The organism is Acidimicrobiia bacterium (assembly GCA_018057765.1).
In the GTDB taxonomy this organism is placed as follows: domain Bacteria; phylum Actinomycetota; class Acidimicrobiia; order IMCC26256; family JAGPDB01; genus JAGPDB01.
Genome location: JAGPDB010000015.1, coordinates 1 through 45,011, shown reverse-complemented (window position 1 = coordinate 45,011; position 45,011 = coordinate 1). Strand labels below are relative to the sequence as shown.

General features: G+C 35.5%; 49 protein-coding genes and 1 tRNA gene. 15 read left to right on the top strand and 35 right to left on the bottom strand.

The window, feature by feature from the left end:
• From KBF89_06110 to KBF89_06090, 5 genes are all read right to left on the bottom strand, one after another.
• The coding region (locus KBF89_06110; GenBank protein MBP9115904.1) for a class I tRNA ligase family protein at positions 1–157 on the bottom strand (157 nt) is incomplete at its 3' end.
• A gap of 9 nt (positions 158–166) precedes the next feature.
• Positions 167–1,027 carry a 16S rRNA (cytidine(1402)-2'-O)-methyltransferase gene (gene rsmI, locus KBF89_06105; GenBank protein MBP9115903.1) on the bottom strand — a complete coding sequence of 287 codons (861 nt, stop codon included), beginning with the start codon at positions 1,025–1,027 and terminating at the stop codon, positions 167–169.
• Positions 1,028–1,035: 8 nt separating this feature from the next.
• Complete coding sequence (locus KBF89_06100; protein MBP9115902.1) at positions 1,036–1,332, bottom strand: DUF192 domain-containing protein; 297 nt, start codon at positions 1,330–1,332, stop codon at positions 1,036–1,038.
• A 249-nt stretch (positions 1,333–1,581) separates the two neighbouring features.
• Positions 1,582–2,502 (bottom strand): AEC family transporter, encoded by a 921-nt coding sequence (locus KBF89_06095; GenBank protein ID MBP9115901.1) that lies wholly within the window; start codon positions 2,500–2,502, stop codon positions 1,582–1,584.
• Between the two features lie 64 nt (positions 2,503–2,566).
• Positions 2,567–3,964, bottom strand: coding sequence for a dihydrodipicolinate synthase family protein (locus tag KBF89_06090; protein MBP9115900.1), 1,398 nt, complete (start codon positions 3,962–3,964; stop codon positions 2,567–2,569).
• Between the two features lie 338 nt (positions 3,965–4,302).
• Between KBF89_06090 and KBF89_06085 the strand changes: the two genes are divergently transcribed.
• The 3 genes from KBF89_06085 to KBF89_06075 are packed head-to-tail and all read left to right on the top strand — an operon-like array spanning position 4,303 to position 7,648.
• Entirely contained in the window at positions 4,303–5,517 is a 1,215-nt protein-coding gene (locus KBF89_06085) for an MBOAT family protein (protein MBP9115899.1), read from the top strand.
• An 8-nt stretch (positions 5,518–5,525) separates the two neighbouring features.
• Positions 5,526–6,491, top strand: coding sequence for a DUF459 domain-containing protein (locus KBF89_06080; protein MBP9115898.1), 966 nt, complete (start codon positions 5,526–5,528; stop codon positions 6,489–6,491).
• A gap of 38 nt (positions 6,492–6,529) precedes the next feature.
• Positions 6,530–7,648: a phosphoserine transaminase gene (locus tag KBF89_06075; GenBank protein MBP9115897.1), complete on the top strand. Its 1,119-nt coding sequence runs from the start codon at positions 6,530–6,532 to the stop codon at positions 7,646–7,648.
• A 6-nt stretch (positions 7,649–7,654) separates the two neighbouring features.
• Here the strand turns inward: KBF89_06075 and KBF89_06070 are convergent, their stop codons facing one another.
• The 10 genes from KBF89_06070 to KBF89_06025 form a co-directional block, all read right to left on the bottom strand.
• Positions 7,655–7,975, bottom strand: a complete 321-nt coding sequence (locus KBF89_06070; GenBank protein ID MBP9115896.1) for a hypothetical protein — start codon at positions 7,973–7,975, stop codon at positions 7,655–7,657.
• 36 nt (positions 7,976–8,011) lie between these two features.
• Positions 8,012–8,266 carry a hypothetical protein gene (locus tag KBF89_06065; GenBank protein MBP9115895.1) on the bottom strand — a complete coding sequence of 85 codons (255 nt, stop codon included), beginning with the start codon at positions 8,264–8,266 and terminating at the stop codon, positions 8,012–8,014.
• A 115-nt stretch (positions 8,267–8,381) separates the two neighbouring features.
• Entirely contained in the window at positions 8,382–8,708 is a 327-nt protein-coding gene (locus KBF89_06060) for a hypothetical protein (protein MBP9115894.1), read from the bottom strand.
• A gap of 11 nt (positions 8,709–8,719) precedes the next feature.
• Positions 8,720–9,607, bottom strand: a complete 888-nt coding sequence (locus KBF89_06055; protein ID MBP9115893.1) for an AAA family ATPase — start codon at positions 9,605–9,607, stop codon at positions 8,720–8,722.
• Positions 9,608–9,668: 61 nt separating this feature from the next.
• Positions 9,669–10,037 (bottom strand): large conductance mechanosensitive channel protein MscL, encoded by a 369-nt coding sequence (mscL, locus tag KBF89_06050; protein ID MBP9115892.1) that lies wholly within the window; start codon positions 10,035–10,037, stop codon positions 9,669–9,671.
• 36 nt (positions 10,038–10,073) lie between these two features.
• Positions 10,074–12,401 (bottom strand): anthranilate synthase component I, encoded by a 2,328-nt coding sequence (locus KBF89_06045; protein ID MBP9115891.1) that lies wholly within the window; start codon positions 12,399–12,401, stop codon positions 10,074–10,076.
• Positions 12,402–12,419: 18 nt separating this feature from the next.
• Positions 12,420–12,869 carry a hypothetical protein gene (locus tag KBF89_06040; GenBank protein MBP9115890.1) on the bottom strand — a complete coding sequence of 150 codons (450 nt, stop codon included), beginning with the start codon at positions 12,867–12,869 and terminating at the stop codon, positions 12,420–12,422.
• Between the two features lie 140 nt (positions 12,870–13,009).
• The gene (moaC, locus tag KBF89_06035; protein ID MBP9115889.1) at positions 13,010–13,507 is read right to left on the bottom strand and encodes a cyclic pyranopterin monophosphate synthase MoaC; all 498 of its coding nucleotides are present in this window, start codon (positions 13,505–13,507) and stop codon (positions 13,010–13,012) included.
• 83 nt (positions 13,508–13,590) lie between these two features.
• The gene (gene galU / locus KBF89_06030) at positions 13,591–14,493 is read right to left on the bottom strand and encodes a UTP--glucose-1-phosphate uridylyltransferase GalU (GenBank protein MBP9115888.1); all 903 of its coding nucleotides are present in this window, start codon (positions 14,491–14,493) and stop codon (positions 13,591–13,593) included.
• A 78-nt stretch (positions 14,494–14,571) separates the two neighbouring features.
• Positions 14,572–15,180, bottom strand: coding sequence for a glycerol-3-phosphate acyltransferase (locus tag KBF89_06025; GenBank protein ID MBP9115887.1), 609 nt, complete (start codon positions 15,178–15,180; stop codon positions 14,572–14,574).
• 99 nt (positions 15,181–15,279) lie between these two features.
• On the opposite strand from KBF89_06025, the gene KBF89_06020 reads away from it, so the two are divergent.
• Genes KBF89_06020 through uppP form a run of 3 tightly spaced genes read left to right on the top strand, consistent with a single transcriptional unit; the run spans position 15,280 to position 17,242 of the window.
• A complete protein-coding gene (locus KBF89_06020) occupies positions 15,280–15,693 on the top strand; it encodes an FmdB family transcriptional regulator (GenBank protein MBP9115886.1) in 414 nt (137 codons plus the stop codon).
• Positions 15,694–15,739: 46 nt separating this feature from the next.
• Positions 15,740–16,372, top strand: a complete 633-nt coding sequence (locus tag KBF89_06015) for a hypothetical protein (GenBank protein MBP9115885.1) — start codon at positions 15,740–15,742, stop codon at positions 16,370–16,372.
• Positions 16,373–16,423: 51 nt separating this feature from the next.
• Positions 16,424–17,242 carry an undecaprenyl-diphosphatase UppP gene (gene uppP / locus KBF89_06010; protein ID MBP9115884.1) on the top strand — a complete coding sequence of 273 codons (819 nt, stop codon included), beginning with the start codon at positions 16,424–16,426 and terminating at the stop codon, positions 17,240–17,242.
• Between the two features lie 30 nt (positions 17,243–17,272).
• On the opposite strand, the gene KBF89_06005 is transcribed toward uppP, so the two are convergent.
• Positions 17,273–18,679, bottom strand: coding sequence for a TldD/PmbA family protein (locus KBF89_06005; protein MBP9115883.1), 1,407 nt, complete (start codon positions 18,677–18,679; stop codon positions 17,273–17,275).
• Positions 18,676–20,085, bottom strand: coding sequence for a TldD/PmbA family protein (locus KBF89_06000; GenBank protein ID MBP9115882.1), 1,410 nt, complete (start codon positions 20,083–20,085; stop codon positions 18,676–18,678). The genes KBF89_06005 and KBF89_06000 overlap by 4 nt, the downstream gene beginning before the upstream one ends.
• A 111-nt stretch (positions 20,086–20,196) precedes the next feature.
• On the opposite strand from KBF89_06000, the gene KBF89_05995 reads away from it, so the two are divergent.
• Positions 20,197–20,775: a hypothetical protein gene (locus KBF89_05995; GenBank protein ID MBP9115881.1), complete on the top strand. Its 579-nt coding sequence runs from the start codon at positions 20,197–20,199 to the stop codon at positions 20,773–20,775.
• A gap of 16 nt (positions 20,776–20,791) precedes the next feature.
• Positions 20,792–21,550 (top strand): phosphatase PAP2 family protein, encoded by a 759-nt coding sequence (locus KBF89_05990; protein ID MBP9115880.1) that lies wholly within the window; start codon positions 20,792–20,794, stop codon positions 21,548–21,550.
• Here the strand turns inward: KBF89_05990 and KBF89_05985 are convergent.
• Positions 21,457–22,329 carry a LysR family transcriptional regulator gene (locus tag KBF89_05985; protein ID MBP9115879.1) on the bottom strand — a complete coding sequence of 291 codons (873 nt, stop codon included), beginning with the start codon at positions 22,327–22,329 and terminating at the stop codon, positions 21,457–21,459. The two genes, KBF89_05990 and KBF89_05985, sit on opposite strands and share 94 nt — an antisense overlap.
• A 275-nt stretch (positions 22,330–22,604) precedes the next feature.
• Between KBF89_05985 and KBF89_05980 the strand changes: the two genes are divergently transcribed.
• Together KBF89_05980 and KBF89_05975 are read left to right on the top strand one after the other, a co-directional pair.
• Entirely contained in the window at positions 22,605–22,943 is a 339-nt protein-coding gene (locus tag KBF89_05980) for a WhiB family transcriptional regulator (GenBank protein ID MBP9115878.1), read from the top strand.
• 151 nt (positions 22,944–23,094) lie between these two features.
• The gene (locus KBF89_05975; GenBank protein ID MBP9115877.1) at positions 23,095–24,006 is read left to right on the top strand and encodes a PAC2 family protein; all 912 of its coding nucleotides are present in this window, start codon (positions 23,095–23,097) and stop codon (positions 24,004–24,006) included.
• A gap of 4 nt (positions 24,007–24,010) precedes the next feature.
• On the opposite strand, the gene KBF89_05970 is transcribed toward KBF89_05975, so the two are convergent.
• Positions 24,011–25,336 carry a M20/M25/M40 family metallo-hydrolase gene (locus KBF89_05970; GenBank protein MBP9115876.1) on the bottom strand — a complete coding sequence of 442 codons (1,326 nt, stop codon included), beginning with the start codon at positions 25,334–25,336 and terminating at the stop codon, positions 24,011–24,013.
• Positions 25,337–25,376: 40 nt separating this feature from the next.
• On the opposite strand from KBF89_05970, the gene KBF89_05965 reads away from it, so the two are divergent.
• Positions 25,377–25,838 carry a hypothetical protein gene (locus KBF89_05965; protein ID MBP9115875.1) on the top strand — a complete coding sequence of 154 codons (462 nt, stop codon included), beginning with the start codon at positions 25,377–25,379 and terminating at the stop codon, positions 25,836–25,838.
• Here the strand turns inward: KBF89_05965 and KBF89_05960 are convergent.
• From KBF89_05960 to groL, 3 genes are all read right to left on the bottom strand, one after another.
• Positions 25,830–26,585, bottom strand: a complete 756-nt coding sequence (locus KBF89_05960; GenBank protein ID MBP9115874.1) for a chlorite dismutase family protein — start codon at positions 26,583–26,585, stop codon at positions 25,830–25,832. The two genes, KBF89_05965 and KBF89_05960, sit on opposite strands and share 9 nt — an antisense overlap.
• 21 nt (positions 26,586–26,606) lie before the next feature.
• Positions 26,607–27,512 (bottom strand): hypothetical protein, encoded by a 906-nt coding sequence (locus tag KBF89_05955; GenBank protein MBP9115873.1) that lies wholly within the window; start codon positions 27,510–27,512, stop codon positions 26,607–26,609.
• A 189-nt stretch (positions 27,513–27,701) separates the two neighbouring features.
• Positions 27,702–29,345, bottom strand: coding sequence for a chaperonin GroEL (gene groL, locus KBF89_05950; protein ID MBP9115872.1), 1,644 nt, complete (start codon positions 29,343–29,345; stop codon positions 27,702–27,704).
• Positions 29,346–29,505: 160 nt separating this feature from the next.
• Here groL and KBF89_05945 point away from each other — a divergent pair, with 160 nt between their 5' ends.
• A complete protein-coding gene (locus KBF89_05945) occupies positions 29,506–29,913 on the top strand; it encodes a metal-dependent transcriptional regulator (protein ID MBP9115871.1) in 408 nt (135 codons plus the stop codon).
• A gap of 7 nt (positions 29,914–29,920) precedes the next feature.
• On the opposite strand, the gene KBF89_05940 is transcribed toward KBF89_05945, so the two are convergent.
• Positions 29,921–31,018: a hypothetical protein gene (locus KBF89_05940; GenBank protein MBP9115870.1), complete on the bottom strand. Its 1,098-nt coding sequence runs from the start codon at positions 31,016–31,018 to the stop codon at positions 29,921–29,923.
• 285 nt (positions 31,019–31,303) lie between these two features.
• On the opposite strand from KBF89_05940, the gene KBF89_05935 reads away from it, so the two are divergent.
• Positions 31,304–32,143 (top strand): HAD family phosphatase, encoded by an 840-nt coding sequence (locus KBF89_05935; protein ID MBP9115869.1) that lies wholly within the window; start codon positions 31,304–31,306, stop codon positions 32,141–32,143.
• Positions 32,144–32,153: 10 nt separating this feature from the next.
• On the opposite strand, the gene KBF89_05930 is transcribed toward KBF89_05935, so the two are convergent.
• The 10 genes from KBF89_05930 to KBF89_05885 all read right to left on the bottom strand — a co-directional run bounded on the left by KBF89_05930 (position 32,154) and on the right by KBF89_05885 (position 41,100).
• On the bottom strand, positions 32,154–32,753 hold the full coding sequence (locus tag KBF89_05930; protein ID MBP9115868.1) for a LytR C-terminal domain-containing protein: 600 nt from the start codon (positions 32,751–32,753) through the stop codon (positions 32,154–32,156).
• A 63-nt stretch (positions 32,754–32,816) separates the two neighbouring features.
• Positions 32,817–32,889 (bottom strand) — tRNA-Thr (locus KBF89_05925).
• A gap of 120 nt (positions 32,890–33,009) precedes the next feature.
• The gene (locus KBF89_05920) at positions 33,010–33,972 is read right to left on the bottom strand and encodes an RNA methyltransferase (protein ID MBP9115867.1); all 963 of its coding nucleotides are present in this window, start codon (positions 33,970–33,972) and stop codon (positions 33,010–33,012) included.
• The gene (gene cysS, locus KBF89_05915) at positions 33,945–35,366 is read right to left on the bottom strand and encodes a cysteine--tRNA ligase (GenBank protein ID MBP9115866.1); all 1,422 of its coding nucleotides are present in this window, start codon (positions 35,364–35,366) and stop codon (positions 33,945–33,947) included. The genes KBF89_05920 and cysS overlap by 28 nt, the downstream gene beginning before the upstream one ends.
• A gap of 96 nt (positions 35,367–35,462) precedes the next feature.
• Positions 35,463–36,317, bottom strand: coding sequence for an NAD-dependent epimerase/dehydratase family protein (locus tag KBF89_05910; GenBank protein MBP9115865.1), 855 nt, complete (start codon positions 36,315–36,317; stop codon positions 35,463–35,465).
• Positions 36,317–37,465 (bottom strand): 2-C-methyl-D-erythritol 2,4-cyclodiphosphate synthase, encoded by a 1,149-nt coding sequence (gene ispF, locus KBF89_05905; protein MBP9115864.1) that lies wholly within the window; start codon positions 37,463–37,465, stop codon positions 36,317–36,319. Before ispF ends, KBF89_05910 begins: the two co-directional genes overlap by 1 nt.
• Positions 37,466–37,522: 57 nt before the next feature.
• On the bottom strand, positions 37,523–38,197 hold the full coding sequence (locus KBF89_05900) for a CarD family transcriptional regulator (protein ID MBP9115863.1): 675 nt from the start codon (positions 38,195–38,197) through the stop codon (positions 37,523–37,525).
• 65 nt (positions 38,198–38,262) lie between these two features.
• Positions 38,263–39,051: a dienelactone hydrolase family protein gene (locus tag KBF89_05895; protein MBP9115862.1), complete on the bottom strand. Its 789-nt coding sequence runs from the start codon at positions 39,049–39,051 to the stop codon at positions 38,263–38,265.
• A complete protein-coding gene (radA, locus tag KBF89_05890; protein MBP9115861.1) occupies positions 39,051–40,457 on the bottom strand; it encodes a DNA repair protein RadA in 1,407 nt (468 codons plus the stop codon). Before radA ends, KBF89_05895 begins: the two co-directional genes overlap by 1 nt.
• Entirely contained in the window at positions 40,450–41,100 is a 651-nt protein-coding gene (locus KBF89_05885; protein MBP9115860.1) for a hypothetical protein, read from the bottom strand. Before KBF89_05885 ends, radA begins: the two co-directional genes overlap by 8 nt.
• 183 nt (positions 41,101–41,283) lie before the next feature.
• Here KBF89_05885 and KBF89_05880 point away from each other — a divergent pair, with 183 nt between their 5' ends.
• Together KBF89_05880 and KBF89_05875 are read left to right on the top strand one after the other, a co-directional pair.
• The gene (locus KBF89_05880; protein ID MBP9115859.1) at positions 41,284–42,051 is read left to right on the top strand and encodes an aquaporin; all 768 of its coding nucleotides are present in this window, start codon (positions 41,284–41,286) and stop codon (positions 42,049–42,051) included.
• A 220-nt stretch (positions 42,052–42,271) separates the two neighbouring features.
• Positions 42,272–43,045: a hypothetical protein gene (locus KBF89_05875; protein ID MBP9115858.1), complete on the top strand. Its 774-nt coding sequence runs from the start codon at positions 42,272–42,274 to the stop codon at positions 43,043–43,045.
• 49 nt (positions 43,046–43,094) lie between these two features.
• Here KBF89_05875 and KBF89_05870 read toward each other — a convergent pair whose 3' ends face one another.
• Together KBF89_05870 and KBF89_05865 are read right to left on the bottom strand one after the other, a co-directional pair.
• Positions 43,095–44,579: a hypothetical protein gene (locus KBF89_05870; GenBank protein ID MBP9115857.1), complete on the bottom strand. Its 1,485-nt coding sequence runs from the start codon at positions 44,577–44,579 to the stop codon at positions 43,095–43,097.
• Between the two features lie 127 nt (positions 44,580–44,706).
• On the bottom strand, positions 44,707–45,011 hold a 305-nt coding region (locus tag KBF89_05865), incomplete at its 5' end, for a hypothetical protein (GenBank protein ID MBP9115856.1).

The window sequence follows — 45,011 nt, the reverse complement described above, 5'->3', positions numbered from 1 at the left end:
CATGTTCATCTGTACCTGTAAGAAACATCACATCGTCGCCCAATAGTCGATGCCACCGGGCGGCCACATCAGCAGAGATTGTGGTGTATGCCCCACCCATATGTGGTGAATCGTTCACATAATATATTGGTGTCGTAATGTAAAAAGGGTCGTTCATAGCTTTATCTTATCCTTTGAGAGTGTTATATATCTCTTTTATATCATTTTTACTTATACCATTTAGAAGTTGGACGATTTCGATTGAATTTTTTGATGAGACTCTATTAGAGATTAATAGTTTTAAGGCTTCTTCAATATTAGTAATCGCTGGATCTTTGACAACTGAATTAGATGGTTCAATCACTATGACACATTCACCTTTAACTCCATTTTCAAAATGATGAAGTACATCATTTGTTGTTCCACGATAGATTTCTTCGAATTTTTTAGTCAGTTCACGAGCAACAACAACTCGTTGAGTATGGCTAAGTTTTTCACTAAGTACAGTCAAAGTACCCACAAGTCTATTCGGTGATTCAAAATATACAACAATCTCTTTTGATGAATTAAGCATATCTATTTCTAGCAATTGTTCATTTACTTTTCTAGGGAAAAAACCTTTGAAAATAAAGGCTGTTGAATTAAATCCGCTCAATGCAACTGCTGATGTAACTGCGCTTGGGCCGGGAACAACATTCACCCTTAAATCTGCATCTAGAACAGCATCAACCAATCTTGACCCGGGGTCAGATATTGCTGGCATTCCAGCATCTGAACAATATCCGACATCATTACCGGCCAACAATAATTTTATTAATTCTTCACAAGAGGATTGTTCATTTTGTTCACGGACACTTATTAGTTTCTTATCACCAAGTGAAATCTCTAAAAGATTCAAAAGTTTTTTCGTTTCCCTTGTATCTTCGCACATTAATAATTTACATTTTTCTAAAGTTTCAATTGCACGTTGTGTAATATCACCCATATTCCCTATTGGAGTACCAATGATAAAGAATGTACCATGGATACTCAATGTGGTTGTAGTCATATCTAATATTACTTAGTAGGTATTTCAAGTATCGAATAAGTGCCTTTAGGGCTAAGAACCAATCTATTCGGTTTTATAACTTTGCTAGCAATTACATCTTGATTTTTGTTGAAGAAAACTATTTTTAGATTAAATCTCATTCCAAAAGTATGCACTGATCTACATTTGTCAAAATATAATGCTTTTGGGGACTTAGAAACATCTATGCGTGATAGCCCATTTCGGCGATCTTTACGCGTTTTTGCCCATAGAGATTGATTGTTAATCATTATTTTATATTTTTCTAGATCGATATCGATATCCATATCTAGATAATTCTTCCATTTATAGACGCATTAATCAAGAAAAATTAATAATATGAAATAAATATCTAGTTCACTTGGACTCACTGCAATAACCTGTTCTAGAATGTATAATTCTATGAGTAAGAAAACATCAAAACGCCGTCTTAACGCAAAACGTAAAAAAGCTAACCATGGCAAAAAACCTCTTTGCGGTCGCCGCTAATTCACTTTTAACAGTTTAGCTTCATATAACTTTTTTATTATTAATACTTATTTTATAAATATCGCAACAAATATAGGTAAATAAACTATTGCAAAAACTGTACTCGCAAATACTACTGCGGCAATCTTTTCTGGATGCACTTTAAGACTTGAAGCAAAAGCAACCACATTCGCGGCCATTGGTACTGCCGATAGGACAAGCATTACATTGTGTTCGCGTATAGCAAATATCTGAAAATATTGATTGTCAAGATAAATGATCGTAGCAAAAAGAACTGGGTATGCAATGAACTTTGCGCTAAAGGCGAGTATGCCAAACTTATAGTCTATGGAGGCTTTAGTTACAGCACTTAACGCAATTCCTATAACCATCATCCCAAGTACAACATACGCACCCCTAAAATAGGATATCGTGTCAACAATAGACACTGGTATTATTAATTTTGTTTTATTAATTATGACCCCTAAGACACATGTATAGATTGAAGGTAAGGTTGCCATTTTTACTAATGAGTGTTTAAAGTTATGATTACTTTTTGAAATCAAAAAATATGCAATAGTATTTTCATAAATAATTAATCCTAGAGTTGCTATGACTGCGACATTTAAATATTGTGACCCGAAAATTGCAATGACTAAAGGTATACCAAAATATCCAGTGTTTGCAGAACCAACTGATGCTGCTAATAAATTGCGTTCGGAACGAGCAGGAAATACCGAACCTATAAAATAGTATATTAGAGCGAGTATTGAAGCAACAGTAAAAAATATCACTGGAAGTAATAAATATCTATTGCCAGGTGGCATAGTTGCAAATGAATTAAATACAACAACTGGTGCCACAAAATAAATAACAATTTTTGCGACTGATTCTCTGTCTACCTTCAAAAATTTTCCGGCAATAAATCCAAACAAGATAATTGCATATAGTGGAGTAATTTTAGAAAGCAATAAAAGAAAATCTTGCACTCTGCTCCGATGTTCGTAAGTGAGATTAATCTATATTCTATTATAGATTGTGATATTTAATTGCCTAATTACGCATAGTCGATGATGATAAAAACGCATTTTCTAAGCCAATTTTGATCTGTTCTATTTCACTAGTTGAATAATCACGCTCTATCATTGCTAATTCGTGTTGTGCATCGACGTTTCCTTCAAAAGCTTGCTTTACCAGCATCTCATCACAAACAATACTTGGAAGAACTACGCCTAGTACACCTAAAGAGTGCCCCATCAAAATGAGTGATGTTGAACCAATGTATACTGGGCCAGTATATGTAGATGTTAGATGCAATAGAAAACTTGCATCGCCAGTTGCATCGATGATTCCATCAATCGGTAGATCATAAAGAAATTCTGGAGAAATAGGAAGGTCTTTTGCTTCTCCACTTAAACGGATCAGAATTGGTGTCTCATAAGCTGCATTATGGATTGATTCTACTAAGAGATAAGCATCTTTAGTATCTGGACTAATTTCAATTAGTAATGCGTCAATTCCTAAACCAACAAATTGATTAGATAGTTCAAGACTTTGACGAATTGAAGGGCTAGAAACATCTGCTATTACTTTCGCATTATTGCCAACAGATTTCTTTACTTCACTTACAAGTTTAATTTTTTCAGAGTCCTTAAGGGTTGCCCCTTCTCCTTCATGAGTAACAACAAAAATCGCACTAGTATTTGATGTTACAAGTCGTTTGGCAAGTCTTGCTGTTAATTTATATTCAACTTCGCAATCTTCGTCAAAAAGAGTGACGAGCGCGCAACCCAAGCCTGAGAAAACAGGAGTAACATTTAAGTCAATATCAGGATCGTTTTCTATATCATCTAATTCAATCATATTGACTTCACTATGTAATACTTCGAGTTCATTTTGCATTTCAATTTCTTCAAATGCGATAATTTTAGCTTTAATGTCATCTTCATCTTGAAGTAAAGCCTCACCAAAATCTTCATCATTTTCCGGCATTTTTTTATTATTCACTGGTTTAACATCCATGTTTGATACATTTTCTTCTAAAAGCACATTATCTATATATAATTCTACACCAATGCTTTCAATTTCCAAAAGTTCTTCTTCTGATGGCCCACTTATCAACGTTAAATCAGACTTACTCTTTGCATTTGTGTGATCTATCATAGAAAATACTTCCGCATCTTCAGTTGATACAGTGTTTTTTGGTTTAGCAGCTTTTTTGACGGGCGGCTTTTTAACTATCTTTTTATTTGACAATTTTGGAGTTACCTTTTTACTGGTAACACTAACTGGTTTTTCTATTGGTGTTTCACGAACCTGTGCAATTGCACCATCGTCTTCCCAGTCATCTAATAGATCAGTTTCAACTCCCATATATATCTCATCATCACCTGTAAAAGATTCCCAATCTGAAAAGTCGTTAAAGTCATTTGAATTTCTAGATATTGGCATAAGTCTTATAGGCTACACAAAATAAATTGCCTATTGTGTGACACTCGAAACCGATACTGAGCATCATTTTGTGAGATGATTTATAGGTGCTTTTTCCAACGATGACATTCGTATATTTCTTAATGATTGTTTTGCCAATATCTTGGATATTATTGCCCCTTACCCAAAATCGGAGGGATTGGAAACAGCGAGTAGTCTGGAAAATTTTTATATTATGCGCTAGTTATATATTTTTAGGCTTTAACCAGCCAACATCCAATATTTTTTCATTGAAGATCCCTTTACCTTGCGTAGTTCTTTTTTCCTCAACTGGCTTTAATTTCCTTGTAGGCGAAGCTATGAGTAGGATAAAGACGACAAAATCTAAGAAACTGGTTTTAATCTTTGCAATAACAACCAATGTTTCAATGCTCGGATACTACAAGTATAGAAATTTTGCAATTGATAGCCTGAACAAGATCTTTGGCGACACTTTAGGTTTTCCTAAGCTAACTGCATTAGTGATACCTATTGCAATTTCGTTTTTTACGTTTCAAGCAATATCATATCTAGTTGACTGTTATAGAGGAACCATTAGAAAGATTTCTTTCTTGGATTTAGCAGTATATTTATCTTTTTTTCCACATCTCGTTGCGGGGCCAATAGTACGACCAATGGAATTTGTTCCCCAAATGAATGGCCATATTGATCCAACAAAAGTTGATGCAACAAAAGCTTTATCGTTAATAACTAGAGGACTTTTCAAAAAAATGATCATTGCAGATTATTTATACACAAATATCGTGCGTCCCGTATTTGGTAGTCCTGGTAAAGCTACTTCGATTGATGCGATCTCTGGAATATATGCATATGCTGCACAAATATACTGTGATTTCTCTGGATATACAGATATTGCAATTGGCATTGCGCTACTTTTAGGATTTAGATTTCCACAAAACTTCAATAAACCATATTGCGCAACATCGATAAGAGATTTTTGGTCGAGATGGCACATGACTCTATCTAGATGGCTAAGAGATTATGTATACATACCTTTGGGTGGAAACAAGAAATCTTTTTTAGGTAATAGATTTATATGGCTAAACGTAGTTATTACATTTCTTGTTGGAGGTCTTTGGCATGGGTCAAATTTAACTTTCGTTGTATGGGGTTTATATCACGGCCTACTTTTGTCAATTGAGAGACCTCTAAGGAAATATCTAGTTAGAAATAATATCGAAATTCCGAAATTTTTAAAACAAGTCATAACATTTCATCTCGTAACTTTTGGTTGGATATTATTTAACTCTGAAACATTTGATAAAGCTAAAATTTTGACTAGTCGTATTTTTACTGATTTTTCATTTTCCGAATCAAAACTCACATTAGCAATATTTATTTTAATTATTGCAGGTATTGGTCTTCAATTTATTAGAGAATCCTTTAGCTCTAGACTCTTAGAGATGTTGAGTGCTAAACCAATCTTCGTTCAAGCTTTATTTTACGGAACTTGTTTATTTTTATTGAGTACTTTTTCGGACAATGTTTCAGCATTTTTATATGGATTCTTTTAAGGTAAAATATGGGTGAACATGCACACATAAATACAATTAATGTATCAAAATTAATTCGGTTATTGTTTTTAACATTACTTATCGCAACAGCTTTAAATTCATCTTCATTATATGTAAAAGCTAGCGCATGGGAAGAATCACCAAACAAAACAATTGCTTTGAAAATATTAAAACCAATTTCAAACCTTACAAGTTTTTTTGGAATTGATTCATTAAGGACAAGTTCAAGAGAGGCAATAGGGTTTAATAGAGACGATAAAATTGATAATTTCCAATTTAAAATTTCTAATGAAGAACTTGTTGTCACCCCTAGTGTAACTACAATCCCAAAACTTACACCTGATAATAAATTAACATCTTGGATTATTGGAGATTCATTAGCAGCGACACCCGGAGAATCGCTATTGAGTAAACTGCCAATATCATCATTTGATGTATTTGGTCTTGACTCGCGTGTTTCTACCGGATTGGCAAGACCAGATGTTTTTAATTGGTTTTCGTATATACAGGAATTTGTACAGAAGAATAAACCGCAAACAATCATTATTTCCATCGGGGCTAATGATGACCAGTCGCTTTACTCAGAAAATGGATCTGTAGGACCATTTCCAAACGACGCTTGGGTCAAAGAATATTCCAGACGCGTAAATTCGACCTTAGATTTTTTATACTCTCAAAAAGTATATACACTATGGGTAGAGATTCCGCCCGTACGTGACCCTGTTAGAGATGCTCGTTATCAGCTAATAAATCAAATAACTAAAGATGCCATATCCAAACATCCAAATAGCTCATCTCTTGTAGAGACAAAGACTGCATTTACCGACCCTAATGGTAATTATAACGACTCCTTGTATGTCAATGGCCAAGAAACTCTATTGCGATCACCAGATGGGATACATTTTACTAGGGCAGGCGGTAATTTAATTGCTGATCTTGTAATATCAAAACTTCACACATTGTATGACTTTTAATTGGTGATTCTAATAGCGTTTCGGGCTAATCTTGTTATATGTCAAAAACAGATCCAAAAAATATTATTATCCCCAAAGAATTATTGCCTAAAGACGGTAGATTTGGCTCGGGTCCTTCAAAAATTAGACCAGAGCAATTAAATTATCTTAACAAAAATACAAACCTTCTTGGAACAAGTCATCGACAAGCTCCAATAAAAAACCTAGTTGCATCTATACAAGAAAAATTCACTCAACTCTTTGAGTTACCAGATGATTATGAAGTTATACTAACAAATGGTGGCGCATCTTTAATGTGGGATGCCGCTACTTTCTCTATAATCGAAGAAAAAAGTGCACATGCTACATACGGTGAATTTTCTTCAAGGTTTGCAAAGATATCAGAAAATGCTCCTCATTTGAAAGAGCCTACAATTATTAATGCTGAGCCAGGCGGGGCTGGCTACCTAAACGCAAGTGATGAAATTGATACGTACGCTCTTACACATAATGAAACTTCCACAGGTGTAATGATTGAGCCTTACAGAGTTGGAAATGAAAATTCTGTTGTTATGATCGACGCAACGTCAGGTGCAGGTTCAAAGCGAGTTGATGCAAATCTATACGATATGTATTATTTTTCATTACAAAAAAGTTTTGGTAGTGAGGGTGGTTTAGTATTCGCTCTATGTTCACCAAAAATGATTGAGCGTATTTCAAGAATCGATAGATATGCACCTGCAATTCTTGATCTTAAAACAACTATAGATAATTCGCGCCTTCACCAGACATTAAATACACCTTCTTTAAGTACATTATTTTTAGCAGATTCACAGTTGAACTGGATGTTAGAAAATGGTGGTATGAGTTTTTGTGAAGAGCGTACTAAAGAATCGTCGTCACAACTTTATGACTGGGCTATTGCTAATGATTTGACTAGTCCATTCGTTAATGATGAAGCTCTAAGATCAGTTGTTAGTGTGACCATTGATTTAGATTCATCTATCGATTTTGAAGATGTTGTTAGCGCACTAAGAGCAAACGGAATTGTTGATTGCGATCCCTACCGTAAATTAGGTAAGAATCAAATTCGTATTGCAACTTTCCCAGGTATTGATCCTAGTGATATAGGTCAGTTAATTAAATGTTTAGACTTTGTATTCAGTGAAATCAGCTAATAATTATTAGCACTTTGCTGAATTTTTTTCTAAGATACCGTTATCCTTTTTACTGATTTTGCTATCTAGTTTCGACGCCTTTAATTTGTCATCAGCCATTGCTTCTAAAGTTTTTGTACTTAGCTTGTCGTAAGATTTATCAATAGCACATTTAATATACTTTTTTGCATCTTTGAGTTCTTTATCTGATGCATCTGCATCTTTTGCAGCCTTTTCTATTTTCTTATTCATTCCATTTATTACGTCATCCTTTGAAGGCTTAGACGATAACGAACATGAGCTGAACGCAAATATTGATATTAGTAATAGAGATATTATTTTTTTCATTTTTTCCTTTAGTTATTTAAAATATATTGTTTAATTTTATGCGTTAGCCATAACTCTAACTGCACTAGGGTTAAATAGTTCATGAACTATTGTGCCGACTTCCTCATCACTAGGATATTGTATAAAGGCTTGCCCTAAATCTATTAGCTCTAAAACATTAGAGAGATCACTTTTGACGTAAATATCGTATGAAATATATTCACCTTCTAAACACTCGTGATCATAATGGCCAACTACATGAGCTTCTATTCCATCTATATCTATAACTGCAATTGTTTCTAAGCCGAACATAACCACCCCCGTTTGTATATCTTGTTATATATTGTTGCAAGAATTTGAAGCAAAATGGTGGATACTAGGATTATTTATCTAATAATTTATAAATAATCTAGATTTCTAATGCCATTTATTTATTTTTTAATCTTTTTACTATAAATAATCCAACTATTGCAGTTGCAGCGAGTGTTACCCATAGCTGTGGTTGCATATAAAGAGGTGAACTACTTTCTGTTAATTTATCTTCGATCTTTTGCTCTTTGGATTCTTTAAAATCAAGAATTTTTGCTTGGACTTCATCCATTTTCTGTTTTTTATCAGAAATTTTTGTTTCAACAGTTTTCTTCGCTGTCTCAAGTTTACTATCTACTTTATTTGATACCTCTTCAAATATTTCGTCTACTACAGCTTCAACATCTTTCTGTTTAGCTCTTGTTTTTTTTGGGTCATAAACCATAGATTTCTCCTTTAAGAAGTTAGTTGTACATCATTTATTTGATTTGATTGTTTATCGTTATTTATTCGATTACCAAAAATATTTTTAAAAGCTTCCTGAAATTCTTCCTTAGCGAACTTAGCGCCATCACGTTTTCCTAATGATGTTATCGGTTGTGACATGGCACCAGCTTCAGCAATAGCAGCTCTTGCTGATATACATTGCGTATTCTCAATGCCTTGTTCATTATTGTTAGAAATAATTTCGCTTGTCCAAAATTTTGCATCGCGTGTACGACCTACGTTATTAACAATTATTGCACTAAGTTTTGGTCGTCCATTTAATCTCTTCGCTATCCGAGCGACATTAGCTCTAAATGTACGAACACCATCGCTAGACCATGCTGAAGGTCCAGAGACGATTATTACTTCATCGCTTGCATAAAGTGCATTAATAGTCAGAAGACCCATTGAAGGTGGGCAATCATAAAATACATAATCGTATAAGTGTGAAATTCCAGCAAGAGCATTATCTAAACGGTCGCAAGCTCCTATTGGGTCGTTTGATAGATGCGCTTCTACATTTGAAAGTAAGCCATTAGATGGTATCACATCAATAATTGGAGTTGATATATTATTAGTTAAATCTATGACACTCTCAAAAATGTTATTCCACGATGAATGATATACGTATTGATTAATATTATCTTCATTAAGTTCAGTTTCATCTTTTAAAATATCTACAAGAGTTTTTGAATTATGGTCTAGTTCAATTCCTAAACCAGTTGTAGTGTTGGACTGTGGGTCACAGTCAACAACAAGAACTCTGTTCGATGACAAGAAAGCAGCTTCGGCAAAACCTAAAGTAACAGTTGTTTTACCAACACCGCCTTTTTGGTTAGCGAAACTTACTCGAATCATTCATTAAGACTAACCGAGTAAGTACTACCTGCGCCAATAAATCAAAAAATAGCTTATAATGCTATTTTTTTAGTAAGTCACGGATTTCTGTCAGAAGACCCAACTCGTTTGGAGCGGGCATTTCATCAACGCTAGGCTTCTTTATTTTTGTCATTGCTTTAACAACAGCAAATAAAACAGCACCGACAATCAATAAGTTAACTAATGCTGTTAGAAAGGTACCAATTAGTATTCTTGAGTCGCCTAAATCGAAGCCTATTGCATCAAAATTTGGTTGTCCTACAATTGCAGCAATCATATTAAGAATAATTCCATTAATAAAAGCATCGATAACTGCTTTTACAGCTATACCTAAAACGAATGCGATAGCGAAATCTACTAAATTTCCTGTTGCAATAAAGTTTTTAAATTCAGTTAATGTTTTTTTCATATTTCCCCCTAAGCGAATCTTTGAGATTCGAGAATACTATAGTGCAATACTATCTAAGATATTCAAAATAATCATTTGGCCAACATTTTCATCAAAAGTCATTATTGACTCTGGATGAAATTGTACAGCAGCTATAGGCTCAGAGACATGTTCAACTGCCATGACAATATCATCATTAGTAGTTTGAGCAACAATTTTTAAAGCATTACTATCAATAGAATCTTTATTTGCATATAACGAATGATATCTACCAGCACTAAACGGGCTTTTTATTCCTTTAAACATTTTCGAATTATTTTCAATAATATTTATGTCACTTTTCTTACCGTGCATTGGAGTATCTAATTGACTTAAAGTGCCCCCAAAATATTCAACAATTGCTTGTAGGCCTAGACATACACCAAATATTGGTATATTCATTTCTCGAATCTTTGAAATTACTATATTAAGACCAAATTCTTTTGGTGAACCCGGGCCAGGAGATAAACAAATTAAAGAAGGCTTAAATTCTTTGACTAATTTTTCAAGTTCATCTATTTCAAAACCAATACGCAAGGTCTTGACATTACAATTTGCCATACGAAAATACGATCCAAGTGTATGAACAAAGGAATCTTCACAATCGATTAATAATATATTTTTTGTGACTTGTGATTTTCTATATAATATTTCTTTGTCTTGATCCATAGTTCCCGCTGATCCATTCGCGACATCATTGCTAATATTCATATCTGATCCTGTCTTGTCCTTTAAAACAAAACCCTTTGCTATATCTCCTGTGAGAACAATTGGATTATCACTATCATCATTATCACCAAAGGAATTACAGTAACGAACAACATCGAGCATTGCGCTTGCTTTTAACTCAGTTTCTTTCGTTTCTTCATCAGGGTCAGAATCAAAATGCAATGTTGCACCTACACGAATATGTGCAGCGCCCTTATCAAGATGAATTGTACGCAACATCAGACCTGTATTCATTGAACCATCAAGCAACATCGCACCCATAGCGCCACCGTAAAAACGTCGTGAACTTTTTTCATATTTTTCAATAAATCTACAAGCCCACATTTTAGGAGCACCAGTTACTGTTACTGCCCACATATGCGTTAGAAATGCATCGATAGAGTCAAACTCATCAAGTAAGGTTCCTTGCACATGATCAACTGTGTGTATCAATCGAGAATATATTTCAATTTGCCTACGACCTATAACTTGAACACTTGAAGGAACACAAACTCGTGATTTGTCATTCCTATCAACATCAGTGCACATGATTAATTCTGAATCTTCTTTTTCAGATAGCAATAGTTTTTCTATTTGTTCAGCATCGCTCACACCTTGTGTACCACGTGCAATGGTACCAGCAATAGGACAACTCTCTACACGATTATCTTCAACTCGCACAAACATTTCTGGAGATGCACTTATAGTGAATTCATTATTGCCCATATTGATTAATGCGCCATAAGGAGCTGGGTTAACAGTTAATAAGGTATTAAATATAACACTTGGTGATGTCACACAAGGCTCATTGAAACTATAGCTTGGTACAACTTCGAATAAATCTCCACGTGTAAAATATCTTTTTGCCTCAACAACAATATCGCTATATTCCTTGTCAGAAAAATCTCTACTTGCAATATAATCTTTATCTGGTATATATCTTTCAACATCACCACTACGTTCTAAAGTATTAGTAGTTTGTTTTGTTTTAAGAATTTCGAAATCATAAGAATATATTTTCGATGTATTTCTTTCATGATCTGTAACAAATATTTCATCGGCAAAATACAAAACGAGATCTCGATTTTCATCACGCTCGCTTAGCCTCTTTACACCCATAAAATCTAATCCCAAATCATAGCCAAATGCTCCGTAGAACCCTATATGGCTATCATCAATTTTTAAAGCATGTAATAGAAGTCTTAATACATTTAATACATGTGGTGCTTTTGAACGATCTTCTTCGAAGAATAAATCACTATTTAAAATTATTTCTCCAACAATTTCTTTTTCATGAAAATGATTTATATTTAATATATTTGATTCATCTAATATTTGATGGAAAACTTTCAACAATAAATCGCCACGAAGATTCAATGATTTGACAATAAGCTTGTTTTTAATAACCTCAATAACTAATGGTGGATTAACGAATCCTATATCAAAGCGTGTATATCTACCAGGATATTCATACCTAGAACTAAGCATGACACCACGCGATGTATCAAGTTTTTCAATTATGGAATCAACATCTTTTGATGTACAGTCTTTTATACTTCTAGTTATTTTGAGTAATTTATTAAATGTATAAAATTCTTCAATATTTTCTGTACGGCTTAGGTCTTTAGAATTATCCATATGAATAGATAGTTAGTACTAAAAATGTTTCATATTTTTATTGCCTAGTTTATTAGAAGAATTTTGACGAATTTTTCTAATTTCTTCAAGTTTTAGCAATAAATATATATATGATCCGAGGCAAATATCGAGAATGATATTTAATACCCATAACAAGATATTTGAAGTAAAGAAAGCTAAAACCAGTGTGACTAGACAAGCTATTCCTAATGCTAATAAAATATCTTTTCTTCGTTTTGCAGTAGTAGAACTTTTATTGAGATTTTGCACTTTACCCTTATTAGGAACAAGGGATGAATAAGTACTTGTTTTTAATTTCATTGCAGAATTATTTTTATTCAATACGCCAAGCTTATTAGACAGTTCGCCAATTGATGTTGATTTTGAATCTGCGTGTGCACGAAGTAGTGGCGGGACAAGCACCGCAGCCCAAAGGGCACCGAGGATAATTAATACTGGAATGGTCACTCCCTAGCTCATTTCTTTAACTGAGCTTGTGACATACACTTTAGCTAATATTTTGTGGTTATTGTTGGATTTCATAATAACTATCTAGTCAAGTTGGTTTGATGTAGTCAATGCAATTTGTTGAACTTGAACTGGGATTATTAATATTCGATATCTTCATCAAAATTTGAACTTCTTCTCCATGTGCCTTGGCTTCCACCACTTTTTTCCCACAGCGCTAAATCGGTAATTTCCATTGTGCGATCAATACTTTTACACATATCATAGATAGTTAGTGCAGCAACAGAACAAGCCATCATGGCTTCCATCTCAACACCAGTTCTATCGATAGTATCAACTTGACTTTCAACTTCAACAAAATTTTCTTCTAAACGGAAATTTACAAATATACTTTGAACCAACAGTGGGTGACACAGTGGAATGAAGTTTGATGTTTGTTTAGCGGCTTGCATACCTGCAACTCTTGCTGTTGCTAAAACATCTCCTTTAGTCATAGATCCAGTTGCTATTGAGTTAGCGGTATCTTCTAGCATCCTGACCTTGCATCTTGCCACTGCTCGACGATGCACTGGTTCTTTCGCTGATGACTCGCCTGCGCGTGAACGACCTATTGGATCAAGATATGTATACTCTGGCATGACTCTCTATTCTACTCACTCATTTTATGTCTATGTTATGACAATAAACAATTATTATCTACTGAACTTGCAATTATTTGTTACTAACTAAGCATCTTTTTAAGAGCTAGTGTGATTTCATCCCTTAGCTCAGGCCTTTCCATAGCTAAAGTAACATTTGCTATTATCCATTCAGATTTTTGACCAATATCGAATCTGCCTCTTTCTAATATCCGTCCATATATTTTCTGCGATTTCGAAAGTAGCGATATAGCGTCTGTTAATTGTATTTCGCCGTTACTTCCAGCTGTAATAGACTCAATACAATCAAATATTTCAGGATTTAATATATATCTTCCCATGATAGCTAAGTTACTTGGAGCATCTTTCAAATTTGGTTTTTCAACAAGTTTTGAAATTTCTATTGGCTTGTCTTGAGAATCCGCACTTGTTATAAGATCTAAATCATTTTCTAGGGCTACACATCCATAATTAGAAATGTCTTCACCTTCAACCCTCATCAAAGCAATAATGTTAGATCTCGTTTGCTTATAATCATTCAACATACTTTTTAATAATGCAGAATCATCAACCATAATATCGTCTCCAAGCATGACAACAAATGGTGAATTTCCTACATGATATCTTGCTACACCTACAGCATCGCCCAGACCTTTAGCATCACGTTGACGGATATAGTGGATGTTAGCTAATGATTCAATTTTCTCTAATGCTTCTAACTCTACTAACTTTTGTTTTTCCAATAACCTAAAATCAAGCTCAAAATTTCTATCAAAATGATCTTCTATGGCTCTCTTACCACGTCCTGTTATCACTAATATATCTGTAATACCAGCATTAACTGCTTCTTCAACTACATATTGGATCGCGGGCTTATCTACAATCGGTAACATTTCTTTTGGTTGGCTTTTTGTTAATGGAAGAAATCTTGTTCCAAGTCCAGCTGCAGGAATAACGGCAGTTGTTATTTTATTATCGATACTCATTATTCTCCATGATTCTCTTTCAATATTCTTGCACTAAATATGAATTTTGTACAATTAAAAGCTATCTCTAATTGATGGTTAAACCCTTTTTACACTATTTTCAGTATTTTTTATCATACGCATTATATTAGGAATATGTCTAATTGTAATTAAAACGTAAAGACCAAAAACAAGTATGAACTCCCATAAATATTGATGTTTAATTCCTATTGCTATAGTAAGTATTCCAATAGCTACCATAGATGCAACTACAGGCTTTTTAGATATACGCATTATTAATGCCCAAATTAAAATTGCTGTTATTCCCTGTATAGGAAATAATGCAACAGCAACCCCACCCCCTGTCGCAACTCCTTTACCACCTTTTCGCATTAGTGGGAATACATGGCCAGCTATAGCGCCAACACCGACAAGGAAAGTTATTATTCGTGCGACCTGGTCATCATCATTAAGTAATTTCACTATAAAGATCGAGCTTAATAAAGTTGGAACAAGTCCTTTAAGGATGTCTAACCCCATTGCCAACATTCCCCATTTCCAACCAGCTACACGAATTACGTTAGAAGCACCTGGGTTGTTAGAACCTGTTTTATATAGATCAAAGCCAGCTTTCTTGGCAACAATAACAGAAAATGGAATCATGCCTATAAGATATGCTGGGATTACAAGCAAGATATATAAATTCACCACAAGATTCTAATCTACCAAAATGCTGTGTAGTTATTTTGACTAATATATAGGCCCAGAAATGCTAATTATATCGCTATTTAAAAGTAAAATAGCCAAATGCCTATGTACGAATATCGATGCAATAAATGTAATCAACAATTTGATGTTGAACAAAAGATGTCTGACGATCCTTATAAAATCCATAATCATGAGTCTGACTCAATTAATGGAGATTGTGGAGGAGAATTAGTTAAAGTTTTTTCTTCAGTGGGTATTGTGTGGAAAGGTTCAGGATTTTATAAGACTGATTCTCGTGCTGACTCAAGTACTAAAACTTCAAAAGCTTCTAAAGCTTCTGGTGATTCATCGGCCAAAACAGATTCATCGGCTCAATCGGCTCCCTCCACTGATTCGCAAGTAGCGGGAACATCTAAGCCTTCAGAATCTTCTTCGTCTAATACATCTGACAGTCATAAAGGTGCTCTAAAGGTTGAAAAATCGGGCAGTAAGAATAAAGAGAAGAATAAATAGTAGAAATATCTTGCAATATCTTGTATAAACATGTAATAATGTTTAAATGTTGAAAAGATCTCCTAAATCAAAATATATTTCAATTGCTAGTGGCATATCTATAGTTATTATTACAATAACTATAATTTCTACAGTATCTACGTGGCGAGATCAAACAATAGAACATGGTGAAAGAAAGAACTATTATTTACTTAGAAGTAATTTGCTAAAAGGCGAAAAAATCCAAACTAGTAAACTTGAATCGCATCAAATGTTTGCTAACGATGCGCCTAAAAATGCAATTACGCAAGCATCTCTAAATAAGAACAAAGTATTATTTGCAAATACTAATATTAGAAAAAATTCTATTCTTCTAAAAAATATGACAACAACTTCAATTGATGCCACATTGGAAAACGATCAACGAATCATATTCATTCCAACCACAGATATTATCAATATAGACTTGGCTCAATATAGCGATATTATTGCAACTATACCTGATGGATTTGGGTCTGATGTAATTGCAGAAGATGCAGAGATTATTTTTGATTCTTCTTTAACAAGTTCATCATCGGCTACGGGTGTTACAGAAAATCAAGATCCAGGATATTATGTTATAGTATCATCAGATGAAGCACTTGCAATCTCAACTGCACTCGTAACTGGCGAATTACATATGGCATTAAAACAAAAATGATATAGAGCTGAAAGTTCCAAATGGTAACTTTAAAGAAACTATCATGGGTCAATGCCTATATTACATGCAATTATCCTTGGAATAATTCAAGGTCTAACAGAATTCCTTCCTATATCATCGAGTGGACACCTGGCAATAATTCCACAGATATTAGGATGGAATGATTTAAGTGCGACGGCAGAAAAAACATTTGACATAGCTTTACATGCAGGAACATTAGTTGGAGCAATAGTATATTTACGTAAAGATATAATAGAAATAATTAAAGGCTGCTTAGAAACTTTAAAAACTAAAAAATTAAATCAACAAAGTCGTCTTGGTGTTTTTATTTTACTTACGGCAATCCCTGGAGCTTTACTAGGCGCATTATTCGAAGACAAAATAGCTCAACATCTTTCAAAGCCAGCACTAATAGCTTCTATGCTTATTATTTTTGCGATTATTTTATACCTTGCTGATCGACTGAAAGGAAATAGGAATACCGACGAATTCAATTTTAAAGACGTCTTAGTGGTTGGTGTCTCACAGGCTTTTGCTTTACAACCCGGCGTATCGAGAAGCGGTATCACAATGACAGCTTTGAGATTGAAAAACTTCACACGTGAAGCAAGTGCAAGGCTCAGCTTCTTGATGTTAATTCCAATAGTTGCAGGCGCTGCTCTATATTCAGGTGCGAAAGGTATTTCTCAGGGAACAATAACTTCTGATATGTACTGGCCAATGATTTCAGGTGCAGTTACCTCAGCAATAGTTGGTTATTTTGCAGTATTCTATTTACTAAAGCTAGTAAGAAATAAACCTTTTACAAGCTTTGTTATATATCGAATCATTGCCGGTATTGGTATTTTTGTTTGGCTTGTTATCAAATAAATCGTCAAATAATAATGATTAGAGATATAACTATTTTCCTGTCATAACCATTTCATCAAGTAAAAGTGAATTTCCTACGCTAGAGCCAGGCAACCACCACGTGTCATTTGCAACGGCACTAATGTTTGAAAGCATAGTTAAAAGATTAGAAGCAATAGTTGCTTCTTTAAAACCTTCAGCAATACGGCCATCCCGTATCCAGACTCCTTGTGCACCCACTGAAAAATCACCAGATAAAGTATTAACACCAGAGTGAACACCTAAGATATGTTTAACAAGAATAGCTTCACCTACTTTTTCAAACAGCTCTTCTAAAGACTCTCCCGTGGGAACAGCTAAAAAAGTCCTCATACCAGCACCAGGTCGAGAGGCAACACCTCCACGCTTTGCACAAGCATTTGCCGACATCTTTAACCGACGTGACGAATACATTGAATGTGCGAATTGTTTTAATATACCATTTTCAACGAAGATATTTTTTCGAACAGGCATACCTTCGCTATCATAACTAGAGCTATTAAATGAATTTATATTTGTTGGATCATCGATAAGGGTTAAATTAGAATTCGCAATCTGAGTACCAAGTCGGTCAGCCAATAACGCTCTACCTTTCGATACAGCAGTACCACTCAACATTGACCCAATCAAACCTAAAAATTGAGCACCAACCATAGGATCAAAAATTACAGGAAGTTTCGCACTAATAGGTTGAGTAGCACCAATCATTGGAAGACCGTCACGCAAAGCCATATCGCCGGCTTCTTGGAATATGATATTTTCAAAACCGCGTGCATAAGAAAAGCCGCTCGAGGAAACAGCATCTTTACCTTCACCAAAAACCATCTCAGTTGAACAGCTAGAACTTGTATTACTGTTGCTCACTAATATTCCATGAGAATTAGCAACGACACTGTGTCCCCAACCATCATCATAACTTGATGCTTCAACATCTTTGATTTGATTACTTAAACTTCTCGCATAATTATCAAGTTCAATAGCAAGTTTCAATTTATCATCTAAGGTAGTTGTAAGTATAGAATCAGACCAACCATTTTGAATAGTAACTTCTTCGTCATCGATCATTTCTGGGGTCACTAAACTGGCAAATTCATCCGCTTCTGCAATAGTTGCATTCTCTCTAGCGGCAAAAAGTGCTTTATCGATCTGTTCTGGATCTAAAGATTCGGTCCAAGCACTTCCTTCGCGGTGGTCAACGATCACCCGTATCCCTAAAGCGGTCGTACTCGCAGTTGACATGTTTTCTACTTCACCATCATAAATAGAAATTTCGACATCACAGCCACTGGAAACATATACTTCTATTTCCTCGCCAGCTCTTGCTTTTGACGAATATTGTTTTGCAATCTTTTCTAAAGAGGACGTATCTTTTAACATTTTTAATTCATCAGCAGATATAAGATTAGATTTAGTACTCATTGTGCTGTACCTCCAACAGTCATTGATGACACTCGAAGCGTAGGCTGACCGCTAGAGACTGGAACACCTTGACCATTTTTACCACATGTTCCAGCCCATGTATCAAAATCATCTGCAACCATATCAATATTTAATAATGTTTCTAAACCATTCCCAATAAGGGTTGCACCTTTTACAGGCTCACAGATTAAACCATTCCGGACTATATAGCCTTCTGAAATACCAAAAACAAAATCACCAGTTGTTGTATCTACTTGGCCGCCTCCAAGTGCAACACAATAAATTCCAAATTCAGTGGAAGTAAAAATATCTTCTACCTTTGATTTCCCTTTTTCTAAATAAGTATTAGTCATACGAACCATGGGCACATATTCGTAAGTCTCTCTACGGCCATTTCCAGAAATATTATGTTCGAGTTTCGTTGAACGTAAAACATCGAACATGTAATCATTCAAAATACCATCTTGAATTAAAACATTCTTTTGAGCAGCATTGCCTTCATCATCAAATTTGTATGTACCCCATTCATTTTCCATAGTTCCATCGTCAACAACTGTAACTAGATTTGATGCAACTTGAGTTCCTTTTTTACCAGCAAAAACGCTTAGACCTTTGTCGATATGATCAGCTTCTAAACCATGTCCGCATGCTTCGTGAAATAATACTCCACCTGCACCTTTTTTTAATATCACAGGAAAATTACCACTAGGACAATCAACAGCATCTAATAAAGTAACAGCACGCTTAGCAGCAGTTTTTGCTATTTCATCAATATCAAATTGATCAAAAAATCCTATACCCAAAGAACGACCAGGGCCTTCGTGTGAATCTTGGAAAGAATTCGCATCTTTTGCAAAAGCTCGCACACCCAGACGAGTTCTAGGTTGAGAATCAAAAACATTCAAGCCATAAGTATTCATTATTAAAATATCACGACGATTTTGTGCAATCGTTGCGGAAGCTTCTACAATCTTGCGATCATAACTTCTTACCACTTCATCAATTTCTCGCAAACGTTCCGCAGTTTTTAAAGCTGGATCTTGAAAGCTAGCTTCAGCTTCACTTTCTTGATTCGCTATCGTATTTTTGTCGTTTATAAAAAGATTTGCATCAACACCCTTACCACTTGGTGATATACCACCAACACCTGCAGAAATACATGCGGCATCTACAGTAGCTTTAAGCCCAAGTGAAGAAATTGTGCTTGTATAAGCATAACCAACTCTAGAATTATTAATAACTCTTATGCCAACACCATTAGTAGAACCGCTTGTTCGAGTATCTATTCTCTTTTCATCAAGGGCAGTAGCAACTGATGTTGTTTGCTCACAAAATGCTTCAGCAAAATCTGCACCTTTAGATTTGGCGTAATCCAACGTTTCTTGTATTAGTTGTTGATCAAACATGTAATTTACTTTCCTATATCTTTCTATTTATCTTAGGCTATAACCATTCTATTTATTTAGGATCGTGTAGTATTTTTTCAAATATTATTACCTTTTAAGACAGGAAAAGAAATGCCAGACAACATAGACCCACTTGAACCTAACCCTGATAATATTCAACAACCACAAAACCCTTATATTCCTGAAATACCTATGCCTCCTGCAGCGCCAGAGAATCCACAATATCAAAGCCAGTATCCCGATCCATATAGTCAAAAACCTAAAAAGCGAAAATATGTTAAGTGGCTAATAATTGCACTTGTATCGTCTTTACTGCTTTGTGGTCTAGGTATAGGAGGATGCACTTATTTTGTCTATTCAAAATCAAAACCAGCGTTAGACGCTACAAATAATTTTTACAAAGCTGCAAAAGATGGTGATGATCTCTCATCTTTGTTATGCGAGAAAGGCACAGGCTACAGTAGTGTTAGCGAATTTGAGTCTGATATTATCGACCAAATAGGAATATATGGAAATGTTGTATCTTACAACTTTAACTCCGTAAAAAGTGATTCAGTTGATGGCTTTACAAAAGTATCAGGCAAAGTAGTTAGAGATAATGGAGACGGCAATAAGACATATAATGCTGTAACATCGGTACATAAGGAAAATGGAAAATTCAAAGTATGCGGTATAAGCGAACTTCCATAAAAGTCATCCGGTAATCATGGTAAAAATCAACAATAAACTTGGAAAAGAAATAGCAATTATTGCTGCACTATATAGTGTTTATACGCTTTCTAGAAATCTTTCCGACGTGTCAGAAAGAATTGCTTTTCTACATGCAAAATCGGTTTTAAAAGTAGAAGACTTTCTGCACATTGATATTGAACACGCTATTCATACCTTTTTTAGAGATAAGACATACATATACATATTTGGGAACTATTTTTATGGTTCACTTCATTTTATTGCTACATTATTTTGTTTATTTTATGTATTCTTTAAGAATCAAGAACGCTATAACCAAGTAAGAAATACTATTGTTTGTTCTACTCTGCTTGCATTGGTCTGTTTTATCTCATACCCATTAATGCCACCTCGTTTATTGCCAAAGAGCTATGGATTTTTAGACACATTAAGTAAATATCCAACATTTTGGTCGTTTAATTCTAAAGGTTTTGCAGCAATTTCAAATCAGTTTGCAGCAATGCCTTCAGTACATATCATTTGGGCCTCATGGTGTGTTTATGCTTTATATCCAAGAATGAATTCAAAGTTAAAAAAGATGTTTTTATTTTTATATCCCTTAACAACAACATTCGTAATTATTGTTACCTCTAACCATTATATTTTGGACGCACTTGGTGCATTATTGGTCTTGGGCATTGGTTACTTACTAAGTCGAATGATAACATCGCTAACAACGCGCTCCGCCATAGATAAAACAGAATCTGTTGCTGAAATTAATGCCAAGCTCCTATAGGGTAAATCTTTAATAGAATATCTAACCATATTTGACATATCTTCTGGAAGTGCTGTTACTGGCAATATCGAACAACCAACTCCAGAGCGCACAAGCCTTGGAATTAATCTAATACCTTCACAATCTACTGGGACTTCCAAAACAACGCCTTGTGAAGTAGCAGCTTTATCTATCCATCTACGCAATGGGTTTGTTTTTGAAGTCATGACATGTGGATACTTAGCAATATCCTTAAACGTCTTCATTCTTGAACTCAGACCATACCCTACGGGAGCAATGCCTACTAGTTCTTCTTTACACAAGGTTGTTACATCAACCCTTGAATCAATAACAGGTTCGGTAACTACAGCTAAAGAAAGCTCATGTGATAGAACTTCAGCCAACAATCTCTCTGAGGGTGCTTCTGTAACATGTAATGTCACTCCTGGTGATGATAATCTCATCTCTGGAACAAAACTGGGTACCAACCATCTTGATGCTGTGCCAATTACACCTATTGTTGCATGACCTATTTCTAAACCTTGAAGCATTGAGAGATCTACCAACATAGAATCAACTTCATTATTAATACGTTTTGCTCGGTCAACAACTACTTGTCCCTGCTCAGTGAGCCGGGCTCCAGTTCTAGATCGAACAATCAAGGTTGTACGTAACTCATTCTCTAAACCCTTTAATTGTGCTGATATATTCGATTGGACCGTGCCTAACGAATCAGCAGCTGCTTGAAAACTACCTGTTTGCGAAATAGCGGTCAAAATTTCTAGTTGTCTTAAATCCATTTTTATCTTTCTCAACACTCTTTTTCAAGGTGCTAACACTATATGATGCGTTTATTGAATCATTAAGTAATACTATCATAAATAACGATAGGTGTCATCTTATATATTTGTTTGACGGATAGATGAAGCTGTGAGAGAATAAAGAAGTTCCCCCATCTATGTCAGAAGATCGGTTCCCCCACCGATCTTCTTTCATAACTTTTTTACAGAAAAATTTCTGGCATTATTTTTGAGAACCGTCTATAATAATTTATATCCCCCGGAGGCAAATAAACATGGAATCAACAATCGTATTTACAGGTCCACTTACTTGGACAAACAAGGCAGCATGTAGCGGTCAAACATCATTATTTTTTCCGCCACCCGGTGAGAGACCTGAAGCACGTGCACGCCGTGAGGCAAAAGCAAGAACAATTTGTGCTGTGTGCCCGGTAATGGATGATTGTAAAGAATGGGCAAGAGACCACCGAGAATACGGCTTTTGGGGTGGAGAGTCCGAAGAAGACAGAGCTGCAGCAGGTTTCAGAGTTGAAATGCCTGTTGGTAGAGTTGCAAGATACCCTAAAGGTGATGGCGCTCCAGTTGTAGCAAGAGGTGAAGGTGCTCCAGTTTAATTGATGCCCTTAACAAAATTGATTTAAACTCCGCATTATTTGCGGAGTTTTTTTATTGTATCACTATATATATTTCCGAAACTGTCAGGCACAAGCCCCTCTTAAATATCCCGATGCTAAATTCTTGTTCCGTATCACTTAGCATTTTACGATGAAAGAATCGAAGAAACCCGTCGAGACTGATGGAGCAATTATTTGGTATGAAAAGCCAAAATTAAATAATCCAATATTTCTAGCAACCTTTGAGGGTTGGAATGATGCCGGCGATGCTGGTAGCGATGCATCAAATTGGATACTTAATGAATACGATCCACGGCTAATTGGAGAAATTAGTGGAGAAGATTATTTAGATTATCAACAATTAAGACCAAATATAATTGTAAATGAAGAAGGGATACGTGAAGTTTCATGGCCGTCTAATGAAATATCACTAGTATCAATACCTGGATCGAATCATGACATTATAATCCTCAATGCTTTTGAGCCGAATTATAAATGGAAATCGTTTAGTCAAGACGTCATCAAAATTTTAACAACTTTTAATTGTGAAGAAGCATTCACTTTCGGTTCTTTGTTGGCAGAAGTTCCCCATACTCGTCCAACAAGACTTACAGGAATTGCAACAGACAAAGATCGCCTTAATGCTTTGGAAGTTCTGCCATCTAACTACCAGGGTCCTACTGGAATAGTAGGGATATTACATGCAGCATTTCAAGAAAAGGGAATCAATTCAACTTCACTCTGGGCAGCAGTACCTCATTACGTAACACAAAGCCCTCAACCAAGTGCTATTAATGAACTTTTAAATACTTTTGGCGCATTAATAGGTATTGATTTTGATACAAGCCTCATTGCTTTGCGAACCCAAAAATGGGTTGATGATGTATCTGAAGCTATTGAAGACGATGATGAGGCCTCAAGTTATGTTGCAGACTTAGAAGAAAGATTCGATGCAGGTGATATTTCAGAAGGCTTTGATATGATGCCTGAAGAATTACCAAATGCTGGTTCAATTGTCTCAGAGGTTGAACAATTTCTTCGTGACCAACCAGATGAGAAATAAATTTTTAGCTTAATAATTCTTTTATTGTCCTCTTATACATCTCTTTTGTGAGAAGTAATGATTCGATATCTACCTTTTCGTTTCGTGAATGAAACATGTTTAGATGATCAATATATGAAATTTCCTTTGAGAATAATCCAAAACCATATGCAATTGATCCACGACGTCTAAAAAATCTAGCATCTGTTCCATATGGAGCAATAGTTGGAATTAATTTTGCATTATCAATAAGTGATCTCGAAACATTCTGCAAAATATCGAAAAACTTATTATCTGTAGAAGAAATCGAACTTTTATTGTGTTGTATATAAGTCACCGTTACTTTTTCTCTAATATCACCCAAAGCATCATCAATCATTTTTGCAATATCTAGCTCATTTACTCCCGGAAGCGATCTGATATCTATACCAAGTTTTACATGATCCGCAACAGTATTAATTTTTGTACCGCCAATAATAGTATTTGGCGAAAAGGTATTGTGACAGCATGAATGTAATACGCTTGATAATTGTTGATCGATATGTTTAAGTGCTTGGTCATGTTTATCAACATTTGATAATTGTTCTGCCAAATCTTTATTTATACCCAGCGCACTGATAAATGTTTCCCAGCCATCAGTAAAAGATATTGGTGATTTATATTCAACAAATCTATCTATTATCTCAGTTGCACTTATTATTGCATTATCAGCACCATATGGTTTAGAACCATGTGTTGGTATACCTTGAATATTCAACTCGGCCCAATGGACACCTTTTTCACCAACTACTATTGGTAAATATATTTCATCACCAAGCGGCAACTGACTACCACCGCTTTCTGTTAATACGTAATCAGCAGTAACTAATTCAGGAAATTCTTCTAGTAGGAAATCTGCACCATACTTCCCGCCATTTTCTTCATCTGCTACAGCTGCAAAAATAAGATTTCCTTTTGGTTTAAAACCTTCTTCGATTATTTCCTCTAGAGCTAATGCCATTGATGACGTCAGATTTAACATATCGATTGATCCTCGGCCATGTACAAATCCATTAGATATTTCACCTGCGAATGGATCGAAATCCCAATCTTGGCTTACCGCTGGGACAACATCACAATGACCTAATAGCAAAAGACTAGGTGCTGATCTATCGCTTCCATCTAACCGGACTACTAGATTATCTCTTCCATTGACCTTATGGTGTCGCTCGATTTGGATTGAATTAGAATATTTAGAAAATATTGTTTCTAAAGTATCAATATTTTTCGATTCATTACCAGAATTTAATTCACCAGTATTGACACACTCATTTTGAATTAATTTAGATAATAGCTCTGATGACTTATTCACACGCTACACTCTAATTGAAAAAGAAGTATTAAGGAAATGTATGGAAAATACTTATAAAGAACTTTCGGTTTTATTTTTGGTCAAAAATCATCCTAATATTTGCAAGATAATGCATGGCACCTTTGGTGAGCCAGTCGATTCATATTGGAATGGTTCTCATACCTGGTTTGAAGAACCGGATTTATTGCATAATACAAGAATTGAATGGCGACTACATCCTGTATCGGGTTTTGATATGCCAAAGGCTTCTCGACCTGAAGAGCTATTCGAGATGATAATTGAAGGAAGTATGGACGTTGAACACTATATAGAAGGTCTAGAAGTGTTTCCAGTTGATGAGAATGAAATTACTATTGAAGAATTCAAAAAATATGTTTTTGAGCGTATTAACATCGAAGCAGATTTTTCGGGCTTCATAGATCACGAAAGTATCGCTAATGAATATGAAAAATCTAATGGCGATGTTTCTATAACTTCTTTAATAGCAGCGCAGTTAAGATAATACTTTTACTATATCTACAATTTTACCTATTGTAAAATGGCCAAACTCACCGTAAAGAGCACTTGCTTGGTCGTATCGCATTTCATATACTATTTCTTTTATATCAAAGAGTGAATCAGAAACCAAGGTAACACCCCATTCATAATCTGTTAAACCTGTTGCTCCAGTGATTAATTGTATAATTTTTCCAGAATATTTTCTTCCCAGTGCACCATGGCTTCTCATATATTTAGCTCGCTCATCAAATGGTAATGCATACCAGTTTGCATGGGATTCTCGTTTTTTACTCATTGGATAGAAACAGATATATTCTTTATTAGGTATTTCTGGATATAGTTTATGTTTCTCATATACTGAAATACGTGCTAACCATTGCGTCATCATTTCTGATTTTTCATCATCAGTTGCATCAAGCGTATCTATTCTGGCTTGTTCTTCTATTTGAGTTGGAGTATATTCACTGAGCTCAGTTATTGAAAAGAAACTATCTTCTATATTAACTTCTAACTTTTTTAGATCTTGTTCAAATTGCCATATTGCATCTGCATCTTTACTTAAACACATAAACATAAAGTCACATTCATATCCGAATATTGAAGAAGTTATTATTTGAAAGTTACTACTTTTATATTTTTCTACTAACTGAATTAAACTATTGCCAACATCTTTTCGTATAGCGCCTTTCGGTAAAGAAACCATTAAGTTCGTAACGAACATGCCTTCTTTTGCTTTATCTGGATCTTCCATGTGATACCTCTATTTATAAATCTAAGGAGTTATTTCGCTTGCAGCCGGAGCTTTAACATTTACATCTACTCCATAATTGAAATAATTCATAGTTACAACCATTGTTAACTTTCCGCCAGGAGCGCCTGAACCGCCAGGTGCGCCTGAACCAGGAGCTAATAATGATGTATCGTCAATACTTAAAGTCATTTCGAATTTTTTAATTAATGAATTCTTATCAATCCAAACATTTGCAACTATATCTTTAGTGAAAGTTTTTTCTATTGCTTCTATAGAGTCATCTGATAGGTCTCCTCCAGATGCCTTAGCCTGTTTCTTTAAGTTTTCAGGACTAAGAGTTACTTGATATTGTGTTGTCGAAACACCGTCTATGTCTTCTTTACCAATTGTTTTATAGTCATCTTTAGCACCCTTAAAATATTCTAAAAACTGTGAAGGGTCCTGTGTGGAATTTCCACTTGCAGAAACAGCTTTCGCTTTCTTCCAAGAAGATGCTGATCCAAGTATTGATGGAGTTTTTGTGTAAGTGAAACCATCAACAGTTCTTGTCTCAATTATTATTGGATCTGTTGACTCAACTCCGCCACCACCAAGTGATCCGAATAAAGATGTCATGTCAATACTAATCTGAGACTCATTTTTTTCAAATGATTGGACACCACTAATTAGAAGATCTCCATTAACAGGTAAACCAGTACCGTCACCATTTAAAGATATAGTACCTTTAATTTCTACCGACTTTTGTTTTTGAGTATTTTCTGCAGATTTAACAAGTAGATTTCGAGAAATGGTTGAATCTTTTTTAGTAGTTTCGGTTCTTGAACTTGAACTTTTACTCTTTGAAGTAGATTTTTTGTCACTAGAACATGCGAATAAACTTAAAGTTATTACTAATAATAAAATTACTGCTGATAGATATTTTTTCATGTATTCCTTCTTATTTAGTGGTCTACTTTAATACTATACGATCTTGCCTCATAACTAAAACTCTGTTCCTAAGAACAGAGTTTTAGTTATTGAAATAGTATAAGGTTTTCAGGGATTGTACTTGTAGAACGATCACCCACAGCTTTGTAGAAGTGAGGACAGTGAATGAAACTAGTTCAATTCCGATCCTTAGAAGCCCATGCCTCCCATATCACCCATGCCGCCATCGCCCATAGGAGCGCCAGCACCAGCAGGTTCCGGTTTGTCAGCAATTACAGCTTCTGTTGTTAAGAACAAAGCAGCAATAGATGCAGCGTTTTGCAATGCAGAACGTGTAACTTTCGCAGCGTCAATAACACCAGCTTTTAACAAGTCTTCGTATTGGCCTGTTGCAGCATTCAAGCCTTCGTCACCATCAAGGTTACGAACTTTTTCAACTATAACTCCGCCTTCTAAACCAGCATTTTTTGCGATTTGAAAGATTGGTGCTTCTAGCGCTTTTGCAATAAGTTTTGCACCAGTTGCTTCGTCGCCTTCTAAAGTCTCAACCAGAGCCAAGATTTCTTTTTGTGCACGAAGCAATGTAAGTCCACCACCAGCAACAACACCTTCTTCAACAGCAGCTTTTGTAGTTTGAACTGCATCTTCAATACGGTGTTTCTTTTCTTTAAGTTCAACTTCAGTAGCAGCTCCAACCTTAATAATTGCAACTCCACCTGAAAGTTTAGCTAAGCGTTCTTGTAGTTTTTCGCCATCGTAATCAGAATCAGTATTTTCAATTTCATTACGAATTTGTTGAACACGTCCACTAACAGCTTCTTTATCGCCAGCACCTTCAACGATTGTTGTTTCATCTTTAGTGATAACAATTTTTCGTGCAGTACCAAGTAGGTCAAGAGTAGCAGTTTCAAGTTTCAAGCCAATTTCTTCAGCGATAACTGTACCACCAGTAAGAATAGCCATGTCTTCAAGCATTGCTTTACGTCGTTCACCAAAACCTGGAGCTTTAACAGCAGCAGATTTGAAAGTTCCACGAATTTTATTTACAACGATAGTTGCTAATGCTTCGCCTTCTAAATCTTCAGCAATAATACAAAGTGGTCGTCCTGATTGCATTACCTTTTCAAGAACTGGAAGAACATCTTTTACAGCAGAAATCTTTGAAGATGTAAACAAGATATAAGGATCATCTAAAACAACTTCCATACGATCTGGATCTGTAACGAAGTATGGTGAGATATAACCTTTATCAAAACGCATACCTTCTACAAGATCTAAATCCATACCGAAAGTTTGTGATTCTTCAACAGTTATAACGCCGTCTTTACCGACTTTGCCAAGTGCTTCAGCGATAATTTCACCGATTTCAGTACTTGCAGCAGAAATTGATGCAACGCTTGCAATTTGTGTTGGATCAGTATCAACTTTTTTAGAATTGTTCATGATGTAATCAACAGCAGTTTGTGTAGCTTGTTCAATACCGCGTTTTAAGCCCATTGGGTTTGCACCAGCAGCTACCATTTTGATTCCTTCAAGAACCATTGCGCGAGCTAGAACAGTACCAGTTGTTGTGCCGTCACCAGCAACATCATCTGTTTTCTTAGCAACTTCTTTAACCAAAGAAGCACCAATGTTTTCAAATGGATCTTCTAGTTCTATTTCTTTTGCAATAGATACACCGTCATTAGTGATTGTTGGCGCGCCCCATTTTTTGTCAAGTACTACGTTACGACCCTTAGGCCCTAACGTTGCAGCAACTGCATCAGCAAGCTTATTCATACCTGCAACGATTTTGGTACGTGCATCGTCTCCAAAAATTATTTGTTTAGCCATTATTTATCCTTTTGAGTTTTATGATTTTCTTGTCGATTTGCCCCATATAAACAGTGCAATTCCATAGATTACCAATAGATTAGCACTGTAATATCTCAAAGTGCTAATTGTTGATAGATAGATGAATATATGAAGATATAAAATAGTCTAAAATTATGACATGGCAGATCTACATGACTCTAATGAACATTACTTAATGGCAATCTATGAAATTGACGAAGAAGGCGTAGCTGTTATACGTGCTCGTATTGCACGTCGCTTAAATATATCTGCTCCATCTGTTAGTGAGCATATAAATCGCATGGAGAGCCAGAAACTCGTTAAAATAAATGAAAAGAACATTATTTCATTAACTAAATCAGGCCATAAAATAGCAGTGGGTATAGTTAGACGTCATCGCTTGGCAGAATGTTTACTTGTAAGTTATATTGGTTTAGACAAAAATGATGCTCATAAAGAGGCTGATCGACTCGAACATGCAATCAGCGAAAAAGTAGAAAAGAAACTCGCTGAAGTACTCGGTTTTCCTACCCACTCTCCGGATGGAAAAATAATCCCTGTTAATTAGTGTTAGATTATTTTAATGATCTAGCACGTAGAATTGATTTTAGACCAATAGCATTAAACGGATTAGATACTGAAGTTGCAGGTAGATTAGATTGCGAGACAGGGTTCCCATTTATTATTACTGTTCCAGTAAACAAAGCTTGCGCAACAATTAAATATCTGCCTTTTTTGTAAATCTTCATGGCATATGTTTGTTTTGGATCTTTTTTATCTTTTCGACTTATTTTTTTAAATTTTATAGGACAGTCGGGAGCATCTGACAGTTTCCATGATTCAACTACCCATTCTCCTGTACCATCTTTTAAGAAACGAATTACTGAAATATTATATTTCTCGAAATCAAAATTTATATCGGCTGCACTTTGTAATGATTGAGGAGTCACCTCAAAAGTCACTTTTAGACTCTTCATACCAACTGTTTTTTGTTTGAGTTCAATTGTTTTATCACTAAGAGTTGCTAGTTCATCTCCAAAGGTAATTGTTGGTGGAAGTTGTTGAAGCAATACATCCTGAGGGACTGATCCAGTTAGTGGCAGACATTCAACAATAAGTTTGCTTCTACTAAATAGCCACCAATTCTTACCTGCCCAACCATGCCATTGATCATTGAGAGATGGATCATGTCCCGGTGGCACATCTGCACGATTAACACCAGAACCATCAGAACGATTATATGTATCTAGATTCCAAGATGTATCCCAAAATTTTGTACCAGGTGCTCCACCAAGTGCTTCGCCAGTATTTCGATCTATAGCCACTTGATAATGTTCATAATATGGACCTGGTGTGCTGGTCGAATAACCTATACCTGGAAATAGGCCTCTGTCAGGATTCGGACATTCAGTAACTGATGGATTTTGAATAGGCATATATCCATTTAGCTGAGCAGTATGGCCGTTCCAATATCCACTTCCACCTCCACCTGTACCTGAATGTGTACCTGGATTACCTCCAATATTTCCGCCACACGTTATACCACCTGGTACCGTTTCACAATTCTTAACATTTGCAGAGCTTGGAGTTGCAAAAACTGGGAATGAAGACAGTGAAGTAATAAGTATTGCTAGAAAATATTTCTTATGTCGAGAAAATATTTTATCTTTCATTTATACACCAGAGACCAATCCATATTTTAAACCTAATATTCGCTACAGCTAAACAAAGATATGATATCTTGTTAATGTAGCGAATATGTACTTATATTAGAACACAAAATTGGTAATATTACTAGTGAAAAGTTCTTATAACCAGGTTAAATACAATTATTTACTAATAAATCGAAATCAAAAACGAACTTAGCGAATGAAGCGAATATCGCGAATATTGCGAATCAATAAGCTCAACTTCTATATTTATGACGTCAAAAAATAATCGATTAGAATACTTAAATTATGGCTAAAAATCTTGATAAAACTAAAAAAACTATATATGTAGATCTAGATGGCACTCTAGTAGGTAAAAATGGATCCTTACTTCACAACCATTTGGGTGAATTATCAACATCCTCTATTGACGGTATTAACAAAGCTCATGATAATAACTGCGAGATCATAATTGCAACCGGAAGAGATATCTATAGAACAGCAGATTTTGCAAGGGTACTTGGGCTTAATAAATTTATAGCAGAAGCAGGATGTGTTATAAAAACACAAGACGAAGTGAGTTTAAATTTTGGTGAGGCAATAAAATATTTTGATTTCAATAATACAACCCACGAAGAATTTCATAAAAAAGTTGTTGAAGCTAGTATTTTCTTAATTGAGAAATTTCCTGATCAGATTGAATTACATGAAGAATTCAATCGTGGCCAATATGGAACAACCATGCTTAGAGGTAATATTGACGAACAAAAAGCTAATGAACTACTTAAAGACCAATGGCCGTATTTAGAAATATATGGCAATGGACATGGGATGTTTAGAAGATCAATGCCCGGAGTAGAAAATGTATTAATTTATCATCTTGCTCCTATAGGTGTAACAAAAAAAAGTGGAATTGAATTTGATCAAAAACTTCGAGACTTAAAAAAACAAGACTGTTTTATGATTGGCGACGGCTATGCAGACTTGGTCTGCTCACCAGCAGTAAACACTGTATATGTGCCAAGCAACGGAATTAAATCAGATATAAATAGTAAAGAGTACGCTGATAATCACGAAAATGTGATTGTGCTAGATGGTTCTCACAATGAAGGTTTTGAACAAGCAATTGATTTTATTATCAATAATTAGTATTTAAATACTATGAAACATTTCCTACAATAACAACTACATTTGCATTAAGCAGTTCCGAGACAGCCCATTGCGATGGAGTGCTTGATGGAAATTGCTCAATAGTAATCTTCTGAGGAATTTGTAATACCTTTAAAATTCCTGGCATAATATTTTTTGCAATATTCGTTGCATCTGGTTCAAATCCTGTTTTGTAATAGACAAAAGTTCCAACATCTTTTGAGCTATCATCACCTGAAGCCAAAACTTTATATCCTAGTTTTCCTATTTCAGTTGCTGTATTTGCAGCAACGCCTCCAAATTGGGAACCATTTAAAACTAATACTGAAACCGATGAAGGTTTTTGGGTATTTGAGACGACTGTTGTTGTCGTTGTTGTTGTTGTTTTGGATTTAGATTTAGAGGCTTTTGAATTTGTTTTAGCTTTAGTATTTACAGTTTGAGCCTTTGTAGTTGAATTATCTAAATTAGATTTCGAATTGTTATTAACAATCCAAACAAAAATAAATCCTACGATTATAGCTATTGTAACCAAAGCTAGCATTTTGGTTGACGGTGAGGGACTAGATTTAAAATTAGAGTTTTGATTTCCCTTATTCGAATTATTCATTTGTCCCCTTAATAAATGTACGAATATTACATTAGTAGCTCGAAGTGCAACAAACAACGCATGAGCCGGATGTCGGAATCGAACCGACGACCTACTGATTACAAATCAGTTGCTCTACCGACTGAGCTAATCCGGCTTGGAATTAATATTATTAACCCAAAAAATGCTTTGCAGCATTTGGTTTCAAGAGCCATGACCTTCGAAACGCTGAAAGATTCTACCTTATGTAGATGCTAACTTTTCAACTAATACTAAATTAATTTCGTAAATGCGCCAAATGCATCAAAGTAACAGCTGCAGCTGCAGAAGCATTTAATGATTCCGTATTGCCGTATTGATCTATTTTCAATAGATGATCACAACGCTTACGTACTAGTTGAGAAAGTCCTTTACCTTCTGACCCTATTATTACAATTACTGGTCCCGCACTTTCTTTAATGTCATATAGTGATTCTTTTGATTCACCTGCCATACCTAGCGTTGTAACACCAGCTTTTTGTGCCTTCATAAGGAAAGATGGTACACCAGAACAAAGTCCAAAGTTCATAAATTCAACAGCCCCTGCTGCATTTTTTACTGCTGATGGAGATAAATGTCCGCTTCTATGTTTAGGTAATATGACACCTGTTGCACCTGCGACTTCTGCACTTCTAATTATTGCACCAATATTATTTGGATCTGTAAGAGAATCGAGAACAACTAAAAATGCTTTTGGATTTAATAACATGTCATCAAGTTCCATCGGTTTTTTTTCTGTACAATATGCAATAACACCCTGTGGCGATTCTGTTCTAGCCCTACCCATAAATTGTTCTCGTGATAATCTAGTTACACGAGTATTCTTTAATTCAGCTTTATATATCAATGAAGTCATTTCTGGACTGTCTGCAATCTCTCGATCTACATAAAGTCTTGTCACTTTTCTTCTACCATGTTCAATTAAAACTTCTACAGCATGGAAACCCTCAACATGTTCCCCACCCAAGCCATATTTGAGTGTACGGTTTGGTTCTTTGAATGATGATCCTTCACTGCGTTCAGAATTACGGGTGCTAGCACCTGCATTTCGGGTACTACCTGTTCGTGGTGAACTTGCACTTCCTGATTTTCCAGGTTCAGTTCGTACCCGTCCAGTTGCTTTTTTGTTCTGTGTTTTAATTTTTGAATGTGCTTTTTTATTATTATTACGAATTACTTTATCTTCGTTTCGACGTGCCATGTCGTCCCTTTCGGTCCATCTTCTATAACTACACCATGCGAAATTAACTCATCACGAATTTCATCGGCTCTTGAAAAATCTTTTGTTTCTCTAGCTACTTTTCTTTGTTCTATTAAATCTAATATTTGGTTTTCATCGATATTTGCTTTAGTACTAACTAGCTCAGTTAAATCAATTCCAAGTACTTGCATCAGTTCAACAATAGTTACAAATAAAACTTTTACTCTGTCATACTCTTTTTCATCTAATGAGATATTTGCTTCTCTCAAAGCTTCAAAGACTAGCCCTAATGCTTGTGGAGCATTAAAATCGTTGGCCAAAAGATTAATAAATCGTCTTTGGATTAATTCATCTATTTGTGCACTTGAGTCAACATCTAGTTCACGATTAAAACGACGGTAAAATGAATCGAGCCTATCCATAGCTGCTGAGGCAGCACCTAGAGATTCATCGCTAACTTCTATTTGGGAACGATAATGTGTTTGAATCATCAATAACCTAAGCGCACGTGGGCCGTGTTGACTGATGGCATCTTTAAGCGTAATAAAATTATTTAACGACTTGCTCATTTTCTCACCATTAATATTTAACATTGCACTATGTATCCAATATTTAGCAAATACATCACCAACACCGCAACTTTGTGCGATTTCGTTTTCATGATGAGGGAATACTAGGTCTGTACCTCCGCCATGGATATCAAAACCTTGTCCAAGAATACCAATACTCATTGCAACGCATTCAGTATGCCATCCTGGCCTGCCGTCTCCCCATGGTGAAGGCCACGAAGGTCCGTCTTGTTTCACTTTTTTCCAAAGCGCAAAATCTAAAGGAGATTTTTTTTCTTCGTCTACATCAATTCGACTACCAGCAGATTCAATTAAGTCATCAAGAGTTCTATGGCTTAGCGATCCGTATTCTTTATAATCAGTTACAGAGAAATAAATACTTGTAGACGTCTCATAAGCAAAATCTTTTTCTATAAGTTTTTTAATAAGTTCCACCATTTGGGGAACATATTCAGTTGCATGAGGATCAAATTCTGGACGCTCAATACCTAATGAATCGAGTTGCTCTAAATAAGTTTGTTCGTATCTTTTTGTTATAACCGATTCTTCAACATTTTCTTGTTGTGCTTTTGCAATAATTTTATCTTCGATATCAGTAATATTTCTTGCTAGTGTTACTTCGTATCCGATATATCTAAAAAATCTTCTTATTAGATCATATGTAAAAGCTGTTCTTCCGTGTCCTAAATGAGGATCATCATATACTGTTGGACCACATTGATAAATTGAAACTTTTCCTTCATCACGTGGTTTAAAGTCTACATTTTTTCTTAGTTTTGTATCATAAAACGTTACTTGTGTATTTTCGGGTAATAATTCGGCCATAGAGCTGATTAGTCTAACACTTTCTTATAAATTCCTCATCGTAGTATTGATTTGTGGAAATATTATTTTTCAACTAAATGTTTAAGTCAATAGCGATTATTCTAGATAGTCTTGAGCAATTATCTTGACTAGCTCGCTGAGCGTAATCGTAGGATAGCCCAACCTCGCTGATAGCGATGTGTCGATAGTTGAATTAGGCAACCAGTTTTCTTCAGAACCACCTGGTTGTACTAAAACTGAATCGATATCTAAAGCTTTTGCTATTTTCGATATTAGATCAAAATAAGTAGACCCTTGTATAGCAGCGACGTTTAATAATCTATTATTTTGTGAATCATAATCGACAAAATTCGAAATCGCATCAGCTAAATGATCTATCAATGTATAACTAAACAGCTTTTCCGCGTCAAGCTTCACCGGCAAACCTTGCAATAATACTTTTAATGTATCTGGAAATTGTTTCTCACGGTCATAATTTTTATTAAATCCAACAAACCTTCCACTTCTGGTTATTAAATAAGTGATACCTGATTCTTGTAATAGTCTTTCGCATTCATACTTAGATTCACCATATTTATGGCGAGGCCTAGGCAAATCATTTTCCATATAGCCACCAGTATTTTCTTTACCTCCATAAAGTGATTCTGATGAAGTGAATATGAATTTTGCACCAGATTGTTTTGCACACTCAATTAGAGTTTTCATTATTCCTACATGATTATCAAATATTTGTTCAAGTCCTTTATCTCTTCCGACCATAGCTGCTGTGTGCAGAATAAAATCAGGTTTGAAATCGGCTGATATTTTTATTACGCATTCACTATCGAGTAAATCAACCCGGTGAACCTCATTAGACCTGCTAAGACCTAGTATTTCATATTTTGTTCCATAAAGTTCAATGAATTTAGATCCTAAATATCCACTTGATCCTGTTAAAAGTATTTTCTTCATTATTTTATACCTATTTTGTTAAGCAGAATAGTTGAATAAACAGCGATTGCTTCTGCCCTACCGATCTCACCAATGCCCTCACCATGTTTTGGAGTGATCGATATTTGAGTATTCTTGTTAGAAATAGACTTAATCGAAATTGAGATTTTTTCTTTCATTGCTTCAAGATAGTTAGACAATTTCGGTTCTTGTGCATTTATTATTATTGAAATATTGTTTATCTCATAACCTTGATCAGCAACAAGTTGTATTGCAGAATCTAAAAACTTAAATGAATCCGCATCTTTATTCTCTTTTTTATTTGCGGGAAATAATGTTCCTAAATCTGGCGCTCCTATTGCGCTTAGCAACGAATCTGTTATTGAATGTGCAACTGCATCTGAATCACTGTGGCCTTCAAGTCCAATATGATCAATTTCAATACCACCTAAAATTAATTTTTTATTTTTGTCTTTTGAAAAAGGGTGTATATCGTATCCTGTACCTATTCGAATTGTTGTCGATAAAGCGCTACCTGACAATTCATTGCGAACGATGTTTAGATCTAATATAGTGGTAATTTTTCTATTCGATTCTTCACCGTCAAAAATAACTACTTCATAACCCGCTTTTTCCAAAAGTGCTCCATCATCTGTTTCTACAGAACTATTCTCATAAGCTTTGCGTAATGCTTGCGCATTAAATATTTGTGGTGTTTGAACAGCTCGAATATTTACACGTGCATGAGTTGTTTCAATAACTTCACTGTTTCTTTTAACCGATTTAATAGTGTCGGTCACAGCAATTCCAGGAATCACACCGTATCGGCCTTGTTCTATTAGCTTTCTACCATGTTCAAAAAGTTTTTTTGTTACCATTGGTCGAGCAGCATCATGAATGGCAACGATTTCGACATCCTTTGGAACGGCATTTAATCCGTTGCGAACAGATTCAGACCTGGTGGCACCGCCTTTGACGACTGCAAAAATATTTTCATTGCAATATTTGTCGGGATCAATAACAACAATTACACCGTCACTAGACTCGCTTGCAATTCTTACACTTCGATCTAAAACAGTTTCTGTATCTAAAATTTGAAAAAGTTTGTCAGCACCAAATCTTGCTGATGAACCGCCTGCGACAACAATTGTAAACATTTTATTGGACATGAAATCCTTTAATTGTGTATAACTATCCATGTAAGGACAGGCCTTACAGTTTGGCGTTTATTTATTTGTGGCTTTTTTAGCAACTGCCTTTTTAGTAGTAGTAGTAGCTTTTTTTGCAGCTGGTTTAGTTTTTGCTTTTACTGAACTCTTCGCAGCTTTTGCAGCAGCCTTTTCAGCTTTTACTTTCTTTTCCGCACGAGCATTCTTTTTCTTTGTTGCAATAATGTCAGATACATCTTCAAGTCGCAAAACACGGTTTAGTGTATCATCAGCTTGTTCACGATCAAGGTCGAGTGCATAACTAAGCTCCGAAGTAAGTATATTCCTTGCTTGGCTGAGCATTCTCTTCTCACCAGCACTTAACCCTTTATCACCATCTCTAGAGGATAGGTTTCTTACGACTTCTGCCACCTGATAGATATCACCACTTTTTAATTTTTCGATATGGTTTTTAAATCTTCTTGACCAGTTTGATGGTGTACGAGCATCTGTTTTCATAATCACAGCGAAAACTTCTTCTACTTCGCTAGGGTTAATTACGTCTCGAATTCCAATCTCATCAACTTTTTCTGCAGGCACCCTAACCACAAGATCTGTATAAGCTACTCGCATTAACAAATAATCAACATTTTTTACTTTACCGTCAGTTTCTATTTTGATTTTCTCACGTTTTTCGACAATTGCAGCACCGTGGTGAGGATAAACGACTTTATCGCCAACATTAAAACTCATTTTGTTCCTTTTCGTATCATTTGCGAATATAATAGTCTTATATTGTACCTTATTTGAGAGAAATTTTAAATTCGGAGACTTGTTTTCTCACTAATGAAGTCGAAGGCAATTTTCCAAGCTAATTTAGCATCAGCTTGTCTATACTCAGAACGACTTGGGTTATGCATAAATGCATGGCCAGCATTATCAAAAATTTTAATTTCAGATCCTAAATTTGTGTGATGTTCGTCTTCAAATAATTTAATTAGCTTATTTACATCATTGATTTTTGCGTACTCTTTATCTTGACCACCAATTATTGCTAAAACTGGTGAGGCAGTATCCATTGACAGGTAATCTAACGGTTCGCGTTGAGTTTCACTCTTCCAATGTTCTGGAAGGTTAATCATCCCATAACAAGATACTACAGCATCAAAAATTCCAGTACCAGCACATTTGAAAGCATACATACCCCCAATACAAAAACCTATTAGTGCAACTTTTGTACATCCATGTTTTGATTTCAATATTTGTGCTGCACCAAGCAAATCACCACATTGTTCGACGTCGTCAAGTTCACATATGCGTTGCAGTTTTTCTTCACGTGATAGCTTTACAATATTTTGTAACTTTGTAAATGGTTCAATTGCAATAGTTGGTATACCCCTTGCTGCGATTTGAAATATAGTGTCATCAACCAATGGGCTTAAACCAATAATATCTGGATGAAGTACTAGGCCTAAGCCATGAACAGACTCGGGAAAGGCTACTGAAATTTCTGTACCTGATCCTAAAACTAGATGGTCACATTCAACTTGTGTTTCTAAAAATTCATTTTTTGGCAGAAAATCTATTACATCGAAATTTTCTAACATTAAATTCCTACTAAATCAATAACCGTCTTTAGCATTACTTCATTTTTTATTTCTATTTGTTCTAGGTCTAAAGATTTCACATCGGTTTTAGCTAAGTTTAAAAATATATTTTTATATCTACGTCTATCAGCTTCACGTATGCGTCGTGAGCTATGCGGGCTTGATCGAACTTCCCCAGATAAACCTATTTCTCCAGCAAAAACAAAATCTTTAGTAACGGGGACTTCTTTTAATGCGCTAGCAATAGCAACACAAATTGCTAAGTCCAAGCCTGGGTCTTTAATTCGTATTCCACCAGAGAGCGAAACATAAACATCGTGGAAGGATAGATTTATACCACAGCGTTTACTTAAAACCGCTAGTAATGAATTTAATCGCGAAGTTTCAAATCCTTGTACAATACGGCGAGGATTTGGATTAGACGTAACATCGACTAAAGCTTGCACTTCAATAAGAAAAGGCCGTGAACCATCGACGGCAGCACCAACAACTAAACCACTTGGACGAGCACCACCTACATTTGTCATCAATGCTGAATCTGAATCTAAAGCAATTAGACCAGTTGAAGTCATATCGAATAAACCAAGCTCATCAGTATTTCCAAATCGATGCTTTGTAACTCTTAATGTTCTCACTAAGGCATGGTCGTCACCTTCAAAACTAAGCACTGTATCAACTACATGTTCTAGAACACGAGGTCCGGCTAAGGTACCTTCTTTTGTAACTTGGCCTACCAAAATGACTGTCACTCCAGTGCGCTTTGCAAACTCAGTTAGGCGATGTGCGCATTCTCGAACTTGTGAGACTGTTCCTGCTGATGATGATATATCTGCACATGACACAGTATGGATAGAGTCGACAACGAGCACTGAATATTTTTCTTTATTAGCGTGTGCAATAATTTCTTCTATTTTTCCAGTTGCAACAACTCCAACATTTTGTGACGCTATATTCAGTCTTGATGCGCGAGACCTTATTTGTGAAGATGATTCTTCAGCACTCGCATAAAGTGAACCTATATTTCTTTCAGCAAGTGATCCTAAAATTTGCATAACTAATGTTGATTTACCAATTCCTGGTTCGCCTCCAATTAGAGTTACTGAACCAGCTACCAAACCGCCACCCAATACGTGATCAAATTCTTCTATACCAGTTGGCATAGGTATTGCAGAGATAGGATCTATTTCTTGTAGATTTGCTACTTTGCTTTTTTCATTTCCTAGTAATGAATCTAAATTATGGCTGTTTGTAGTTTGGCTAGATGCACCTTCGACAAGAGAATACGAAGGGTCAATAATGGATTCTACAAGAGTTCCCCATGCACCACATTCACTACAACGCCCAAGCCATTTCGGAAATTGACTTGCGCAAGTTTGGCATTCATATACAGTTTTCAATTTACCCATGACTTGATATTAACCTAGGGCTGTGCCATTTACGATAAGCTAAGAAAATTGCCAAGGCCAAAGCTAACAAAGCACCCATATTACCAATGATGAAGGCTGCTCTAGTTTTTTCTCCTGTTAATGAAACTTTTTCTAATTTAGTAGATTTACCTGAGATCTCTTTTTCAGTACTTTTATTAATTAATTCATCTTTTATTTTTATGTGCAAAGTCGAATTATCAAATGCTTTATTTATTAAATTTTCATAATCAGCGAATTCGACTCCATTATCAGATAATGTTTTTTTAACATTCTCATCTTTCAAATAAATATCTCGAAGTTTATTTAAATTTATATCAATCAATATAGATCGTTTCTGATTCAGAATGGAAGTTTGTCTGTTTATTCTTAGATCGTAAGTTTGTGATCCAATCATCACACTAAGTATCTTTTTTAGCTCAGTTTCAGAATCAAAACTTCTACTTATTTCAATAGTGTTTTTATTTTGAGAAACATTAAAACCTAATTTTTTTAAATCACTTGAATGAAAAATTGTTTTAATATCAATTGGCTTATAAGCATCGCCACGAATTATTGAAGCTGCTTCATCATCTAAAACAATCTTTAATTTGAACTCACCACTATTAACGCTATTCGAATCCATCGACACTTCTAGAGAACTTTGTGCCTTACAGGAAACTAAAAATATGCACACCAACGTTGAAATCAGGGCAAATTTTAGAATTTTATAAATATATTTACTATTTATACGCAAAGATACTCTTTTCTTGGTCAAATTTGTACTACATTTTTTATTCTCGTCAAACACTATATAGAAAGAGGCGAAATGAAAGACAATCAAGTAAAAATATTTATCGCAGAAGCGATAGGAACTTTGGTCCTCGTCCTTGGTGGATGTGGAACCGCAGTAATAGCTACAGGCGGCTTTCCACTTAACGCTAAAGGTGCAGGTCTGAGCGTTGGTGTATTAGGCGTCGCAATAGCATTTGGTCTTACACTTTTATGTATGGCCTACACAATAGGGCCAATCTCAGGATGCCACATAAATCCTGCAGTTACATTAGCAATGGTTATTGCTAAAAAAACAAAGACAACATTATTGCCAATATATTGGGTTGCTCAAGTTACTGGTGGTGTGCTCGGAGCTTTGATAATCAAGGTTATTGCAAGTGGAGTTAAAGGCTGGAACATTAAAGAAGTTGGTTTTGCAACTAATGGGTACGGAAAATTAGACGCAGTTACACAAGTTGGCTCGCCAGGAGGTTTTTCACTTACTGCTGTTGGTGTTTCGGAGATTGTTTTAGCTGCACTGTTTACTCTTGTAGTTGTTCATACAACTCGCAAAGACTATGCAGTTGGTTTTGGTGGTATAGCAGTGGGTCTAATGTTAGCTTTGGTACATTTAATTTCTATACCTATTTCAAATACATCAGTGAACCCTGCTCGTTCATTTGGTGTTGCATTGTTCAAAGGCGGAGATGCATTAAGTCAAAACTGGGCCTTCTGGGTATTCCCACTTATTGGTGCAATAATTGGTGGACTGATTGCTACTTATGTATTAACTGAAGATAAAGTTGCGGAGATAAGAAGTTAAACTCTTATTAATAGATAAAACATGTTCAATCCCGGCTTATTAAGAGTCGGGATTTTTTGTCTTAATAAGTTATTTGACCTTATAAATATTTATCGATATTTTCACTTTAATCTATAATCAGATCGTATTGCTAATAAAGCCACCCCGTCGAGAATTGACTTAAATTTATGCTTAAAGTAAAATCTATTACTTAAACTAGTTCCTTTAATGATCGAGATATATGCCCAATCCTTTTAATACTTATGGTGATGCAGCCAGTGATGGTGGCGGCTTCATGCTTGGTGCGGCGCTTTTTACAGCTGCTGTTCTGACTTTTTCTTGGGTACCCGATGTATGGCAGTCATTTAAAGACTTTGTTCATCCTGCAACACGTGTCGAGTTAGCACATGAATTCCCTCAGACAGGAAACGCTGTAGTTGGCAAGTTAGAAAGAACTCCTGGATATGATAAAGACTATTCTTCTGAATACCAACTCTCTGTAGTAGGAGATCGCACACAAGAAGATGGATATAAATTTAAAGATATTGGTAAGTCAGCGAGTCACACAACCTCTAGGACTACAACAGTTAGTGTTGTTGTTGAGCTATCTCCTAACGGAAAGGTTTGTAGACTTTCAGAACCAGAAATTGAAATTGCTGGCAAAGAAGTTATTGAAATTCAACCTAATGGGCACCAAATAAAATTGTATGAATACCGTTTTGGCAGCGAAGTTGTAGATCTAACAACGAACGACCCAGATTTACTAAGACAATATTGGGATGATGGAATCAAAGGGTATAGACATGGAACCGATAGGATTTGGGATCCAATTACATCTACATATGGAGAAGAACCACTAGTTTCAGAAGAACCACCATCTCCAGCACTTGCTAATAGAAGATGGCAAGGTACAACGCCAATAGGTATGATCATCAACTTTCCTACAAAAACTCAAATCGGATGTATGGCAGATGATTCAACTAGCTTTGTACCTTCAACAATATCACCTCGTTAGTTAACCTTATCGAATATATAAATTGATTGAAGTTGTTGAAAATAAAGATTTAATTTTCTTGACCGTACACATCTTTAGCTGTTGAAATACCTGTTGTATCTGCGCCAAATTCTTCAGCACATCTTCTTAGCGCTGAGCCAACATGTTTTGCCAAAGACGGGCCTGAAGGAACTGTATCTTCATTAAGATCAAAAATGATCATTCCATAATTTGAACCAGGAAGTACCCTAACTTTTCCAAAATTTTCTAGCGCTTTGGCATCATCGATTTTTACTACAGCCTTAGTATAACGATTAAGGTCTGCTTCACCTTCTAGGTGCATTTCATCCTCTTCATTAAACGAAGCATACAATTCCATCTCTTCGTCTTTTTCAAAATCCCCCGCTTGGTAAACACGAATTTTTGCCCACGGAACTGCATCGCCAGCAGCTAAAACAGTATCTTCAACCGCACCTATAAACTCATCTGGAATATCTTCTAATTGACCAGCCAACGCTAAATCTTGCATAATTTCTAATGGAAAATCAGGTAACGCATTTGCAACATAACCAAGGCCGTCACCTATTCGAGTATTTAATTCATTAATGACATAACCATTTTTTCCAGCTATTCCATCACAACAAAAAGCGCCCCGATAATTATATTCACTTCTAAGAGCATCTCCAACAAGTCGCGCTACGGATCTCATTTCAACACGCAGTTCAATTGATGGTTGCCAATATGTATTTGTACCAGCAAACCAAAATTTTCCATGTTCGCCACGCAAAACTAAAAGTTCAACGGGTCGAAATATTGCTACACCATTATCAAAAACAAATCCGTGAATTGAACATGGTCGACCTTCAATAAATTGTGCAATTCGGATTGATTCACAAGCGCTTGAAAATTTTTCAACAAAGTGATCTAAATCTTGTTCTTCTGCATCTGGTCGCATCCATCGCACCATATTTCCTCGCGAACTCAAACCCTTTGTAGAGTCGCCAGACCATACTGTTCCATCGCCTTGATTCATCATTTTTGATGCTTGCGCCATTGAATCATATTCTGCATCAACAATTGTTGAACTTGGTGCTGGAATTTCATGTTGTGCAAAAAAACCGTCGATAAAAGTTTTGTCTTCTAATTGTACCCAATCGGATTTTCTTGCTGCATCAATTTTTCTACCAAAAGCATGTGTAGATGTTCGGAATCTAAATATTGTAAAGAATGCTGTTTTATCTGGGTCAAAATCATCAACAGCTTTTTGAATATATTCTGGTGGGTTTTCGAATAGTTCGATCCAGGATGCTTCATTAGTAAAAATTTCAGGATCAATTTCTAATTCAACATCAATTCTTGTTACGTCGTCACCTAAATTAATTTCGTCATTTATTGGAGTTTTTAATGTGATAGCCAAGAATGGACCTGCACCCATTGTTCTAAACTGTTCAATTTTCGCTTGAAAAGATGATGCGCCGTCACCTGTTAATATTACTTTTCTACCCTGTACACGTTCACGTACAAAGTCACGTATATCGTCTAATGATGATGCCATAATAAAACCTCTTAACTACATTATGTCTGTTTTACTTGGAAGTCATGAAAAACGAACATTTTACGTTACCAGCATTTTATCGACAATTAAAATTGTAGGTTTACAGGTTTATAGTTCAACTAAATAATTATTGGATAACGTGATATGTCCATTTATATTCTGTCGCAGCACTTAGCCCTGTGGTTCCCGTTGTGAATTTGAAAGTATTCGTTGCCGGAGTTGCGAAGATTGCAGCTCCTGCGCTCAACGATGCCGCATTACTATTGGTCGGTGAGAAGACAACTTGCGGAATACTTGAATATGCATTTGCAAATGTCAGTGTTAACACATCTGCTGATACGCTTGGCGTGCCACCAGTTGTAAGAGTGATTGTACCTGCTGTGTCTGTTCCAACAACACTTATTGTTGGCGATGTTCCAGCACCGACATCTG

What these genes read in the sequence shown, in the direction of transcription:
- rsmI (MBP9115903.1), bottom strand. Translation starts at nt 1,027, where the DNA reads ATGACTACAACCACATTGAGTATCCATGGTACATTCTTTATCATTGGT.
- KBF89_06100 (MBP9115902.1), bottom strand. Translation starts at nt 1,332, where the DNA reads ATGGATATCGATATCGATCTAGAAAAATATAAAATAATGATTAACAAT.
- KBF89_06090 (MBP9115900.1), bottom strand. Translation starts at nt 3,964, where the DNA reads ATGCCAATATCTAGAAATTCAAATGACTTTAACGACTTTTCAGATTGG.
- KBF89_06085 (MBP9115899.1), top strand. Translation starts at nt 4,303, where the DNA reads ATGAGTAGGATAAAGACGACAAAATCTAAGAAACTGGTTTTAATCTTT.
- KBF89_06080 (MBP9115898.1), top strand. Translation starts at nt 5,526, where the DNA reads ATGGGTGAACATGCACACATAAATACAATTAATGTATCAAAATTAATT.
- KBF89_06075 (MBP9115897.1), top strand. Translation starts at nt 6,530, where the DNA reads ATGTCAAAAACAGATCCAAAAAATATTATTATCCCCAAAGAATTATTG.
- KBF89_06070 (MBP9115896.1), bottom strand. Translation starts at nt 7,975, where the DNA reads ATGAAAAAAATAATATCTCTATTACTAATATCAATATTTGCGTTCAGC.
- KBF89_06065 (MBP9115895.1), bottom strand. Translation starts at nt 8,266, where the DNA reads ATGTTCGGCTTAGAAACAATTGCAGTTATAGATATAGATGGAATAGAA.
- KBF89_06060 (MBP9115894.1), bottom strand. Translation starts at nt 8,708, where the DNA reads ATGGTTTATGACCCAAAAAAAACAAGAGCTAAACAGAAAGATGTTGAA.
- KBF89_06055 (MBP9115893.1), bottom strand. Translation starts at nt 9,607, where the DNA reads ATGATTCGAGTAAGTTTCGCTAACCAAAAAGGCGGTGTTGGTAAAACA.
- mscL (MBP9115892.1), bottom strand. Translation starts at nt 10,037, where the DNA reads ATGAAAAAAACATTAACTGAATTTAAAAACTTTATTGCAACAGGAAAT.
- KBF89_06045 (MBP9115891.1), bottom strand. Translation starts at nt 12,401, where the DNA reads ATGGATAATTCTAAAGACCTAAGCCGTACAGAAAATATTGAAGAATTT.
- moaC (MBP9115889.1), bottom strand. Translation starts at nt 13,507, where the DNA reads ATGCCAGAGTATACATATCTTGATCCAATAGGTCGTTCACGCGCAGGC.
- galU (MBP9115888.1), bottom strand. Translation starts at nt 14,493, where the DNA reads ATGAGTATCGATAATAAAATAACAACTGCCGTTATTCCTGCAGCTGGA.
- KBF89_06020 (MBP9115886.1), top strand. Translation starts at nt 15,280, where the DNA reads ATGCCTATGTACGAATATCGATGCAATAAATGTAATCAACAATTTGAT.
- KBF89_06015 (MBP9115885.1), top strand. Translation starts at nt 15,740, where the DNA reads ATGTTGAAAAGATCTCCTAAATCAAAATATATTTCAATTGCTAGTGGC.
- uppP (MBP9115884.1), top strand. Translation starts at nt 16,424, where the DNA reads ATGCCTATATTACATGCAATTATCCTTGGAATAATTCAAGGTCTAACA.
- KBF89_06005 (MBP9115883.1), bottom strand. Translation starts at nt 18,679, where the DNA reads ATGAGTACTAAATCTAATCTTATATCTGCTGATGAATTAAAAATGTTA.
- KBF89_06000 (MBP9115882.1), bottom strand. Translation starts at nt 20,085, where the DNA reads ATGTTTGATCAACAACTAATACAAGAAACGTTGGATTACGCCAAATCT.
- KBF89_05995 (MBP9115881.1), top strand. Translation starts at nt 20,197, where the DNA reads ATGCCAGACAACATAGACCCACTTGAACCTAACCCTGATAATATTCAA.
- KBF89_05990 (MBP9115880.1), top strand. Translation starts at nt 20,792, where the DNA reads ATGGTAAAAATCAACAATAAACTTGGAAAAGAAATAGCAATTATTGCT.
- KBF89_05985 (MBP9115879.1), bottom strand. Translation starts at nt 22,329, where the DNA reads ATGGATTTAAGACAACTAGAAATTTTGACCGCTATTTCGCAAACAGGT.
- KBF89_05980 (MBP9115878.1), top strand. Translation starts at nt 22,605, where the DNA reads ATGGAATCAACAATCGTATTTACAGGTCCACTTACTTGGACAAACAAG.
- KBF89_05975 (MBP9115877.1), top strand. Translation starts at nt 23,095, where the DNA reads ATGAAAGAATCGAAGAAACCCGTCGAGACTGATGGAGCAATTATTTGG.
- KBF89_05965 (MBP9115875.1), top strand. Translation starts at nt 25,377, where the DNA reads ATGGAAAATACTTATAAAGAACTTTCGGTTTTATTTTTGGTCAAAAAT.
- KBF89_05960 (MBP9115874.1), bottom strand. Translation starts at nt 26,585, where the DNA reads ATGGAAGATCCAGATAAAGCAAAAGAAGGCATGTTCGTTACGAACTTA.
- KBF89_05955 (MBP9115873.1), bottom strand. Translation starts at nt 27,512, where the DNA reads ATGAAAAAATATCTATCAGCAGTAATTTTATTATTAGTAATAACTTTA.
- groL (MBP9115872.1), bottom strand. Translation starts at nt 29,345, where the DNA reads ATGGCTAAACAAATAATTTTTGGAGACGATGCACGTACCAAAATCGTT.
- KBF89_05945 (MBP9115871.1), top strand. Translation starts at nt 29,506, where the DNA reads ATGGCAGATCTACATGACTCTAATGAACATTACTTAATGGCAATCTAT.
- KBF89_05940 (MBP9115870.1), bottom strand. Translation starts at nt 31,018, where the DNA reads ATGAAAGATAAAATATTTTCTCGACATAAGAAATATTTTCTAGCAATA.
- KBF89_05935 (MBP9115869.1), top strand. Translation starts at nt 31,304, where the DNA reads ATGGCTAAAAATCTTGATAAAACTAAAAAAACTATATATGTAGATCTA.
- KBF89_05930 (MBP9115868.1), bottom strand. Translation starts at nt 32,753, where the DNA reads ATGAATAATTCGAATAAGGGAAATCAAAACTCTAATTTTAAATCTAGT.
- KBF89_05920 (MBP9115867.1), bottom strand. Translation starts at nt 33,972, where the DNA reads ATGGCACGTCGAAACGAAGATAAAGTAATTCGTAATAATAATAAAAAA.
- cysS (MBP9115866.1), bottom strand. Translation starts at nt 35,366, where the DNA reads ATGGCCGAATTATTACCCGAAAATACACAAGTAACGTTTTATGATACA.
- KBF89_05910 (MBP9115865.1), bottom strand. Translation starts at nt 36,317, where the DNA reads ATGAAGAAAATACTTTTAACAGGATCAAGTGGATATTTAGGATCTAAA.
- ispF (MBP9115864.1), bottom strand. Translation starts at nt 37,465, where the DNA reads ATGTCCAATAAAATGTTTACAATTGTTGTCGCAGGCGGTTCATCAGCA.
- KBF89_05900 (MBP9115863.1), bottom strand. Translation starts at nt 38,197, where the DNA reads ATGAGTTTTAATGTTGGCGATAAAGTCGTTTATCCTCACCACGGTGCT.
- KBF89_05895 (MBP9115862.1), bottom strand. Translation starts at nt 39,051, where the DNA reads ATGTTAGAAAATTTCGATGTAATAGATTTTCTGCCAAAAAATGAATTT.
- radA (MBP9115861.1), bottom strand. Translation starts at nt 40,457, where the DNA reads ATGGGTAAATTGAAAACTGTATATGAATGCCAAACTTGCGCAAGTCAA.
- KBF89_05885 (MBP9115860.1), bottom strand. Translation starts at nt 41,100, where the DNA reads ATGGATTCGAATAGCGTTAATAGTGGTGAGTTCAAATTAAAGATTGTT.
- KBF89_05880 (MBP9115859.1), top strand. Translation starts at nt 41,284, where the DNA reads ATGAAAGACAATCAAGTAAAAATATTTATCGCAGAAGCGATAGGAACT.
- KBF89_05875 (MBP9115858.1), top strand. Translation starts at nt 42,272, where the DNA reads ATGCCCAATCCTTTTAATACTTATGGTGATGCAGCCAGTGATGGTGGC.
- KBF89_05870 (MBP9115857.1), bottom strand. Translation starts at nt 44,579, where the DNA reads ATGGCATCATCATTAGACGATATACGTGACTTTGTACGTGAACGTGTA.